Raw genomic sequence first — 57,671 nt, forward strand, 5'->3', positions numbered from 1 at the left:
GTACTGCTTCGACAGGTGTGTTCTTAGGCTGTTCAGGTTACGCGTTACCACCAAAAGAGCGTTGTAAGACAACCATCAACTTGGGTGACGAAGAAGGTATTATTAACGTTCTAGAAGAAGACGTTGAAACCGCAGCTCTTCGTGCTAAAAAGCGTTGTCCGATCTGTGAAACAGCGATGGACGCATACCTGATTGATGACAAGCGTAAGATGCATGTTTGTGGTAATAACCCGAACTGTGAAGGCTACCTTGTTGAATACGGCGAGTTCAAAGTAAAAGGCTACGATGGTCCAGTTGTTGAATGTGACAAATGTGGCTCTGATATGGTGCTTAAGAACGGTCGCTTTGGTAAATACATGGATTGTACGAGCGAAACGTGTAAGAACACTCGTAAGATTCTTAAGAATGGCGAAGTCGCGCCACCGAAAGAAGATCCTGTTCATTTTCCTGAGTTACCTTGTGAAAACTCAGATGCGTATTTTGTGCTTCGTGATGGTGCTTCGGGGCTATTTATGGCGGCAAGCAACTTCCCTAAATCGCGCGAGACACGTGCTCCTTTGGTTGCTGAACTGGCGCGTTTTGAAGAGCGTTTACCTGAGAAGTTCAAATACCTAGCAACTGCGCCGCAAGAAGATCCTGATGGTCGTCCTGCTGTTGTACGCTTTAGCCGTAAAACAAAAGAGAACTACGTTCGTTCGGAAGAGAACGGCAAACCATCTGGTTGGACAGCGCTCTTTGTTGACGGCAAGTGGGAAGTCACTGATAAGCGTAAAAAAGCGAAAGCATAAAAACGTACGAACTAAGTAATGTAAAAAGGCAGCGATATCGCTGCCTTTTTTGCGTAAAGGCCACTGTGTTGTTCGTATAGATCTTTGCTGCTTTGACTGAGTTTTGCTGACGCGAGAAGATTCTAGCATCAATATTTCTTGGTCGCTGACGTATTTTTTATGTAAAAAATATTCGTTGTAACTTTCATTTTGCATTCACATATTTGTTATACATTGGGCTAAAAAATCGGCGGTGTAGTGAATCCGTTCGTAAATTGTTTTCATAATGTAATCGTTTGCTTTTCCATGTGTGATCTAGATATCGTCTTGAGTACGCAAGAGCTGTATGGTACACAGAATGGCGTATTAAAAATTGTAATTTAGAACCCGCTTAGATAATTTATTACAAAAATTAGTGCAACTGTGTGCATTGTTTGCGTCAAAAAATAAGGAAAGAGTGGACGTTGCATACTGGAAGTGCCGTAGCTTTTTTATCCGTGTTGTAAGAGTTCACAGAAACTCAGAGACGGTTGCTAAATGTATTCGCTTGACTCCCCGAGTATGACTCATTCAAGCGAGTACCAAATCCAAGCTATAACGATATGGAGAACAACAAATGGCTGGTGTTTTGGGAATGATTCTTGCTGGCGGTGAAGGCTCTCGTTTGAGACCTTTAACGGAATCTCGCAGTAAACCTTCGGTACCGTTTGGTGGTAGTTATCGATTGATCGATTTTGCTCTAAACAATTTTGTTAATGCGGATCTGATGCGCATTTACGTCCTAACCCAATTTAAATCTCAATCTTTATTCCATCACTTAAAAAAGGGGTGGAACATCAACGGCATTACAGACCGCTTTATCGATCCTATTCCCGCTCAAATGCGTACTGGTAAACGTTGGTACGAAGGGACGGCGGACGCGATCTATCAAAACCTGCGTTTTATGGAATTAGAGGAACCAGAGCAAGTTTGTATTTTTGGCTCTGACCATATCTATAAGATGGATATCAAACAAATGCTGAACTTCCACTCAGAAAAGAAGGCTTCTCTGACGGTATCTGCATTGCGCATGCCACTAAAAGAGGCGTCGCAATTTGGGGTTATCGAAGTGGATAGCGAAGGTCGTATGATTGGCTTTGAAGAAAAACCAGCAAATCCGAAGTCGATTCCTGGTGATCCTGATTACGCTTTAGTTTCAATGGGTAACTATGTTTTTGAAGCTCAGGTACTGTTCTCAGAGTTGGTCGAAGATGCGGATAATGAAGCTTCATCACATGATTTTGGAAAGGACATCATTCCAAAGATGTTCCCTAGAGGTGATGTGTTCGTGTATGACTTCAGTACCAACAAAATCAGTGGCGAAAAAGAAGAGGTGTACTGGCGTGATGTCGGAACTATTGATGCGTACTGGCAAGCGCATATGGATCTGCTAGAAAAAGATGCACCATTTTCGCTGTACAACCGTAAATGGCCATTGCACACTTACTACCCACCATTGCCACCTGCGACATTTACCGACTCTGATAATGGTCGTGTGCAGATAATCGATAGTTTAGTGTGTAATGGCAGCTATGTTAGAGGCTCAAGAATCGAAAAGTCGGTGCTTGGTTTTCGCAGTAATATTGCTTCTGCTTGCGATATCAGCGAATGTATACTTCTTGGTGACGTAAAAATTGGCGAAGGCTGTGTTTTACGTCGTGTGATTGTCGACAAGGATGCCGATATTGCTCCTGGTACTCAGATTGGTGTGAATCTTCAAGAAGATAAAAAACACTTCCACGTGTCTGAGGAGGGCATTGTTGTTATTCCGAAAGGAGCTCGAGTTGGCTACTAACAACTTATCTATTCTGTTTGTAGCTTCTGAGGTTGAAGGCCTCATTAAAAGTGGTGGCTTGGCAGATGTTGCCAAGGCACTACCGGAAGCCCTTCAAAACCTACAGCAAGACGTAAGAATTACCATCCCTGCGTACAGCAGTATTGATAAACGCGCAGACGCAGAAGTTGTATTAGAAACAGAATTAACATCATGGCCGCATACGGAGTACCGAGTTTTGCGGCTCATGTTAGGTCAAAATCCTGTTTACCTGATTGATTGTCCGCCGTATTTCAATCGACCATCAATGTATGCGGAGAACAACCAAGCGTATACTGATAACGGCGAGCGCTTTGCGTTTTTTAGTGCAGCATGTCTCGACATGTTACCCAAGCTCGCCTTTCAACCTAATATCATACACGCGAACGATTGGCACACAGGTCTTGTTCCATTTTTGCTCAAGCACAGGTATGGCAATGATCCGTTTTTTGCTCATACTAAAAGCGTCATTTCAATTCACAATGCGGTCTTTAAAGGCGTATTTAGTTATGAAGACGTGCAGTGTTTGCCAGAGTTTCATTGTAGAAACGTTCCCGATGCTGCGGTGAGTGCAACGCATATTACGATGCTCAAAGCTGGTGTAATGAATGCAGATAAGATAAACGCGGTCAGCCCTACGTACGCAGAGGAACTCAAAACAGAGCTTGGCAGTCATGGAATGGCTTGGGAGTTTCAGCAACGCGCGCAGGACTTAGTTGGTATTTTGAACGGTTGTGATTACAGTGCTTGGAACCCGGAAACGGATACTTACTTGCCAGTTAATTACTGCGCCGACCAGCAAAGTATGTCGCAAGGGAAGAAAGCTTGTAAAAAAGCATTACAACAACGACTAAATTTGCCCGAAAAAAATGTAGCTATGTTCGGTATGGTTTGTCGATTGACCCAGCAGAAAGGCGTTCATTACTTGTTGCCTGCTTTGGCCGATTTTTTGAAGCACGATGTTCAGCTAGTTGTCGTTGGGACCGGAGACCCTATTCTTGCCGCTCAGCTACGAGAGGTTGCCGCGCAGTTTTCTAGCAAATTTGCCTTTGTAGAAGCGTATGACAATGAACTTGCGCATATCGTTGAAGCTGGTTCTGATTTCTTCTTGATGCCTTCTGAGTTTGAACCATGTGGCTTAAACCAAATCTATAGTATGGCTTATGGGACATTACCGATAGTACGCGGTGTTGGTGGCTTAAAGGACAGCGTTAGCGATTATGATGTAAACCCATCTGAAGCAACGGGGTTTGTTTTTTTCGAACCGACACCGCAGGCATTGTTGTTAACGATGCTAAGGGCACTGTTGCTCTACGCTCAAAACGAGCCTGAAGTGAATAAAGTACAGTTGCACGCGATGCAACAAGACTTTTGTTGGCAAAAGGCCGCAGAATCTTATTTGCAGCTTTACCACTCAGCGTTAGTTTGACTTAAAATTGTAACGAAAGGCACCGAATGAGGTGCCTTTATTATCTTGAGTAAGGGGAGTGTGGTAGGATGGCTTTTTACTCAATAGCACGATCTTTTTGATACTCAATATGACTCAGCCGCTACTTTTTCATAAAACCTATTTGCACCCTACTAGTAATGAGTGGGTTGTATTTGTGCACGGTGCTGGTGGTAGCTCTTCTATCTGGTTCAAGCAAATTAAAGCTTACAAGCAACACTTTAACTTATTGCTGATCGATTTAAGAGGTCATGGAAAGTCAAATCAGTTACTTAAAGAGCTCATTGCTAACCGTTATACCTTTACGGAAGTTACCCAAGATATTTTGAAAGTATTGGACCATTTAAAGATCCAATCCGCTCATTTTGTCGGTATGTCGCTTGGTACTATTATTGTTCGAAACCTTGCTGAATTGTCATCAGAGCGCGTACGTTCGATGGTGCTCGGCGGTGCTGTCACAAGGCTTAACACGCGTTCTCAGATATTGGTGAAATTAGGTAATTTTTGTAAGCATATCCTACCGTACATGTGGCTCTACAAACTGTTCGCTTATATTGTTATGCCTCAAAGAAGCCAACGAGAATCTCGCCACCTTTTTATTCGCGAAGCCAAGAAGCTTTGCCAAAAAGAATTTAAACGTTGGTTTATTCTTGCTGCTGATGTAAATCCGTTAATGAAATATTTTAAAGATCGAGAGTTACCCATTCCGACTCTCTACTTAATGGGCGACAGGGATTACATGTTTATTAAACCTGTCAAAGAAATGGTTGCAGCACATAAGCTCAGCATTCTACGAGAAATCCCGAATTGTGGTCATGTATGCAATGTAGAGCGTCCAGAAGACTTCAATCAACATTCCATCGAGTTTATTAAACAGCAAGCAGCATGTGCTTAAAACTGAGTGCATCCACTGAATAGGAGAGCCGCTATAGCTCTCCTAATTGATATCCACATTGCCAACATGCACCAAATTGCCCTTCGTTTATTTCATGACATTTTGGGCATTGCCAATCTTGATACTCATGCCTATCGGATTGTTTTCGATATGCTTTTACTATTTCTTCAGCTTTCATCTTTTGTGCAGTGTCAAAAAGCCACACATAAGGATCGGTATCATCACCAAACGGCAGTTCTCCTTTTAAGCCGAAAATACCTTCTCCACGAACTTCACAGTAAATTTGTTCCACTTTAAGCAGTTCACATACAATGTGTGCTTCTGCTGGGTTTTTAGCGATAAATATTTTCATCAAAATACCCACTTCACCAATTACGAGTTTTGCTGACTTGGTGTCGGCCTTACTTTATTCATAACCCATTTAGTGATGATTGGAAATAGTCCCAATAGCGCAAAAGACGCTAATACTGCGGGTGAAACAATGCCCGATAGGCTTTCAATTGTTGCTAATTGAGTACCTGCATTCAGATATACGGCTGTGCCTGGCAGCATACCTATTTGGCTAGTGAGATAAAATCTACCTACAGACATCGGCGTTAAGCCCATCAGTAAGTTGATTAGAAAGAAAGGGAATACAGGGATTAGACGCAAGGAAAATAGATAAAAAGCTCCGTCTTTTTCGACACCTTGATTAATTGCGTTGAGTTTATTTCCGAATTTGTTTTGTACCCAGTCACGCAATAAGTATCGGCTGCTCAAGAAGGCCAGTGTTGCCCCCATAGTGCTAGCGAAAGAAACCAGTAGCAAGCTTGTCCAAAAACCAAATAAGGCTGCACCAAGTAAGGTGACTACTGCCGCTCCTGGGATAGAAAAAGCGGTAATTGCAATGTAGGTAAAAAAGTAAATCGCAGCCGAGAATACAAAATTCTGATCGATGTATGTAGTTAGTGCTTCTTGTTGGGCTTTTGCATTCTCTAAGGTTAAATACTGGCCAAAGTTAATACCTAAAAAGACGATAGCCGCTAGTAGGATGAGACCTAATATCAGTTTCTTATTCATAATTTTGATTCCAATTTGGGATATATGTAATAAGACAGTAGGAAAACCGAAAAAATTTCACAAAAAAACCGCAGATTAGACTGCGGTTTTACAAGATAGTTTTTAGGCCGACTTTTATTGGAGGCCGTTCATCAACTCATCTCGGCGAGCTTGAGGTACCACACTCCAATGAGTGCCGTTGATAGCACCTTCTAGTGCCCATAGCAACTCAATGTTGACGGTTGCAGAGTGCGTATCTCTTATCGCTTTATAGGCGTTAAGCGCACCTTCCTCTTCAAGCTTCTCTACGGATTCGATGCCGGCTTTTTTTAGCATGCGCTCGGTAGCCAGTCGTAAGTTAGGCAAATCTTTCAAACGGTTAGGCTTTGTACTTGCTTGCTGTTCTTTCTCAAGCTTTGCCTTTTTCAATGATTGATTCGCTACTTCGATTAAGCGTTCGCTTGATTCCCATAAATCGCTGGAAATAGCGTAGTACTTTGTAACGACTGGAAAGCCACGTTTTTTATAAACGTAAGGCTTTAGCCCTTGTTTCTCGAAGTCAGATGAAGTTTTTTGGTCTGCTCTGATATGAAGCTGATTGTTTACCACTAGTGCAAACATTGTTTCATCAGCGAATAGTCCGAAGCCACCAAACATTGAGCGCGACTTGATATTACCAAGTGCCTCAAATAGCTTCATAGAGTCTTTGAGTATCGGTTTATCCATGTTTTGTTATCTCGGTGTAATTAATATTACGCCACCAAAAGTCAGGTCCGAGAGAGTAGCAAACATGCGTAAAAACAATGTCATTACAGAGTAAAGTCATTGCTTACACACTTGCCATCGGTAACCCCGCTACCTTCCATATCGTAATATGGTTCAGGCCGGAGGCTTTGCGTCCCACTCTTTCGAATGGTTTGCCCTGTGCGTGACACAATGAGCATACTTCTTATATTGAATTAACATCACGGTTTAGCGTTAAAAGTGTGATTTCGGTTCAATAAAAATGATAGATTGAATGCTCTATTTTGCATATGGAAAGGTGCAAATTGGCCTTTGAAAAGGAGTTCTTAATATATATTACATTTATATAAAACAGGGAGTTAACGTTAGTCAATTGTTATTAGAGTGGTGTGAAGTATTAGAGAATGCTTAATTTTTCCAAAAAAATAAGCGCCCCTGTAGAGCGCTTATTTAACCGTGTTAAATACAGTGAAATTTAGTTCATTTTTTTCACAGTATTTCGAATTACAAGCTCAGGTTGCATTTCGAAAATTCGTTTTTCGTGTTCTTTATCTTTGATACGCTCAAGTAGAATTTCGAATGCATTTTTACCAACACGACGTTTAGGTTGGTGGATAGTCGTTAGCGGTGGAGAGAAGTATTCCGCAAGCTCGATGTTGTCGTAGCCGATCACTGAAATATCTTCAGGAATTTTGATCCCGTTTTGTTGCAAGCGGCTCATTAGGCCGAGAGCCATTGTGTCGTTAAAACAGAATACCGCCGTCGGGCGCTTGTCCATTGCGGTAATTTTATCTGCAACTAATACGGCCGTATCACATTCAAAGTTACCTTCAAGGATCCAGTCTTCATTTACAGCTAGGTTCGCTTCACTCATTGCGCGACGGAAACCTGCAATGCGCTCTTGGCAAGCAAGCTTTTCAAAATGACCGCTTAGACAAGCGATATCCGTATGACCATTGTCAATCAGATGTTTGGTTGCAATGTAGCCACCTTCTTCTGAGTTATCCATGATCTTGTCTGCTTGTGAGCTCTCTGGGCCCCAATCCATGACCACTTTAGGAATGTCCGCATGACGGTCAAGCATCTCTTTTAGTTCTTCGGTTAAGTCAGAACACATCACTAGGATGCCATCAACGCGCTTTTCAGCCAGCATACGAATGTAATCGCGTTGTTTTTCGTAAATCCCGCCTGTGTTACATAAAATCAGAGTATAGCCTTGGCGGTAACAGTAGCTCTCAACGCCATCAATCACTTCTGAGAAAAATAGGTTAGTTGATTGAGTTACTAACATGCCAATCGTACGAGTTGAGTTGCATTTTAGGCTGCGTGCAACGGCACTTGGCGCGTAATTCAGCTCGTCAACGGCTTTCATTACTTTTTCTTGCGTTGCTTCTGCAACGAAACGCGTTTTATTGATAACGTGCGAAACTGTCGTAGTGGAAACGCCGGCTAAGCGAGCAACGTCTTTTATCGTGGCCATAAATGGTGTCCTGTATCGAGCTACTGAAATATGTCGTATTGGATGTACCTGATGCTCTAATGGTTTCACACCTAGCAATATAAAATTGGCGCTAAGTGTCTCGGCAGCGGTTGATCCAAGTGCGACAAAAGGGTACGTAGCAGCATCGGTCGATGAATTTTATCTTTTTTCTATCTGATGAGAAATTGCCATCAACCTGTTAAGAAAACACAAAAACCGCTATATTTCAGCGGTTTACATATAAATCATATTTAATCGTTTGCGCTCACATTTTAGCCCTATGTGGACTGACTAGCAATGTTTTCAGCAAGAGATTTGTGTATTTGAAGTCACATTTTGACTGCTAAATAACCAAGCGTCTTTGCGCTAAGTTAAGGCAAACGAATATTATACCCAAGTTACTTACAATTGGTCACTTTCAGGCATACAGGAAGCCCGATAGGCAGGCTCCCTAAAAATAGGCGGCAATTATTCACCAAGAAGGTAGGCGCTGTCTAGTTTACAAAATGCAACTAATAGTTTCGCGACACTCGAGTAAAATCCAAATTCGTCGAATTTTTTACATTTGTCTGAAAACTGAGGTAACCAAGACATCAATTGTTGCTGGATAAAGTCGTTTTGTTTAACGAAGGCTTCTTCCATGTGTTTTTCTTGTTCAAGCTCGTTTGAGCGGATAATCATGTTCCCGAGAAAGTCGAGCTCAACGGCTAAGTGATCCGCAGGTTCCTTTAGGTTTTCGTCTACTTGAACGCCAAATTCAGCCATCAACTTTTCCATTTCCTCAGCTGGCTTGTCATTCAGTAAACCTGATTCACCAATGTACATGGATGCGTAAGGAAGAGCGCCGTATTTTTCTGTCTTCAAAAACAGTTCACAAAAGTCAGCTGCAAGCTCTAGTTGTGCATCTTCACGATCTTGTAACCGATTCAATGCATCAACTAGGCTATCAACAGCTGGTTTCAGCGACTCATTTTCACCTAAACCTGCGAGAAAACTGCGAATTTCAACACTGTGATAGGCTTCCAATTCTTTCTCTGTTAGTTCTTTTGCGAACAAGCTCGAAAACCACCAGTAAATTTCAGCGCGTTTTTCATTAAAAGCTTTCACTTCTTGCATTTTGGGCTCCTGAATGATGCTTCAAGTCATGCATCACAAAGTCAATTAGGGATATCCCCTAAGTGTAATCAATTAAAATGAATAGCAGTAACTATAATTGTTATGTTTTATGGTCAAAAATGACCGTTTATTAATAGCAATGGGCAAGCTTGTTTTGAATCAATAAAAACGCTAAATCTTGCGTTTTAATGTATCTATGACTAGAAATGTTACTAGTTATGAATAGAATACGTCTTGGATAATAAGAAGACAGAAAAGTGGTGTAAATGAGCTATCACGTATTAGTCGTAGAAGATGATGTTGTAACTCGTAGTAAGCTTGCGGGATATTTCCAAAATGAGGGCTACCAAGTCAGCGAAGCAGAGAGTGGCGCAGAAATGCGTGAAGTTTTGCAAGCGGGCGATGTAGACCTGATCATGCTGGATATTAACCTGCCTGGTGAAGACGGCCTGATGCTTACTCGTGAGTTACGTAGCCAATCGGATATTGGTATCATATTAGTAACAGGACGCACGGATAGCATTGATAAAATCGTAGGCCTAGAAATGGGTGCTGACGATTATGTGACAAAACCTTTTGAACTGAGAGAGCTGTTAGTTCGCGTTAAAAACTTGCTGTGGCGTATTTCAGCGGCGCGCAGTGGCAGCTCGAAAGCGAATGAAACCAGTGAAGAGCACATTGTGCGCTTTGGGGAGTGGACATTCGACATTCAACGTCGCGCACTTAGCCGCAACGGTGAGCCAGTAAAACTAACTAAAGCAGAGTATGAACTTTTGGTGGCATTATCGTCTTATCCTAACCAGGTGTTAAGTCGTGAGCGTATTTTGAACATGATCAGCCATCGAGTGGATGCGCCGAATGACCGCACCATTGATGTTCTTATTCGACGTATGCGCGCAAAAATGGAGTTCGATCCTAAGAACCCACAGATTTTTGTAACGGTACACGGCGAAGGCTATATGTTTGCTGGTGACTAGTTGGAACATAACTCAATCGTAAAAAGAAAAAGGAGAGCTTCGGCTCTCCTTTTTTGTGGCTTCAAGATAATACTAGTTTGCTTCAACCATTGGTGTTTGGCCGACAGTATCACGCAACCTTTGCCAAATACTGCCCAAGTACTCATGCCAATAAAGCTCTGTTTGTTCTAAGTAACGCGCTTTAGGTGAGTATTTATCCCAAGGTTGACTTATCTCGCTAATAGCTAAGAAGTTGGTCGGGGCTGGGATTGGTTTAATGCCTGCTGCGTTGAACTCATACAATGCACGGCTCATGTGACTCGCAGAAGTGACTAACACAATCTCCTTTTGTTGAACGAATGCAGCCGCTTGACGCGCCTCTTCCCACGTATCTTTCGCATCTTCTAATAAAATGATATCGGATTTCGCGACTCCCAACGCAAGGGCAACGTTCGCCATCATTCGCGCGTGGCTAATTTCAGATCCGCCAGCATAGCCGGATAAGATTAATTTCGCGCCTGGATACATTCTTAAAATACGAATGCCCTCAGTTAAGCGCATTAATGCTGCACGGCTTAACTGCGAGGTGGGTGGAATTTCGTCATCGATAACATGACCATTCCCTAAAACCATCACGTAGTCGATGGTGCCAGAAACTGGCAAAAAGGCTTTATGCTCTCGCTCTAATGGCATAAGAAGCTTGGTTGAAACAGGTTGGAAGGCAACAAGAAAAATGCCAACAAAAGAGAATAGAACAACGAAGCAGCCAGTTTTACGTTTTGTAGTAAAACTAATGAGAGCAAGACCCAACAAGCCTATCAGCAGCAATGCCGGAAGGGGCATAAGCATGGCTGACACTACTTTTTTCAGCTCAAACATACATAAATAGTCCGAAAAAACATCAATTGATAATAAAAATGAGGGTATCCCTCTTTATTCCTGCTTTCCTTGTGCCAGAATAGCGGCACAATCCGTTATGATAACTCAGCAGAAGTGACAGAAGACCGCAATTTCGACGATATCGCCCACAAATTTGCAAAAAATATTTACGGCTCCGATAAAGGGGAGATCCGCCAAATCATTGTGTGGGAAGATTTTCTACAGATTCTAAGTGAATTAGATGCTGACCAGCAACCCCTAGAAGTGTTGGACGCTGGTGGTGGTTTGGCACAAATGTCGCAAAAGCTTGCTAAGCTCGGACATCGAATCGCTTTATGTGATCTATCTTCGGAAATGCTGCAGTTGGCTAAGCAGGATATTGAAAAAAACGGTTTGCTTGAGCAGTATCGCCTGATTCATTCGCCTGTCCAATCCATCGGTGAACATATGGATGGACAGGTCGATCTGGTTATGTTCCACGCTGTGATGGAGTGGCTGGTTGATCCTAAGGCCGCACTTGAAACAGTTCTAGAACAAGTAAAACCGGGAGGCATCGCATCAGTCATGTTCTACAACCACCACGGTTTAGTCTATAAAAACGTGGTTTGTGGCAACATTCCTCATATATTAGACGGCATGCCTCACCGAAAAAGATTTAAACTACAGCCGCAAAAAGGCTTAAAACCTGAAGAAGTCTACCAGTGGATAGAAAATTCAGGTTTTAATATTTGTGGCAAATCTGGTATTCGCTCATTTAGTGATTACATAGGCAATATGGAATACATGGGTGATTACGAGTTTGAAGATGTGTTGGCGCTAGAAAAACAACTTTGTCGACAAGAGCCATACCTCTCATTAGGCCGCTACATTCATGTGTGGGCTAAAAAGAACGATAAACAGGAATAACAATGAGTGAGATGACTCTCAATGCTGCAGAGCAACCAATCGATGAGCTGGTTGGCTGGGTTAAGCAGCACGATTTCTCGTTGAACCTGACCACAGAGCGATTGGCATTTTTGATAGCCATTGCCGTACTGAGTAATGAAAGGTTCGATGAAGAACTGGGTGAAGGTGAACTGCATGATGCATTTGCCATCGTCACTCGACTATTTGATGAGACCGGCGAAGCCTCCGCTTTTCGTGCGAACAATGCGATCAACGAGATGGTTAAGCAGCGTCTTATGAGCCGTTTTGTCAGTGAGATTACTGACGGAGCGAGCATTTACCGCTTGTCGCCATTAGCGATAGGAATAACCGACTACTACGTGCGTCATCGTGAGTTCTCAAAACTGCGTCTATCTATCCAGCTATCCATGGTAGCGGATGAAATGGCGAAAGCGATTGAGGCAGCGCAAAAAGGTGGCACACCGGGTCACTGGAAGAAAAACGTATACGGTGTTTTAAAATATTCTGTAGGCGAAATTTTCGATCAAATTGACCTCAACCAACGTGTTATGGATGAGCAGCAACAGTCAGTGAAACAACAGATTGCTGACCTGCTTAACAAAGACTGGCGTGAAGCGATCAACAACTGTGAAGCACTTCTGTCAGAAACATCAAGCACGTTGCGTGAACTTCAAGATACGCTGCAAGCCGCCAGTGATGAACTGCAAACTCAGATCCTCGATATTCAAGAAATTGTTTACGGTGACCCTGAGCTGGAGTTTATCGAAGAAGCCTTGTTTGGTCTGCAAATGAAGCTGGACCGAATCACAAGCTGGGGCCAGCAAGCTATCGACCTTTGGATTGGTTACGACCGACACGTGCACAAGTTTATTCGTACTGCAATCGATATGGATAAGAACCGTGCGTTTAGCTCGCGTCTTCGTCAATCCGTCAAAGATTACTTCGATGCGCCTTGGTATCTGACTTATGCAGATGCGGAGAGGCTTTCTGACCTTCGTGATGAGGCCCTAGTACTGCGTGATGACGAGGTCACGGGTCAAGTTCCGATGGAAGTAGAATACGAAGAGTTTCAACAAGTCAATGATGAGTTGTCTGAACGAATTGGTGACATGCTAAAAGCGCATAAAGATCAAGGCACACCAATCGATTTGAGTGTGGTACTGCGAGATTACCTTGCACAGCACCCTTACACTCATCATTTTGATTTAGCTCGCATTATCGTCGATCAAGCTGTACGTCTAGGGTATTCAGAATCGGATTACCAAGCGATTCAACCAGACTGGAAAGCAATCAACGAATTTGGGGCAAAGGTACAAGCGAATGTCATCGACCGATACTAATGAATACATGTCAGAGAATCTGGCAAAAGCAATTTCTAACCCTCTGTTCCCAGTGCTAGACAGCATGCTTCGAGCAGGGCGTCATATCTCAAGTGAAGATCTAGACAACCACGCGTTGTTGTCGGATTTCGAACTTGAGCTTTCTTCTTTCTACCAACGCTACAACACCGAATTGGTGAAAGCGCCAGAAGGTTTCTTCTACCTTCGTCCACGTTCAACATCTCTGATTGGCCGTAGTGTTCTTTCTGAACTGGATATGCTGGTGGGTAAGGTACTGTGTTTCCTTTATCTAAGCCCAGAGCGTCTTGCGCACGAAGGCATCTTCACTAACCAAGAGCTGTACGACGAACTGCTTGCTCTAGCAGATGAAAATAAGCTGATGAAGCTAGTGACGAACCGTGCTACCGGTTCTGACCTTGATAAAGAAAAGCTGTTTGAAAAAGTACGTACGTCACTTCGTCGTCTGCGTCGCCTAGGCATGATCATCAACATCGGTGAAACCGGTAAGTTCAGCATCAGTGAAGCGGTATTCCGCTTTGGTGCCGATGTACGTATTGGCGATGACATGCGTGAAGCGCAGCTGCGTCTGATCCGTGATGGTGAAGCGGTAGTGCACACCAAAGAGCCAAGCCAAGGCAGCCTATTGTCTGAAGAAGAACAAGACGACCAAGCCCAAGAAGAAACAACAGAAGAGGGTGAAGCATGAGCATGATTGAACGCGGTAAATACCAATCGCTGACCATGGTCAACTGGAACGGCTTCTTTGCCCGTACTTTTGACATCGATGGTCTGGTCACCACGCTATCAGGTGGTAACGGTGCAGGTAAATCAACCACAATGGCGGCGTTCATCACCGCATTGATTCCTGACCAAACGCTACTGCACTTCCGTAACACGACAGAAGCAGGCAGCAGCCAATCGTCTCGCGACAAAGGTTTGTACGGTAAGCTACAGCCGGGCGCATGTTATGCGGCGCTGGACGTGGTGAACTCACGTAACCAACGCCTATTGTTTGCAGTAAAACTGCAGCAAGTTGCGGGTCGTGATAAGAAAGTAGACATCAAACCGTTTGTTATCCAAGGTCTTCCAAGCCATGTAAAACCAACGGATATCTTGGTGGAAAGCGTATCGGCGACTCAAGCTCGTGTACGTCAAATCAATGAAGTAAAAGAATCGATCGCGGAATTTGAAGGCGTTCAGTTCAAAGCGTTCTCTTCTATCGTGGATTACCACGCACAAATGTTTGAATTCGGTGTGATTCCGAAGAAACTGCGTAACTCTGGTGACCGCTCTAAATTCTACCGCCTGATCGAAGCATCGCTTTACGGTGGTATTTCAAGTGCGATTACGCGCTCGCTACGTGACTACCTTTTGCCACAAAACGGCGGCGTGAAAAAAGCGTTCCAAGATATGGAATCGGCACTGCGTGAAAACCGCATGACGCTAGAAGCGATCAAAACTACGCAAGCAGACCGTGACTTGTTCAAACACTTGATCACAGAGTCGACTAACTACGTGGCAGCGGACTATATGCGCCATGCTAACGAGCGTCGTAAAAAACTAGAACAGACATTGTCTTTGCGTTCAGAGTTATTTGGTTCTCGCGAGACCTTGATTGAGCAAAACAATCTGCTTAATCGCGTTCAAGAAGAGCTGGAACTGTTGATCGAGTCGGAATCGGCGCTAGAGCAAGATTACCAAGCGGCTTCGGATCACTTGCAACTGGTGCAAAACGCACTGCGCCAGCAAGAGAAGATCGAACGCTACCAAGAAGATCTTGAAGAGCTAAGTGAGCGTCTTGAAGAACAAATGATGGTCGTGGAAGAAGCGCAAGAACGCGTGATGATGGTAGAAGAGCAAGCGACCGTTGCAGAAGAAGAGGTGGATAGCCTTAAGACGCAACTTGCTGATTACCAGCAAGCTCTTGACGTTCAGCAAACTCGCGCCCTTCAATATCAACAAGCAGTTCAAGCGCTGGAGAAAGCGAAGCAGCTACTTGGCGATGACAGCCTAACGGCGGAATCGGCTCAAGCGCTTGTCTCTGAGCTTAAGAGCAAAGAATCAGAAAGCACCAATGCGTTGCTATCGGTTAAGCACAAACTGGACATGTCTTCTGCAGCGGCAGAGCAGTTTGAAACCGCGCTTAAACTGGTACAAAGCATCGTTGGTCAAGTTGAGCGCAAAGACGCGTCTGAGCATGCGAAAACTGCAATTGCGAAAGCGCGTGAGTCACAACAAATTGCACAAAACGAACAACAATGGCGAGCACAACACCGTGATCTCGAACGCAGCCTTAACCAGCAGCGTCAAGCACGTGAACTGGTTGCTGAATACAAAAAGCAATATCACGTTGAACTAACCGATGAGGTTACGTTTGAACAAGAACGTGAACGTCATGCGACGCAAATCGAATCACTAGAGATAGCTCAAGAAGAAGTTCGTGATCAGCGTGGTGAACAGCGCCGTCTAGAGCAAAACGCGGTGGCAGAAATCAGTAAGCTTGAAGCAATAGCACCAGCTTGGATTGCGGCGAACGATGCGCTAGAGAAACTGAGAGAGCAGAGCGGTGAAGAGCTTGATGATCGCCATGCGGTAATGAACCACATGCAAGTTGTCCTTGAACAAGAAAGGGAGTTGTCTTTAGCTAAAGATAAGCTTGCTGAGCGCCGTAGCCAGCTAGACTCTGAGATTGAGCGTCTTGCTTCTCCTGGTGGTTCAAATGACCCTCGCCTGAAAGGTTTGGCAGATACGCTGGGCGGTGTATTGCTGTCTGAGATCTACGATGACATCACGATTGATGACGCGCCTTACTTCAGTGCGATGTACGGTCCGGCTCGTCACGCTATCGTTGTTTCTGACTTGTCAGGCATCGAAGAGAAACTGGTAGAGCTAGACGACTGTCCAGAAGACTTGTACATCATTGAAGGTGACATCGATGCCTTTGATGACAGCTCGTTCGATGCAGAAGAGTTAGAGGGCGCGGTTTGCGTTCGTATGAACGATCGCCAAATGCGTTACTCTCGCTTGCCTGAGATCCCATTGTTTGGCCGTGCGGCACGTGAGCAGCGTCTAGAGTTGCTGCGTAACGAACGAGAAGAAGTGGTAGAGAAACACGCAAAAGCGGCGTTTGATTCTCAGAAAATGCAGCGCTTGTACCAAGCGTTTAACCTATTTGTGTCTAACCACATTCAGGTTGCTTTTGACGCCGATCCAGAACAAGCACTGGCAACTATTCGTGATAAGCGTAACCAAATTGCTCGCGTGTTGGCGGATCTGGATGCGAAAGAGCAACAACAACGTTCTCAGCTTCAAACCAGCAAGCAAGCGTTGTCTTCTCTGGACAAGCTAGCGTCACACATGGTGCTTGTTGAAGATGAGTCATTGCAAGCGCGTTTTGATGAGCTAGAAGAGAAAATCGCTCAGCTTGCAGAGGCAAAAAACTTCTTAAACAACCATGCAAAAGCCGTCACGCAATTAGAGAATATTGCGTCTGCGCTTGATGCTGACCCAGAGCAATTCGATGCACTAGAAGCAGAATACAAAGCGGCAGACGAGCGGCTACAAGATCTTAAGAAGCAAATCTTTGCACTCTCGGATCTCGTTGAACGTCGTCACTACTTCGCTTACTCAGATTCAGTAGACCTACTGAACAAGAGCAGCGAACTGAGCGAGCAGCTAAAAGCTAAACTGGTTCAAGCTGAACAAATGCGTACACGCTCTCGTGAAGAGTTGAAGCAATCGCAAGGTCAAATGAACCAATACAACCAAGTATTGGCATCATTGAAGAGTTCACACCAAGCGAAACTGGAAACGGTTCAAGAGTTCAAACAAGAGCTTCAAGAGTTTGGCGTGAACGCTGACGAAGGTGCAGAAGAGCGCGCAATGCGTCGTCGTGACGAATTGCACGAGCGTCTACACACGTCTCGCAGCCGTAAGAGCGAATACGAGCGCACGATCACCTCTACTGAACTAGAGATGAAAGGCTTGGCAAAACGTCTGAAGAAAGTTCAGAAAGAATACGTTGAGCTGCGTACGTTCGTGGTTGCTGCGAAAGCTGGCTGGTGTTCAGTACTTCGTCTGGCGCGTGAAAACGATGTTGAGCGTCGTCTACACAAGCGTGAACTGGCTTACATGTCAGCGAATGAACTGCGTTCGATGTCGGATAAATCACTGGGTGCGCTGCGTCTCGCGGTTGCGAACAATGACGACCTGCGTGATGCGCTGCGTCTATCAGAAGACAACGCTCGCCCAGAGCGTAAAGTTCTGTTCTATATTGCTGTATACCAACACCTTCGTGAGCGTATTCGTCAGGATATCATCCGTACTGATGACCCAGTTGAAGCAATCGAAGAGATGGAAGTCGAGCTGGCGCGTCTAACGGAAGAGCTAACGCAACGTGAAAACCGTCTAGCGATCAGCTCTGAGTCGGTAGCGAGCATCATCAAGAAGACGATTCAGCGTGAGCAAAACCGTATTCGTATGCTGAATCAAGGCTTGTCGAACATTTCGTTTGGTCAGGTGAAGGGCGTACGTCTAAACGTGAAGATCCGCGAAAGTCACGAAGTGCTACTGAACGGTCTAGCGACACAACAAGAGCAGCACAAAGACCTGTTTGAATCGACTCGCTTTACTTTCTCCGAAGCAATGGCGAAGCTGTTCCAACGTGTGAACCCACATATCGATATGGGTCAACGTTCTCCTCAGGTTCTGGGTGAAGAGCTACTGGATTACCGTAACTACCTAGAGCTAAGTGTAGAAGTGAACCGTGGTACAGATGGTTGGCTACAGGCTGAGTCTGGCGCACTATCAACAGGTGAAGCGATCGGTACTGGTCAGTCAATCCTATTGATGGTAGTACAAAGCTGGGAAGAAGAGTCTCGTCGTCTACGCAGCAAAGACATTGTGCCTTGTCGTTTGCTTTTCTTGGATGAAGCAGCGCGTCTGGATGCGAAATCGATCGCGACATTGTTCGAATTGTGTGACCGTCTGGATATGCAGCTTCTTATCGCGGCACCAGAAAACATCAGCCCAGAGAAGGGGACGACCTACAAACTGGTGCGTAAGGTGTTTAAAGATCACGAACACGTACACGTGGTTGGTCTGCGTGGTTTTGGTCAAACGGATAAGCCTAAGACTGAAGTACAAGAGATGATTGAAGAGTTTGAATCGTAAACTGCGAATCTAACAAAACGCCCGCAATGAACGCGGGCGTTTTTGTATCTGTTTACGAGGCAGGCTTCGAAATACATAAGATAAGCCGAGACTGTAGGACGGCAGTCTCGGCTTATTAACGGAACTTAATGAGGAAGCGACGTTTATTCCTCTGGAATATCGTCCCTGACTTCGATCATTTCAGCAAGCTCTTCAAGTGCTTGGACAGAAAGCTCAGACAAGCGCTGTAGGTGTTGGTCTAAGCTCTCTTGTTCTTCAAGCTCTGGTTCATCATTATTTGTTTCTTTTATTAGCATTTCCCAACCTCTCAAGTTGAGTAAGGGGAGCTCTCATCATACTCAAAAGGCAAAGTAGAACAGAAACGATCTATGTTGATTTTGTTAGCTCGATCATTGATTCAACTTATATATGATAAGGATGTGTTTAATAAGGAGAGCAACTGCAAGGTTTTTGGATGCGGGAACAAAAACGCCAGTAATCATGACAATTACTGGCGAGTAATAACGAACATTAGGTCGGAGGGTTAGAACAACGGCTTCACACCGAACTGCTCTGCCGCGTAAGCGACGCGTTCAATCGGTTTTGGATACTCAGCAGGTGTGCCAAGGCTCTCTATGTGTTTCAAACGAGGAAGCAAGCCTGCACCATTAGCGATTTGGATTGCCAGACCAGGGCGAGCGTTAAGCTCTAAAACCATAGGTCCTTCATCTTTATCCAGCACCATATCCGTACCCATGTATCCCAAACCTGTCATTTCCCAGGCACTTGACGCAAGCTCCAACAAGCGCTCCCAATGCGGTACTTGAAGGGTCGAAAGGTCTTTACCTGTATCAGGGTGATGAGTCACTGGATGATCGAACTGCACCGCTCTGACGGCTTTACCTGTCGCGATGTCAATGCCTACTCCTACCGCACCTTGGTGAAGGTTTGCTTTGCCGTCGGAAGCCGCTGTAGAACAGCGCATCATCGCCATAACTGGATAACCTTTAAATACGATGATCCGAACATCTGGTACGCCTTCATAACTGAAGCCATCAAAACAGTCATCAAACTTGATTAAGTTTTCAACCACAGCAACGTCATTTTTACCACCAAGAGAGAAAAGGCCAGCAAGCGCATTACTAATGTGACGCTCGACCTCATCCCTACCAATTGTAGAGCCGGAGGGTTTGGTATATACCCCGTTTTTGTGAGACGTAACAACCAGAATGCCTTTACCGCCACTACCTTGTGCAGGTTTGATTACAAAACCAGGCCAGTTCTCAACCATTTTGTGGATAGTCTTAACTTCAGCTTGGTTATGAATGACACCGATCAGGGCAGGAACTGTTGCTCCTGCTGCCTGTGCAATAATTTTGGTCTTTAGCTTGTCATCGACAAGTGGGTATTTAGAACGATCATTGTAACGGCCAATATAGCTGTGGTTACGCTTGTTCATCCCCATAATGCCTTTATGGCGAAGCTTAGACGGCGAAGTAAAACTTTCGAACATCGTTTAGTCCTCCGCTAGTGGTTTGAAGCGTCGTAGCTCAGTGAGGCGGTAACCTGTGTAAGTACCTAGTAATAGAATACCGGCCAGAACAATCAACTGTAGACCAATGAAGTTAAAGGTTAAGTGTTGAATGTATGAGTTCGTCATTGCAAGGTAAACTAATACCGCTGTCAGCAATGAACCACCACCTTGCAGAGCAACTTCCTTCGCACCTTCTTCTTCCCATAGGATTGACATACGTTCAATCGTCCAAGACAAGATGATCATAGGGAAGAAGGTAATTGTTAGGCCTTCTGTTAAGCCCATTTTAAACGCAACAACGGTGAACACCGAGATGATCATAATAACGGTAATAATGACCGCAGATATCCTTGCTACCAGCAATAAGTTCAACCTAGACAAATAGCTTCGAATAATCAGGCCTGTACCTACAATTAGCAAGAAACCGACAATACCCGTTAATAGTTGAGTTTGAACAAAAGCAACGGCAATCAACACAGGCATGAAGGTACCGGATGTTTTCAGGCCGATAATCACACGCAAGAACACAACGATCAGAGCACCAATAGGGATGAGCATGATGGTTTTGAACATCGCTTGCTCTTCCAAAGGTAGGCTATGAATTGAAATATTCAGTAATCCATCTGCTTCTATTTTGTTGTTTGTAGCTTGTTGTGGTGTCATTTCTTGCTTAATCATCGAGAAATGCACTTGGCTATTTTTACCACCAACAAGGTCAAGTAAGGATACGTTTGATTCATCCCACACTAACAAGTTGGGTTTCACTGCTTTTTGTTCGGATTTTGGCGAAAACAGTACCCAATCTTTACCTGACCAAACCTGAACCATTGGTTGAATTGTTTGGCGTCGACGACCATCTTCTAGTTCGATAACACCGACGGTTTTGCTCTGTATACCTGCGGTAAGCAAAATATTATGCAGTGCATCAGTACGGCTGAAATCGTTCAGTAGTAGCGACGAGTTTTGGCTATCTGGGTCATTAAGCGCTTTGATAAGCTCACGAGTAAACGTCACATTATCGGCTGAGCGACTCATCGCACGTTCGATAAGGGCATTTGCCGCTGCTGCTTGTGGTGCTGATAGCGTTGGTGGCGTAATGTCTTCCGTTGGCGGTAAAGGAGTGACTTTAGCCTGAGGGTCTACTAAGAACTGGGCTTTGTAGTATATGGTTTGTGGCCCTTGAGCTTGGCGAATTGACCATTCTGCACGACGGCCTGAATCGTCATTGATGTAGGAAACGCCATAACCTGATGAGGAAGCAGATTCACCGATAAGTGTGTAACCACTTTGTGTATGAGGTGCTGCAAGTGACGCTTTTACTTCGTTGCCGTTAGCATTGAACTCAATACGAGCTTCTACATCCCATACCTGGCGAGTTTCGCCTGGCGTCCAAGGCACGCCGTAGTTTTCATGTCTGAAAACACTCAGAGCAATGCCCGCAATCACCAATAAGATGATAGAAAGGTAAAACGGTATTTTTGACGTCATAATCTACCTTATTATTTTTTATCTTCGTCCGTTTGGATATAGGTACGACTTACATCGACAAGTGCTATGTCGCGCATAAATTCTCTACCCAGTAAAATAGGATGGTTCATATGTGAGCGATCTGCCAACGTAAATTGCGCTTTTTCATGAATTTTTCCAACGCGCACCCAAAGTTCTACCACAGCGCGGCGTTCTAACTCTTCACTGGTAACCTGGCGGATTTTGACGTAGCGAATGACAGGAGCTTCGATCCAGGTACTTTTCTCTTCTTCGGATTTACTGGTGTCTGCTAAGTGGAATCGGACCCATTTTTTGCCATTTCTTTCGAACTCTTCAATATCAACGGCATTTAAAGACGACGTCGCGGCACCAGTGTCGATACGTGCATCAAAAGTTTGCTTAATCGACTCTACAGTGACCTTTTCGATAGAGCCAAGGACAATATCGTGAGTTGGGGTTGGTTCCACAGGAGCGGGAGATTGGACAATAATCGGCTCTTTCGGTTTTTTTACTTCTGCCATTGCTTCATCGCGAAATGTAAGAAGTTCAACCTGTAGTTTATCGACTTGTTCTTCAAGGCTGTCGATATAGTCCGATTGGTTGCTGAGCTGTAGCTCTAGGTTGGTAATGCGATTATTGACATTCGCTTCTGAATTTTGAATCGCCGCTAACGTTTCTTGGTGGTACTGTTCGCCTTTGGTTAGTGAGCATCCAGATAGTAAGGCGATGGCAACAATCGGGGTCAATCGTAATAACATTGAAAACCTTGGGATTGGATTAAGTTGTTTATTTTTTAGGAGTTTAGCTTATATCGATAAAGCCTCACAAGTAAGAATGTTTCTCTATTACTTATTGTTTGAGGAATAGTGATGAAAAGCCAAAAATCAAGGACATAAAAGCGCATCCTTATTTAGAGCGTGCTTATATTTTGACGTGACAAATGGATTCAAAAAACAAACTCGCTCATTACGAGGAAAGAGGGTAATGTCTTAACTCGTAAAATGAGTTAAGACAATGTCAGGAATCTCAGCGAATTATGATTTGCGAGCGACAAGAACCGCGCGGCGAGGGGCAGGATAGCCTTCTACAGTTTTGCTTGGGTCGTTCGGATCTAAGTAGTCAGGTAGAGAGTTATGCGTCATCCAATCTGTGGTACGTTGTTCGTCTACGGACGTGATGTTTTCATCAACGATACGAACATCTTCAAAACCGACCAATTCTAACCACACTTTTAGGGCTTTTGCTGAAGGGAAGAAATAGACATTACGCATTTGCGCGTAACGAGAAGTCGGGACCAGTACTGCATTCTCATCACCTTCAATAACGAGTGTTTCCAATACGAGTTCACCACCAGATACCAATTGATCTTTTAGTTGCACTAAATGATCGAGAGGCGAGCGGCGATGGTAAAGAACGCCCATGCTGAATACCGTATCGAACGCTTCTAACTTAGGTAGCTGTTCAATGCCCAATGGCAATAGGTGCGCACGTTGGTCATCGCCCATTAGTTTACGAATTGCTTCGAACTGAATTAGAAACAGGTGAGATGGATCGATACCGACAGTTAAGCGTGCACCTTCGCCTAGCATGCGCCACATGTGGTAGCCGTTACCACAACCAACATCGAGTACGCTGCGATTCTTTAATGGTGAAATATGCGGAAGCACGCGGTCCCATTTCCAATCACTGCGCCACTCAGTATCAATATGGATGCCGTGTACGTGGTATGGGCCTTTGCGCCAAGGATGGAATGTACGAAGTAAGCTTTCTAGCTTTTTAAGTTCCCCTTGAGGCATCGGCTCATTGTTTGAAATCGTGACAGAATCAACAATGTCGATGTTGTCCGGTCTACCCGCTGGGATTTTGTTCAGGGCTTTCAACCAGCGACTAAAGTCACCGTGCTCTGCATTTTGCCAATCCGTTAGCTGTTGCGGAAGCACATTAAGCCAAGGTTGAAGACGAGTGTCTTGGGCAATCAATTGGTAGAAATTTGCAAAGTTAAACATAGTTAGTCAATCGCTGAGTTGATGGGTATAAATTATTAACAAAAGCCGAAATCGGTATGGTTCAGGCTTGGTATGCATGGTCTATTTAATCGCGAACATGGAGCCGAAGTTAAAGCATTGGAACCAAACGTCGTAGCTAGAAAAGCCAATTTTAGCGAAACGCTCTTTATGTTCTTTCTTTGAATCTGGGCGCATTACGTTTTCTATCGCGCTACGCTTTTGGCTGATTTCTAGTTCGCTATAACCATTCGCACGTTTAAAGTCGTGGTGAAGGTCAATTAACAGTTCGTTCGACACTTCATCTTCGAAGACGAACTTCTCCGATAGAATCAAAATGCCGCCTGGACGCAGGCCTGCGTAAATTTTCTCGAGCAAGGAGTAACGATCTTCTGGAGAGAGGAATTGCAAAGTGAAGTTCAACACCACCACTGACGCGTTTTCAATTTCGATATTGCGAATGTCTGCTTCTACTACATCCACAGGAGTGTCACTGCGGTAAGCGTTGACGTGAAGTTTACAACGCTCAACCATCGCAGGAGAGTTGTCCACTGCGATGATTTGGCAACCTTCTTGTTTGATATGGCGACGCATAGACAATGTTGCAGCACCCAAAGAACAGCCAAGGTCATAGATGTTTGAGTGAGGTTTTACAAAACGCTCTGCCAGCATACCGATTGCAGAAATGATATTGCTGTAACCCGGTACCGATCGTTGAATCATGTCAGGAAATACTTCCGCTACGCGTTCATCGAACGTGAAATCCCCAATTTTATCGATTGGAGCCGAAAAAATAGTATCTGGATTGCTCTTAGGGTTCATAACTAAGTCTCTGCATACAAGCCGCCTGAAAATGTCAGGCACCAAAAAAGGCGCGTATTTTATGGGAATTTCGCGCCTCTGTCATGTGTTGCGTTAGAACATCTGTAACTGCGAGTTGCCATCGTCAGCTGGGAAAGGTGATAACTCAGGGAGTGTGATACGCTTTTGTATGTCTTTATATAGGTTTGCGGCCAACTCTGGCGCAATTATATTGTCTGCGGTATGGATCATGACATATGGCTGTTTACCTTCGGCAATCCATTGTGGCAACTTGTTGAGCCATGGTTTAAAAAACTCGTAATTTTGCTGTTCTTCTGGATGACCAATAAAGCGAATCAAAGGGTGTGAAGCGGTAGCAATGGCGTGAACAGGGACTCGTGGTTTTTTCATTTGTGCATCAATAATCGCCTCATTGTCGGGCTTAGCGGCAAAGACTGGGCGGCTATCCATAATAATGCGGTCAATATTATTCTCTACTAACCATTGGTTAAGTGCTCGCTCTTCTTCGCCTTTGGAGAAAAATGCCATATGGCGAACCTCAACACCGAGAGGGAAGTTAGGTGGAAAGTTCGCACAGAACTTTTTCAGCCGATCAAGGTGCTCAGGACCAAATGCGGCTGGTAATTGAATTGTCCATTGGCCCACACGGTCATGCAAAGGCTCCATGACTTTCATGAAGTCTCTCAGTTGTTCGCTGCAACCTCTTAGCATTTGCTCATGAGTGATGGCTTTAGGAAGTTTGAAAGTAAAGCGAAAATCATCGTGGGTTGCGGCTCTCCAGTTTTGCACTGTATTGAGCGTCGGTGTGGCATAAAATGTCGTGTTGCCTTCCACGGTATGAAACACTTGCGCATACCTTTCTAAACGTTCAGCGGGCTTTGTCCCGCTGCCGTAAAAACTTTGTTGCCATTGATTGTGCGACCACATCGTCAATCCAAGTCGAAGAGGTAAGTTATCCATTATTCTTTACTGCTTGCTACTCGTGTGAATACTTTACGAGAGTTTTGCTGAAATAGGTAATTTCACGCTATAATCCTCCCCAATTTTTTCGCTTTGGTGCGCTTTTGAACATTTGTTGTACTAAAAAGCACCAGTGAATGATAAAACACACGTAATTGTATGTTGAGTAGTCGATTTTCGTGGACATTCAGCGTATAACTGAATCTTTACTCTGCTTAGCAATGAGGCTGACAGAGCGTAGTTAACAACATTTGAGAGATTGGGAATTTCATTATGCGTACCCATTACTGTGGTCACCTGAACAAGTCCCTTGCAGGACAAACTGTAGAACTTTGCGGCTGGGTTAACCGTCGTCGTGATTTAGGCGGTCTTATTTTTATTGATATGCGAGATCGCGAAGGTATCGTTCAGGTAGTTGTTGATCCAGATATGGCGGATGCGTATGAAGTGGCGAACACACTTCGTAATGAATTCTGTATCAAACTAACGGGTGAAGTGCGCGTTCGCCCAGAGAGCCAAGCAAACAAAGACATGGCAACAGGTGAAGTTGAGATCCTTGCGAAAGGTCTTGAAATCATCAACCGTTCTGATGTTCTGCCTCTAGACTTCAACCAAAAGAACTCTGAAGAGCAGCGCCTGAAGTACCGTTACCTAGATCTACGTCGTCCAGAAATGAGCGACCGCATCAAGCTACGAGCTAAAGCGTCTAGCTTTGTTCGTCGTTTCCTAGATGACAACGGTTTCCTAGACATCGAAACACCAGTCCTAACAAAAGCGACTCCAGAAGGCGCTCGTGACTACCTAGTACCTAGCCGTGTTCACAAAGGCAGCTTCTACGCGCTTCCTCAGTCTCCACAGCTATTCAAACAACTTCTAATGATGTCTGGTTTTGACCGTTACTACCAAATCGTTAAGTGTTTCCGTGATGAAGACTTGCGTGCTGACCGTCAACCAGAATTCACTCAGATCGATATCGAAACGTCATTCATGACGGCTGACCAAGTTCGTGCAACGACTGAGAAAATGGTTCGTGAAATGTGGCAAGAGCTACTAAACGTTGACCTAGGTGAATTCCCAGTAATGCCGTTCAGCGAAGCGATTCGTCGTTTCGGTTCTGACAAGCCAGACCTACGTAACCCACTGGAACTAGTAGACGTTGCTGACCTAGTGAAAGACGTTGAGTTCAAAGTATTCTCAGGTCCAGCAAACGATGAAAAAGGCCGCGTTGCCGTTATTCGCGTTCCAGGTGGCGCTTCTCTGACTCGTAAGCAAATTGATGGCTACGGTGAGTTCGTTGGCATCTACGGTGCGAAAGGTCTAGCTTGGATGAAGGTTAATGACCGTGCAGCGGGCATGGAAGGTATCCAATCTCCAGTCGCTAAGTTCCTAAATGAAGACGTGATCAACGGCATTCTAGATCGTACTCAAGCGGAATCTGGTGACATTATCCTATTTGGCGCTGATAAAGCGGGTATCGTTGCAGAAGCAATGGGTGCGCTACGTTTGAAACTAGGTAAAGACCTAGAGCTAACGGATGAATCTGCTTGGGCTCCACTATGGGTTGTTGACTTCCCAATGTTCGAAGAAGATGACGAAGGCAACCTACACGCGATGCACCACCCATTCACATCGCCTCTAGGTGTGACTGCAGAAGAGCTAAAAGCAAACCCTGCTGCGGCAAATTCTAACGCTTACGATATGGTTCTAAATGGCTACGAAGTGGGCGGCGGCTCTGTTCGTATCCACAACGCAGATATGCAAGAAGCCGTATTTGATATTCTAGGTATCACACCTGAAGAGCAACAGCTTAAGTTCGGCTTCCTGCTTGATGCGCTGAAATTCGGTACGCCTCCACATGCTGGTCTTGCATTTGGTCTAGACCGGCTAGTAATGCTGCTATGTGGCACAGAGAACATCCGTGATGTTATCGCGTTCCCTAAAACAACAGCAGCGGCGTGTCTACTAACAGACGCACCAAGTATTGCGAACCCAGCAGCGCTAGAAGAGCTAGCAATCGCAGTAACTGCAGCGAAAGAAAAAGACGCAGAATAAGCGCACAACATTTGAAGAAAACTCCCGCAACTGCGGGAGTTTTTGTTTAAATAAACCCAAGAAACTTCCAAAGCAATTTCCCAAGCAACGCTTTTAGAACATGTCTGCTATTAAGCGTCAAAATACATTAAAAGGTGAATTATGGCTGGTCATAGTAAATGGGCGAATATTCGTCACCGTAAAGCAGCGCAAGATGCGAAGCGCGGCAAAATCTTTACTAAATTAATCCGTGAAATCGTTGTTGCGGCAAAAGAGGGGGGCGGTGAGCCAGAAAATAACCCACGTTTGCGAGCAGCAATTGATAAAGCACTGTCTAACAACATGACACGTGACACTGTCAACCGTGCTGTCAGCCGAGGTGCTGGTGGTGAAGGCGACGACAACATGGAAACCGTGATCTATGAAGGTTATGGTCCAGGTGGTACGGCGGTCATGGTTGAATGTATGACGGATAACCGAAATCGTACGGTATCTGGCGTACGCCATGCATTCTCAAAGTCAGGCGGTAATCTGGGGACGGATGGTAGCGTCAACTATCTTTTCGACAAGAAAGGCGTGATTTCATATGGCCCAGGTTTAGATGAGGATGCGGTAATGGAAGTGGCATTAGAAAGTGGTGCTGATGACATTGAAACGGCAGAAGATGGCTCGATTGATGTCTACACGGCCCCAGGCGACTTTGGACTCGTAAAAGATGCCCTTGATGCCGCAGGTTTTGAGGCAGAGAACGCGGAGGTGTCGCTGATCCCATCTACGAAAGCAGATTTGGACGCGGATACTGCGCCAAAACTACTTCGTTTGATTGACGCTTTGGAAGATCTGGACGACGTTCAAGAGGTTTATCACAATGGTGATATCTCTGACGACGTTGCGGCTACGCTAGATTAAACTCAAGGTGTCGGGAGCGGTATTTGCTCCGAAGTTAGCAAGTAATAATAAAAAGACTGAGGCCGAATTAGGCCTCATTTTTAGGAACATTCATGTCAATTATTTTGGGCATTGACCCAGGTTCGCGCATTACCGGCTATGGGGTCATTCGTCAAAATGGACGCCACTTGCAATACCTTGGTAGTGGCTGCATTCGTACTTCAGAAAAAGAACTTCCGGGTCGGCTTAAACAGATTTATGCAGGCGTCACGGAAATCATTACCCAGTTTCAACCGGACGTTTTCGCGATCGAGCAAGTGTTTATGGCCAAAAACGCGGATTCAGCGCTAAAACTTGGCCAAGCTCGTGGCAGTGCAATTGTTGCTGCGGTGAATGCGGAGTTGCCGGTATTTGAATACGCGGCTCGTCTTATTAAGCAAGCTGTCGTCGGCACTGGTGGCGCGGACAAAGCGCAAGTTCAGCATATGGTTCAGCAGATGCTTAAATTGCCCGCCAAGCCTCAAGCGGATGCAGCCGATGCTTTAGGTGTGGCGATTTGTCATGCCAATACTAACAAGACTCTCGTTGCGTTAGCGGGCAAAGCAACCAGTGCCAGAAAAGGGCGCTACCGTTAAAATTAACTGGATGTCTATCCAGTTCTTTATTATCCTGTCGCAAATTCATTTCCAAAGAGTATTTATAGTGATTGGACGTCTTCGTGGCACACTGATTGAAAAACAACCACCTGAAGTATTAATTGAAGTTAATGGCATTGGTTATGAAGTCCAGATGCCAATGAGCTGTTTTTACGAGCTGCCAAATGTTGGCGAAGAAGCCATTATTTATACTCACTTTGTCGTCCGTGAAGATGCACAATTGCTATACGGTTTCAACACAGTAAAAGAACGAGCGCTTTTCCGTGAAGTGATCAAAGCCAATGGCGTTGGTCCTAAACTCGGTCTTGGTATTCTCTCTGGTATGACAGCAACGCAATTTGTTACTTGTGTGGAACATGAAGACGTTTCTACGCTGGTTAAGCTTCCAGGCGTTGGCAAGAAAACCGCAGAGCGATTGGTTGTTGAAATGAAAGACCGATTGAAAGGGTGGGGCGCTGGCGATCTATTTACACCATTTACGGATGCTGCTCCTGCGGATTCTGGTGCGACATCCAACAACGCGGAAGAAGAGGCAATTAGCGCACTTCTAGCTTTGGGTTACAAGCCGACTCAAGCATCGAAAGTGGTGTCTCAAATTGCTAAACCGGACATGAGCAGTGAGCAAATGATCCGTGAAGCTCTAAAATCAATGGTGTAACGCTGGTTTCACAGTGAGCATTTGTTCAAGATAACTCATTCTCTAAGGTTAATGCCAATCGCTTAACGATGTTTTTTGTGTCATTCCAGCGAGCCTAGCGAGACTGGGAATCTAATAGCAGCACGCTGAGCGGTTAATGAAACAATTTGACCATAAACCGCTCGGATAGAAGATCCTGTATCACGCTCCTTCGTCGCTGTACAGGATGACGAGATATAGAAATATGCCACTTGCTGTTAAACGAGCGGCATTATTCTCTCAGGTAACCATTTTTCAAGGTAAAAAGATGATTGAAGCCGATCGTTTAATCGCGCCAGAAAACCCTGCCTTTCGTGATGAAGATGTCATTGACCGTGCTATTCGGCCAAAAAAATTAGCGGATTACCAAGGTCAGGACCATGTCCGTGACCAAATGGAGATCTTCATTAAAGCTGCTCAGTTACGTAGCGAAGCACTTGATCACCTGTTAATTTTTGGCCCTCCGGGTTTGGGTAAAACCACGCTAGCAAATATTGTCGCCAACGAGATGGAAGTAAACATCCGTACTACTTCAGGGCCAGTTCTTGAAAAAGCAGGCGATTTAGCCGCGTTACTAACCAACCTAGAAGAAAATGACGTTCTATTTATTGATGAAATTCACCGCTTAAGCCCAATGGTTGAAGAGGTTCTGTATCCGGCGATGGAAGATTATCAACTGGATATTATGATCGGTGAAGGTCCGGCCGCTCGTTCTATTAAGATCGATTTGCCGCCGTTTACTTTGATTGGTGCAACGACCCGAGCTGGCTCTTTAACGTCACCATTACGCGATCGTTTTGGTATTACTCAGCGCCTTGAGTTTTATAAGATAAAAGACCTCCAAGATATCGTGCAGCGAAGCGCGGATTGTTTAGGTTTATCAATGGAACCTGAAGGTGCATTGGAAGTGGCAAGACGTGCGCGTGGCACACCACGTATTGCTAACCGTTTGCTACGCCGTGTTCGTGATTATGCGGAAGTAAAAGGCAATGGTCACATTTGTGCCGATGTTGCCGATAAGGCGTTGAATATGCTTGATGTGGACGCCGAAGGCTTCGATTACATGGACCGTAAGCTACTACTCGCGATTATGGAAAAATTTGGTGGTGGTCCGGTCGGGCTCGACAACATGGCAGCGGCGATAGGTGAAGAAAAGGACACTATTGAAGACGTTCTTGAACCTTATCTTATTCAGCAAGGTTATTTACAACGCACTCCGCGTGGAAGAATCGCGACAGATCGTGCGTATTTGCATTTCGGAATTGAAAAATAAGATTCCCTCGCTGGGCCTTTGTTGCCCAGTGCTTCATTAAAGTTGACCAAACTCACATTTTTTGAATTTTTTCTCATACTGGTTTAGTAAGTAAAAAGCATTGATTGTTAACTCGATGTTTGCTTGCAACTGGTTAATTTCTCTCCTGATTACTCTCTCTTAACATCCGTATCCAATACTGGTTGATCTAGATCAATGTGATGGATTTTTGTTCAAATTCCGCGCATAAACATTGATGTATATCAAAGCGCGTTACGGCTATAAACCTTTTGAAACAATCTGTTTTTACAAGTAATATTAGCCCCAGCTATATTAGCTGATGCTTAACAATTAACTAACCAATGAAGCACATTTTTGCAACAATGAGTTGTGATAATTCAACATTTTTCAAGTGTAAATAACACCTGAATATGGATTGCAATATGTAGAGAGTGTCATTCAGCCGACACATAGGAGTTACCATGATTGACGTAGTTGATCTATCGCGGTTGCAGTTTGCACTGACAGCGATGTATCACTTCCTATTCGTACCATTGACCCTTGGTATGGCCTTCCTTCTGGCCATTATGGAATCGATGTACGTAATGACGAACAAGCAAATCTATAAGGACATGACCAAGTTCTGGGGTAAGCTATTCGGTATTAACTTTGCACTTGGTGTGGCGACAGGCCTTACCATGGAGTTCCAGTTTGGTACGAACTGGTCTTACTACTCCCACTATGTAGGTGATATCTTCGGTGCACCGCTAGCGATCGAAGCACTTGTCGCATTCTTCCTGGAGTCAACTTTTGTTGGTCTATTCTTCTTCGGGTGGGATCGTCTATCTAAACGCCAGCACTTAGCGGTTACCTGGCTTGTGGCACTAGGCTCTAACTTCTCTGCTCTTTGGATTCTTATCGCAAACGGCTGGATGCAAAACCCAGTAGGCGCAGATTTCAACTTCGAAACCATGCGAATGGAAATGGTGAGCTTCTCTGAGGTTGTACTAAACCCAGTTGCTCAGGTTAAGTTCGTGCATACGGTTGCTTCTGGTTACACTTGTGGCGCAATGTTTATTCTAGGCATCAGTTCATACTACCTATTAAAAGGTCGTGACATTGCGTTTGCTCGTCGTTCGTTTGCTATTGCTGCTTCTTTCGGTATTGCAGCTATCTTATCTACCATCGTTCTTGGTGACGAATCTGGCTACGAGCTTGGTGAAGTTCAAAAAGTGAAACTCGCTGCAATTGAAGCAGAGTGGCACACTGAACCTGCACCTGCCGCATTTACGTTATTTGGTGTTCCTAACCAGGAAACGATGCATACCGATTACGCAATTAAGATCCCTTACGTAATGGGTATTATCGCGACACGTTCTTTTGATGAGCAAGTAACAGGTCTTCGTGATTTACGTGATGAACACGTCGATCGTATTCGTGACGGCATGTACGCTTATGAACTTCTAGAGAAGCTTCGTGCGGGCGATAAGTCAGAAGAAAACATGACTGCGTTTGATGAAGTGAAAGGTGACCTAGGTTACGGTCTACTTCTAAAACGCTACACAGACAATGTTGTTGATGCAACAGAAGAGCAAATCCAAGCTGCTGCGGACGACTCAATCCCAACAGTATGGCCGCTATTCTGGTCATTCCGTATCATGGTTGCTTGTGGCTTCATCATGTTGTTTGTCTTTGGTGCGGCGTTTATCCAAACGTGTCGTCAGAAGATTGAGCAGAAACAATGGATTCTAAAAGCTGCACTATTTAGCATTCCACTACCTTGGATTGCAATTGAAGCGGGTTGGTTCGTCGCTGAGTACGGCCGTCAACCTTGGGCTGTAGGTGAAATTTTACCAGTGCATGTTGCAGCTTCTGCACTAACTGCAGGTGAAATCTGGACTTCACTCTTCGCAATTCTGGCGCTATACACGGTATTCCTGATTGCAGAAGTTTACCTAATGTTGAAATTCGCTCGTAAAGGCCCAAGTAGCCTGAAAACGGGTCGCTACCACTTCGAGCAAAATGCTGACTCTGTTGAAGACAAAGTTAGTCGCCAAGTAGAAGCGTAAGGTAAGGAGATAACAAGATGTTTGATTACGAAATCTTGCGACTCATCTGGTGGGTACTAATCGGTGTTCTACTAGTTGGTTTTGCAGTAACAGACGGCTTCGATATGGGTGTAGGCGCGCTTGTACCTATCATCGGTAAAAACGACACGCAACGCCGTGTCATGATTAACTCAATTGCTCCTCACTGGGATGGTAACCAAGTTTGGCTTATCACTGCTGGTGGTGCACTGTTCGCAGCTTGGCCTTTGGTTTACGCAACGTCATTTTCAGGCTTCTACTTAGCGATGATTTTGACACTAGCAGCGCTATGGCTTCGTCCTCTGGGCCTAGACTACCGCTCTAAAATCGAAGATCCAAAATGGCGCAATACCTGGGATATCTGTATCTCAATCAGTGGTTTTGTTCCGCCAATCATCTTTGGTGTAGCGTTTGGCAACCTTCTACAAGGTGTACCATTCCAATTGAGTGAGTTCTTGATGCCAACATACCATGGCTCATTCTTTGGTCTACTAAACCCATTTGCACTGTTGTGTGGTCTAGTAAGCTTGTTCATGATTTTGATGCAAGGTTCTACTTGGCTACAAATGAAAACAACAGGCGAAGTGCATGTGCGTGCGCGCAACGTTGCTCAGTTGGCTGGTTTACTGACGGTTGCTGCGTTTGTAGCGGCTGGTTTCTGGATCCAAAATATCGATGGCTACGTCATTGTTGGCGGTATCGACACTAACGCTGCTTCTAACCCTCTAAACAAAGAGGTTATCCGTGAAGCTGGTGCGTGGATGAAGAACTTTGAAAACTACCCACTACTATGGGCTGCTCCTGTATTAGGTGTTGCAATGCCGCTTCTCGCTGTATTGGCATCTCGTCTTGAAAAATGTGCGATTTCGTTCATTACTTCAAGCTTGGGTGTTGCTGGTGTTATCTTTACTGCAGGTTTTGCGATGTTCCCATTCATCATGCCTTCAGACTTAATGCCAAGCCACAGCTTAACAATGTGGGATGCAACGTCATCTGAGCTGACTCTGAACCTAATGACAGGCGTTGCGTTTGTTATGGTGCCAATCATCCTTGGTTATACATCTTGGACTTACTACAAGATGTTTGGTCGCCTTGATGACCAGTACATTGAAGACAACAAAAACTCACTTTACTAAGGAGCATTTACTATGTGGTATTTCGCATGGATTCTAGGTGTACTACTTGCTTGTGCATTCGGTATCATCAACGCTCTTTGGCTAGAGCACTCAGAAATGATGGATAAAGACAGTGAGTAACCTCGCTGATAAGGTAGCGAAACTTCACGCACCAATGGATAAGACTCTGCTACGAGTCTTATCTCTCATCCTTGGCTTTATGCACATAGGATTGGTGATGTGGGACCCTGAAGCTTACCATCAAGCAATTGGTGGTTTTAACTCAATCATCGCACCAGCACTGATTTGGTCTGTATGTTCAAGCATGGTGTATGGGGTGGGCTTCAAGCCAAGAAACTGGTACTGGCAAGTTTTGTTTAGTCCTTATTTCTCGTTAGCTATCTTAATTTATCTAACGGCACTTTATTTCATTTAGGCTGAAATATGCTGTAATAAAGTCGGTTACTAAATCATCGAATAAAAGCTAGGTATCTCGCCTAGCTTTTATTTTTTCTACAAATTTCAAAAATATTTCCTTAGCTCGGTACCAATTGCTGTCGCTTCAGTTATAGTAATTACTTTAAAGAATTGAATATATTGGTACTCCCTTGCAAGGCACATCAAATCTCTTTCACTGGCCGATCACCGTGTACTATGAAGACACTGATGCGGGCGGTGTTGTATATCATTCTAATTATCTAAAATTCTTTGAGCGCGCACGGACAGAGATGTTACGTGCTAAAGGCATTTCTCAACATGTGTTACTGGAACAAAATATCGGCTTTGTTGTCCGACACATGGATATCGATTTCAACCAAGGGGCTAGGCTGGACGAGCATCTGACAGTCGTAACCCGAGTGTCAGAAATAAAACGTGCTTCTCTGCAATTCTGTCAAGAGTTGGTCAATGATCAAGGCAAGATATTGTGCAAGGCCTCGGTTAAGGTAGCATGTATCGATAATAAGAAAATGAAACCAATAGCTATTCCAACCTTTATAAATTCGGAGCTAACAAATAGTGACTGCTGATATTTCCATTTTAGATCTCTTTCTTCAGGCCAGTCTGTTGGTAAAGCTTGTGATGCTGACGTTGCTTGGCATGTCAATTGTGTCATGGGCAATGATCATCAAGCGCAGCAAAGTGCTTTCTCAAGCGTCAAAAAATGCAGAGCAGTTTGAAGACAAATTTTGGTCGGGTACTGATCTTTCTCAGCTTTACCAAAAAGTAAAAGCGCGTAAAGACGAAATTGAAGGCACAGAAGAAATCTTCTACGCAGGTTTTACAGAGTTTGCTCGCCTACGTAAGAGCAACGCAAATTCACCAGCTTACATCATGGAAGGCACTGGCCGCGCAATGCGCGTTGCTGTTTCTCGTGAAGTTGATGAGCTAGAAACAAGCTTACCGTTTTTGGCAACAGTCGGTTCTATAAGCCCTTATATCGGCCTATTTGGTACCGTTTGGGGCATCATGCACGCCTTTATTGCGCTGGGTGAAGTAAAGCAAGCTACGTTGTCTATGGTTGCACCGGGTATCGCCGAGGCACTTATCGCGACAGCGATGGGTCTATTTGCGGCTATTCCGGCAGTAATGGCGTACAACCGCCTAAGCAATAAAGTGAGTAAACTAGAGCACACTTACGCAACATTTTCTGAAGAATTCCACAGCATCCTTCATCGTCAAGCGATGGCTGGCCGAGACAGCGCGGATAAGGAATAAAGCATGGCGGGTTATCAACCTAAAAAGCGAAAAATGACAGCGGAGATCAACGTTGTTCCGTATATCGACGTAATGCTCGTACTGTTGATCATTTTTATGGCGACCGCTCCATTTGTGACTCAAGGCGTCGACGTTGATCTTCCGAAAACATCGACTGCAGAATCTATGCAAGACCTTGCTGGCGAGACTGACAGTAGCTTTATTATCATCGAAATTGATAGCGAGGGTAATTTAGGCCTAAGCGTCAATGATGAAGAAGTTCAGCGAGGTTTGTCGTTGCAAGATGTTATTGTGCGAGTGAAAGCGGAGCGAGAGGTTAAGCCGGATTCACCAGTTGCGGTAGGTGGCGACGCGGCAACACCATATGCCGATGTTGTTCTATTGCTGGATGAACTAAGTCGAGCTGGTATCCCTAAGGTAGGTCTAATGACCGATATCAGGGAATAGACATCAATTATCTATGAAAGATCACAAGAAGAAACCCAACCAATACACCAAACCGATAGCAATATCGGTTGGTTTGCATGCAATTCTAGTTGCAGCCCTGCTTTGGGGGACGGACTTCAATATGTCTAAACCAGAGCCTACAGGGCAAATGGTTCAAGCTGTTGTCATCGATCCAAAACTTGTGCAGCAACAAGCGAAAGAAATTCGCCAGCAACGCGAAAAGGCAGCGAAAAAAGAACAAGAGCGTCTTGATAAACTGAGACGCGAAGCAGAGCAGCTAGAAAAAAACCGCAAAGCTGAAGAAGAGCAAATTCGCAAGTTGAAAGAGCAGCAAGCGAAAGATGCTCAAGCGGCACGAGAAGCAGAAGCTGCGCGTAAGAAAAAAGAGCAAGAGCGCAAGCAGGAAGAAGAACGTGTTCGCAAAGAAAAAGAGCGAGCTGCTAAGCTAGAAAAAGAGCGCAAGGAAAAAGAAGAAGCCGTGCGTAAAGCTGAACAGCAGCGTTTAGCAAAAGAGGCGGCTATCGCAAAAGCTGAGCAAGAACGTTTAGCTCGTGAAAAAGCAGCAAAAGAAGCGGAAGAAAAAGCACGTCGTGAGCGTGAAGCAGCTGAAAAAGCTGAACAAGAGCGCATCGCAAAAGAGAAAGCGGCAAAAGAGGCAGCGGAGCGAGAGCGTAAAGCGAGAGAAGCAGCTGAGCGTGCCGAGCGTGAGCGTAAAGCTCAAGAAGCCGCGTTAGATGATATTTTTGCGGGTCTCGAGGATGAGGTCAGTAAAAACAGTGCTGCGCGCAATCAATTTATTGACGACGAACTTTCTCGTATGTCATCCATCTATACTCAAAATATTCAGCAAAAGCTGATTAAGGATGACTACTTGCTGGGAAAGGAGTGTAGGGTAAACATCAAATTGATTCCGACAGGAACTGATATGATGGTCTCTGGTGTTACCGTTTTGAGTGGTGATGCTCGAGTATGTGCTGCGGCGAAGCGAGCAATAGCTCAGGTAGGGACGTTCCCTAAATCTTCAGAATCAGCGGTCAATGAAAGACTAAAAGACATCAACATAACTGTTGCTTTGGACTAAAAGGAATAAGACGTGATTAGACGCCTTTTACTAGGAATGTTTGTACTGTTTAGCAGTATGACAAATGTGGCGAATGCCGCATTAGAGTTGGTCATTACCGATGGTATTGATTCAGCACGACCAATTGCTGTTGTTCCGTTTAAGTGGGAGGGCACACAAGCGCTTCCAACGGATGTTTCTGCTGTTATCGCCTCGGATTTACAACGTAGTGGTAAATTTAGCCCAGTTCCAACGAGCAAAATGCCACAAACACCGTTCAGTGAATCAGAAGTTAATTTTGATGCTTGGACCAATTTAGGCGTGGATGCGCTATTGACTGGTTCAATCAAGCAAAACGACCAAGGTGACTACGTTATCAACTATCAACTTGTTGATATTGTGCGTGGTCAGTTAACGGGTGGGAAGAGTAAGGCGCTTGGTAGTGACGGTGAATTGGTTCTGTCAAAAGATCATGTGCTGTTCAATAAAGTAGCCACTGTTCAAGGGCCTCGTATGCGTGAGTACGCTCACCGTATCTCTGATTTGGTGTATGAGCAGTTGACTGGCGACCGTGGCGCTTTCATGACTCGTATCGCATATGTGGTAGTGAACGATAAAGACCGTTTCCCTTACCAACTTCGAGTCGCTGATTACGATGGCTACAATGAGCGTCTGGTTTTACGCTCTAAGCAACCATTAATGTCACCAGCGTGGTCACCAGATGGTAAAAAGCTTGCGTATGTTAGCTTCCAAAATGGCCAAGCAGAAATCTTCATAATGAACATCTACACCGGTGAACGTGAGAAAATTACTTCATACCCACGTCACAATGGTGCACCAAGATTTTCGCCTGATGGCAATAAGTTAGCGATTGTTCTTTCTAAAACAGGCTCGCTTCATGTTTATACGTTTGACCTTAACACTCGTAAACTGACGCAAATTACGCGTGGCAGATCAAATAATACGGAACCGTTCTGGCATCCCGATGGAAAATCGTTGATTTTCACATCGGATAGGGGTGGTAAACCACAGATTTATCAAGTAAATTTGGGCAGCGGTTCTATTGACCGTTTGACTTGGCAAGGCAGCCAAAATTTGGGTGGTCAGATTACTCCTGATGGGCGATTCCTAGTTATGGTGAACCGCAGCAACGCAGGATTTAATTTGGCGAAACAAGATTTGGAAACTGGTGCTCTTCAAGTCTTAACTAAGACCTTGCTTGATGAGTCTCCTAGTATTGCCCCAAACGGTGGCATGGTTGTGTATAGCTCGATTTACAACAAGAAAAACGTACTATCGATGGTGTCAATTGATGGTCGATTCAAAGCTAGATTACCGGCAACAAATGGGCGTGTTCGAGCGCCTGCATGGTCACCGTTTTTGTAGTAATAAGTTTGATTAATAAAGGAAAATAAGATGCAACTGAACAAGGTTCTAAAAGGGCTACTAATCGCGCTTCCTGTAATGGCTGTTACAGCGTGTAGTTCAAGCGACGACGCTGCTTCTAACACTGGTGCAGCAACAAACAACAATGGCGCAGTGGAAACAACAGTAGCTACGCCAATTGATCAAAGCGGTCAGTTGACAGAGCAAGAGCTAAAAGAGCAAGCGCTACGTGAAACTCAAACAATCTACTTTGCTTTTGACAACTCAACAATTGCAGCAGATTACGAAGAGATGCTAGCGGCTCACGCTTCTTACCTAAGCAAGAACCCAGCACTTAACGTAACTATCGAAGGTCACGCTGATGAGCGCGGTACACCTGAGTACAACATTGCTCTAGGTGAGCGTCGTGCACAAGCAGTAGCGAACTACCTACAAGCACTAGGTGTTCAAGCTGACCAAATCTCAATCGTTAGCTACGGTGAAGAGAAGCCACTTCTTCTAGGTCAATCAGATGAAGTTTACGCTAAGAACCGTCGCGCGGTTCTAGTATACTAATTCGAGGTAATCCTCATGTTCAGTAACACTAAGCGCGCTGTTGCGCTTACGTTACTGGCAAGTGCAGCGAACTTTGCGTTCGCTGCACCAGCTCCAGTATCTGATCTCAACAGCACATCATCCGTCTCTAAGAGCCGTTCATCTGAAACGGAAGTAGAGCGTCTAGAACGTTTGCTCCAAAACCGCAATCGCGTTCAGCTCCAAATGCAACAGCAAATTGACCAAATGTCGCAAGAGATCAGTGAATTGCGTGGTCAATTAGAGCGAAATAGCTACGAAATGAAACAAATGTTGCAACGTCAACGTGAGTTGTTTGTCGAGCTGGATCGTGTTCGTGGAGAGATAAAATCTACACCTGCACAAGAAGCACAACCTGTGAAAACAGGTGGCCAGTACACACCAAATGTTGATGAGCAAACGGCATACCAAAATGCAGTCGACCTCATCCTCAAGAAACGTGACTACACTGGCGCAATTGCAGCGTTCCAGCAGTTCCAGAAAGATTATCCTGATTCTACATATTCAGCGAATTCTCACTACTGGCTAGGTCAGTTGTACTTCGCTAAAAAGCAGGATGAGGATGCAGTGAAAAGTTTTGCCGCTGTGGTGTCTTACAAAGACTCCAATAAGCGAGCCGATGCGTTGCTTAAATTAGGCGAAATCGCTGAGCGTAATAACAATGCAGCTCAAGCGAAAAAGTACTACCAACAAGTGGTTGATGAATACCCAGGTAGTGCATCTGCAAAACTTGCCAGCTCTAAGCTGTAAGACGTTATGTTTTGAAAAGGAAGCCTCGGCTTCCTTTTTCTTTTCCATTTTCTGTTGGTGCAGAACGGCTAAGTCGATAGCAATGATGCAGAGCCTCTGACCTTGTGTTGTACCGAATTTCGCTACTCGGAAATGCTACCTGTAACAAAGATATACGGCTAGACCGCTAGAAATCCCCGCGACAAGTTGGTTTTTGAAAATTAACGAGGTTACAATACTCGGATTAAAGGAAGTTGCGTAGAGCAAGAGCAATGAGCCATATATTAGATAAAATCGACACTGTTTACCCATTCCCACCGAAACCAGTTCCATTAAGCGAAGAAGAAAAAGCATCTTACATTGAGCGTATTAAAAAGTTACTCAAAGAAAAAGATGCGGTACTTATCGCGCACTATTATACCGACCCTGAGATTCAAGCCCTAGCTGAAGACACTGGCGGGTTTGTTGGTGACTCGTTGGAAATGGCGAAGTTTGGTAATCGTCACCCTGCAAGTACATTGATTATTGGTGGTGTTCGCTTTATGGGCGAGTCGGCCAAAATTCTGACACCAGAAAAGCGCATTCTAATGCCAACGTTGGAAGCGGAATGTTCGCTCGACCTTGGCTGTCCTGCGGATAAGTTCAGCGAGTTTTGTGATGCTCACTCTGATCATACGGTTGTAGTTTACGCAAATACTTCAGCAGCGGTTAAAGCCCGTGCCGACTGGGTCGTTACATCGAGCATTGCGCTTGAAATCGTGGAACACTTAGACGCTGAAGATAAGCCAATTATTTGGGGACCAGACCGTCACCTAGGATCGTACATCGCTAACAAAACTGGCGCAGATATGCTGCTTTGGCAGGGTGAGTGTGTGGTTCATGATGAGTTCTCTGCTGATGCGCTACGAAAAATGAAGAGCGTGTATCCAGATGCGGCTATTTTGGTTCACCCTGAGTCACCAGCAAGCGTCGTAGAACTTGCCGATGCCGTTGGATCAACGAGTCAGCTGATCAAAGCAGCGAAAGAGCTTCCTCACAAACAAATGATCGTTGCGACAGACAAAGGCATTTTCTTTAAAATGCAGCAACTTGTGCCAGAGAAAGAACTTATCGAAGCGCCAACCGCAGGTGCAGGCGCAACATGTCGCAGCTGTGCACACTGTCCTTGGATGGCAATGAACGGTTTGAAAGCAATTGAGAAAGCGCTTAGTGAAGGTGGTGAAGAGCACGAAATTTTTGTTGATGAAGCGCTACGTGTGAAATCACTTATCCCACTGAACCGCATGCTAGATTTTGCTGAGCAGCTAAATATGCAAGTGAAAGGTAATGCTTAAAAAGTAGGCGTAACTGAAAGTAAATCTCAAAAACCAGCCGAATATGGCTGGTTTTTTTGTGTCTTACTATCAATGAGTTACTATTGATGCAATCAATGAATATCGAGGTCATAAATTTATGGCGGTGTGGTTAGTAGTTAAAAAGTGGCTTAGTTCCCACCTTTTTAAATTGAGCAACCGAAGCCTTCTCATCTTTAGTGGCTTATATGTGAGCCTTTCATGGTGGCTGCTGGTTCTCGCTGGTGAAACAGCATTAACAGACAGTTTCGCTAACTTTATCTATTACCTCATGGTTACGGCGAGTACGGTGGGTTATGGCGACCATTCTCCAGTAACAGATATGGGTAAATGGGTTGTCGTACTATTTGTAATCCCCGGCGGTTTGAGCTTATTCGCCGCATTATTGGGGCGTGTCGCTGGAGCAGCGATGGACTATTGGCGAGCGGGTATTTTAGGAAAACGGAGAGTAAGAGTGGAAAACCATATTGTATTGTTGGGCTGGAATGGATCGAGAACGATGCACCTTATTCGCATGTTACAACATGAAGAAGAGGGAAAGCGCCCGATTGTTTTATGCAGCCGTTCAGAAATAGAGAACCCGTTACCTGGCGAAATCAGTTTTATCAAAGTGACCAGTTATACCGATTCGCAAGAAATGAAAAACGCCAATATTGCCGAAGCCGCTTGCATTATTGTGGATAATCTCTCGGACGACATTACCTTGTCAGCCGCTCTATACTGCGCATCTGTAAACCCTTCCGCTCATTTGGTCGCTTACTTTAAAGATGAAGCGCTAGGCCGACTTCTAAGTCAGCATTGCCCGAAAGCGGAATGCATACCTGCTGTTGGCGCAGAAATGTTGGCAAAAGCGGCGGTTGACCCGGGCTCAAGTGCGCTTCATCAGGAGCTTTTGGCTTCAACACGAGGTATGACGCAATACTCAGTTATTTATCCTGAGGGGCAGTCTGCCACCACTATTGAGAATCTCTTCGTTTTTCTCAAAAGACGCCATCATGCCACGCTGATTGCTTTTGATATTGGCGATGGTATTCAACTCAACCCAGATTTAGATGCTGAAGTACCCGCGAGTACCAAGCTGTTTTACATTGCAGATGAACGTATTGAAGATTTTGCCTGGAAAGAAATGAACAAGGAACAATAATGCACATGATTGCTGGCCTGTTAGCAGGCTTCCCAAACTTTTTACTCTATTTCTCTGTTTCTATTATTTTTGTATTGGCGTTTAAGTTCATCTACGTCAAGTTGACGCCATACGATGAGTGGCATCTGATCAAAGAAAAACAAAATACAGCAGCAGCGATTGCGCTAAGTGGGGCCTTCCTTGGTTACTGTCTCGCGATTTCGGGGGCGGCAAAAAACTCAGTCAATATCGTCGATTTTATGGTATGGGGCGTTGTTGCAATGCTTGCTCAAATTATTGCATTTGCAATTGTACGCTTTATTTTACTTCCGAAAGTGGCAGAGCGTATCGAAAAAGATGAACTGCCAGCCGGTATTGTATTAGCAGCAGTTTCTGTTTCGGTTGGCGTATTGAATGCCGCGTGCATGACCTACTAGGAGGAACGATGAAGCGGAGTTCTAACGTTAAACGTTCTTCCATGGACAAAAGCTTAAAGCTTGGGAAAATTCTTCCCTTTGCTGCCTTTGGTGGTATTTTCTTCTTTGCTACGTACGAGTCAAAAACAGAAGGGTACATTTTTTCTGATGCTGATGAGTGTAAATCTAACTCGCCTGAGTTTAGTGAACAGTGTGACATTGCATACCAAGAAGCTTTAGCTCGTGCCGAACAAAATGCCCCTCGCTACCGCAGCGAGTTCGAATGCGAGAATGATTTCTACGAGGATGATTGTTACTACAGTTCCAGTTCCCGAGCTTATGTACCTAACTTTGGCGGTTTTTTTTACAGTCGCTCATTAAGCGGGTTGAAAGGTTATAACAAGAGCTATTACTCAGAGCCGATGTACCGTTATAAATCCAAATTCTATAATGGAGCAGGACAATTCTTTGGCTCCTACCGAAATCAGCCGACCAAAGTTGCGACGAATAGCCTTAATAAACGTGGTGGCGGCACCATTGGCAGGGCGATGTCTCGAGGCGGGTTTGGTAAAGCGGTGTCGGTCAGTCGAGGCGGTTAAAAAGCACTATGTTTCGACGAGAAATACAAGAGCGCGAAAACTGGCGTGAATTAGCACGCCAGTTTGGTTTTGGTTTCCATACCATGTATGACCAACCGTATTGGGATGAGAGTGCTTACTATCAATTCACGCTGGAGCAAATTGAGCGCGATATAGAAGCGCCCACTGAAGAGCTGCATCAGATGTGCCTGGCTATTGTGGATGAAGTCGTTCGGAGTGAGCGGTTGCTGACGCAATGTGCGATCCCTGAATCTATGTGGGAGCAGGTCGCTTCTTCATGGAGACGAAGCGAACCTTCGCTTTATTCGCGGCTGGATTTCGCGTACAACGGGACCTCGCCAGCAAAATTACTGGAAAACAATGCGGATACGCCAACCAGCTTGTTTGAAACTGGCTTTTGGCAGTGGGTGTGGCTAGAAGATGTTGTAAATAAAGGTCGAGTTCACCAGGGCGCGGATCAATTCAATATTCTTCAAGACTTTTTGATCGAGCGCTTTGCCGAAATAGCAAAATACCAACCAGGACAAACACTTCACTTTAGCTGCTGCAAGTACACTGAAGAAGATAAAGGGACTGTCCAGTATTTAGAGGATTGCGCGCGAGAGGCAGGGTTAGCAACGGCATTCGTGCATGTCGAAGATATTGGAGTGACGGAAGATGGTCTGTTTGTGGATGCTGACGACAGAGCGATTCGCTGGATGTTTAAGCTTTACCCTTGGGAGTTTATGTTTGAAGAGGAATATACGAAGTACTTAGCGACTGCGAACGTAAACTGGTTAGAACCGATGTGGAAGTCGATTCTATCCAATAAAGCACTTTTACCGTTATTGTGGGAGCGCTTTCCTAATCACCCGAACCTCTTGCCCGCTTATTTTGCTAACGATTCAAAAGCGAACACTATGAGAGATTATGTCATCAAGCCACTATTTTCTCGAGAGGGCGCGAACATCGAGATCGTCATCGATGGAAAACGTTTTGTTAAAACGTCAGGGCCTTATGAATCTAAATTTAATATCGTCCAACAATACCATCCACTACCTAAGTTTGGGCAAAACCATACGTTAATTGGCAGTTGGTTGGTCAATGATAGAGCTGCCGGTATTTCGATTAGGGAAGACAGTAGCTTAGTGACTCAAGATATGGCGCGGTATATTCCACATGTAATTTTAACATGATCAAAAAAGCTCTCCATTTGGAGAGCTTTTTGTCTATTCAGCCGTTCAATCTTGATGGTCGACAGCGTTGCGTCTATTGTTCTTCAGCTAATGCAACACCGCGCTGGGTAAGACCACATAACATCACTGGCATTGCATTGAAGATCTCTTCAAACTGCTCTAAGCCTTCCATACCTTGTTCGGCCAATGTTTCAATGGTTGTTTCTGGGTCGTAAAGCATAGTAAGAGAAAGTAAAACACCACCGAGTAGGGCATTATCTTCGCTATCCTCAGGCATCAACGTTTCCCAGTCATCACGCGCAAGTTGCCAGCCTTGTAATACACCTTCACAGAAATCGCGAGCCTGACTTGTTACAATGTCTTGCTCATCTAGCGCGCACCCTGCAGGCCACTGCCAAGTGCCTTCTAGGAGAGCGGGACGAGTTTGGTTCCACATTTGTACAATCTCGTCAATGTATTGCTCTAGTTGCTCACCGTCAGTAAATGGCGCTGTTTCTTCTCCACCCCATAAGAATGGCAACCACTCTTGAGGCATTAATACGTTTGGCGCTGCAGCCATCGCTGTTACAAAGCCTTGAGTTTTTGCTAGGTTTAGTAGTTTACCGTCAAGTTCTGGGAGAGAAAGGATGTCTTGTAGTTTCAAAATAGAATACCATTTGTTAATGGGCTGGTTGATTGCGCTCATCTTACCAATCAATTAGTGATAAATCGATATTAGGGAATGATTCACACATCTATGGAAATTCGCTCATCACTTAGAAAAAAAAGCATTCTCGCCCTAACACTTTACCTGTGCTTCTTTATCGCCACTATCGGTTCTGTCGCCTATTTGGTTGTTGAGCCACCGGTTAGACAAAAGCTAGAGCAAAACCTAGAGTTACGTACCCAACTCCTGGCTCTTGAGATAAAAGAGCCCCTCCTCAGTTCTACAGGTGTATTGAGCAGCTTAGTAGGGCTAGCCCAAGGGACTGAAAATATTCAATCTCTCAACACAATAATTCCACATATTCTTCAATTGAGTGACAAGATGCTTGTTAGCGGTGGCGTATGGCCTAAACCCGAACTCAAAGCAGAACAATGGAGATATAAAAGTCTATTCTTCAATAAAAACAGTGATAGTGGTATTGACCAAATTCACTCCTACAATAACCCCGAATCTGGCGGTTATGATAATGAACCCTGGTATGTCGCTGCCGCCGATGCTCCGGTAGGTTCTGTTAGTTGGTCTACGGTTTACATCGATACCTTTACTCAGGTCCAGATGATTACCGCGTCTTCTCCGTACTACCAAAACGGTCGATTCGCTGGAGTTGTAACGGTAGACCTATCACTAGATGCACTTTTTCAGTTTATTCGAGAGCACACGAACCAGCATTCTTTGGGGGTAGTGGTTCGCGATGCTGACTCAAACGTGATTATTGAACACAACTTTCAACTGACGGACGAAATTTATGTCAGCGAGCTTGATTTCGGAGAGTTCGATTGGCGCATGGAAGTTGTCAACGCAAAAGCTAAAGTCGCCGATCAAGTGTTTGAACAAGTGATGAGCGTTGAGGGGAGGATCATTCCATTTTTGCTCTTGTGTGTCTTGGTCGGTTACTACTTACTGAATCGCTATATTGTTGAACCAATTGTTCGCATTGCCGCTAAGATTGATGACTCGAAAACTGGTGGGATCATAGATATTGACTACGATAGCGATGACGAAATCGGACAGCTTATCGAGAAGTTCAATGAAAAGACGATCTATTTAGAGCAGGAAAGAATAAAAGCTCAGGCTTCGACAAACGCTAAAACGGCATTCTTAGCCACATTGTCCCACGAGATTCGCACACCAATGAACGGTGTACTAGGAACTGCCCAGATACTGTTAAAAACACCACTTACCGATGAGCAACGTAAGCACCTGAGAACACTTTATGATTCAGGTGATCACATGATGACATTACTCAATGAGATTTTAGATTACTCAAAAATTGAACAAGGGCATGTTGAGTTTGAAAATAAGCCTTTCCCAATTGAGTCGATTATCGGCAGTATCAAGAGTGTTTATCAAACTCTATGTGCAGAAAAAGGTCTTCGCTTTAGAGTCGTCTCGCATTTACCAACGGGTCGTTGGTACAACAATGACAAAGCCCGTTTGCGTCAAGTACTGTTCAATCTACTCAATAACGCTGTTAAGTTCACCGATCGTGGCATCGTAGAGGTAGAGCTAGCCGAGAAATCGAGTAAGGCAGGCACCAAGCTGATACTAAAGGTAAAAGATACAGGAATTGGTATTTCAAAAGAGGCACAAAAACGCATTTTTCGTCCTTTTGAGCAAGCGGAGTCATCAACGACTAGACGGTTTGGTGGAACAGGGCTTGGTTTAGCAATAGTCAAAGAAATCGCGGAACATATGGGTGGGCAAGTGGTTGTAGAGAGTCAGGAGGACGCTGGAACGACTTTTACTGTCGAAATTGCCCTTACACCTTGCAAGCCAGGTAAAGTAGAGTCAATCAATACACATAAATTGAACTGTAAAGGGTTGAAAGCACTCATTGTTGAAGACAACCGAACAAATGCGATCATTATGGAAACTTTCCTCCGAGCCAAGGGCTTTGAGTGCACAAGTGTCGAAAATGGTCAGCTTGCAGTCGATGAGGTTGCGATCAAACCATTTGATTTGATACTGATGGATAATCATATGCCTGTTCTAGATGGCGTTGGGGCCATATCAGCCATTCGAGCAATGAGTTCACCTGCTAAGTCGGTACTGATTTTTGGCTGTACAGCGGATGTGTTCAAAGAAACACAAGAGCGTATGATTAATGTAGGAGCAGATCACATAATAGCGAAACCAATAGTGGAGTCTGAATTAAATGATGCACTGTATCTTCATGCGACACAGTTATATCAGTACCAATCGGACTTTGATGGAAATGCAGCAGATAGCTTTAATGCTGAAAAGTGGTTACTCAACTTCTATGTCGCTCTAGATAATGGACATCTTAATGAAGCACTTGAGGCTATTTCAGCGATCATTGCGGAGGCTCCCCTTGAACTCAGTGGCGACGTTTCTTCAGTCGCCGAACGGATAAGAAGTAACTTAAAGCGTCAGCAATCCCCAGACCAAGATGATATCGATACATTAACGATTTTGCTGGCCTCACCATAATTTAATCAATATGGCGCAACTGTGAATTGTTCTTACTATTCATACGTCATCCAGCTTCGTGACAAACTCTTCTAACCCGCAATGAACAGGCTTGCAGTTTTACTTTTACGAGTAAAACAGCAAGACCTTCTACTGTGATTATATCGGTAATACTCTGAATTTTCGCAGCTTGGTAGCATAAGCTATAGGAGTGACTGTTTTCGGTCCGAGTTTTGTTCTAACTTTACGTCAAAATAATTATCGTAACCCCTTTTTATGTAAGTGAAATCCGTGTTTTTGTACCATTTTTACGTGATTTTAGGCGTTTTTACTCGCCATTGGTGAAAAAAACTACTTTTACTTTAAAAGTTGGTTATAAATTTACAACTTAATTTTAAATACAGAACCATAAGCTAGTTTTTGTGTGTTCTAATTGCATCATTAGCTGGCTTGATGTCTTTTTAGTGGTTAATAGTTTTATTATTTTTATTAATTGCAGTGTTTGATTTTAAGGGTTTTGTAAATGAAGTCTCGTGGACCATTTTGTATTCGTCACGCCGCAGCGGATACCTTTGCTATGGTTGTTTTTTGCTTTATCACAGGGATGATTGTCGAGATTTTGATTTCAGGGATGACATTTGAGCAATCTCTAGCATCGCGTACGCTATCGATTCCAGTGAATATCGCTATTGCTTGGCCGTATGGGGTTTTTCGTGATTGGGTGCTGCATCAAGGTAGTAAGGTGTCACCGTCTTCCTTTATGAAAAACATCTCCGATCTGGTCGCTTATGTACTATTTCAATCTCCAGTTTATGCGGGTATCTTATTCGCAGTTGGCGCGTCTACAGATCAAATTGTGACCGCAGTGGCAAGTAACGCTGTTATTTCTTGTGGCATGGGTGTGTTGTATGGGTACTTCTTGGATATGTGCCGCCGTTGGTTCCGTGTTCCCGGTTATTCTCAAAGCATGTAAATGCCCCAGTTTTGCTCAATTTAGTTACTTAGTGAGCAATCGATTCGAAAAGGGCGCTTTTTTTTATGTTTAGCCTTGACCATCAGGCACATAATCATTAAATTAGCGCCTCGTTAGCCAATGATGCTAACCAAAATTTGATTCGGTGAGTTGTCCGAGTGGCTGAAGGAGCACGCCTGGAAAGTGTGTATACGGCAACGTATCGAGAGTTCGAATCTCTCACTCACCGCCACATTCTATAAGCCCTTGTAGTGTAAGAACTTCTTATAATACAGGGGTTTGGTGTTTTAATGTAAGCTGCCTACTGGTACAAAGAGTAGGTACAATGTCGAACATCATGGCAAGTCCTTATAAGCATCCCCAAACTGGTGTTTACTACTTTAGAATGGCTGTCCCAAAAAAGCTGGTTCCTATAATCGGTAAGACAGTCTTCAAGAAATCTCTTCAAACGAAAAAGCTTTCTGAAGCAAAGCAGCGCTTTCCTCAGCATCTTGATGATGCGCTCAAGCAAATCGACTTCGCTAATTTAAAGCTATCTAATTCATCTGATATTGAGCTTAATGTCCGTGATTGCGCGATCATTGCCGAGCGTTGGTATCTACGTGTCAAAGATGAGGTTGATGGTAATGGTAACTATGATTGCTATCTTCGGTATGAATGGTATGGCGTTGAGGGCGATAAGCGTCTCCACGTATTCGGCTTGTCTGACACATTTGAGTTTAGTGGTCTAGATGCATCAAAAGCTACGGAAGTAGAATACCAAGAGCTTTTGGAAGGCTTGAAAGATTTCATTGAAGAACAGCTAAAAATAGAAGGTTTAGTTGTATGTGAGACAAGCGCTTCATATAGACGTTTGGTTTACGCTTTTTACGATTACGCCCGTCGAGTTGAGTCTCTCTGTTTGGCTCGTCACAAGCGAGACTTTGGGTATGAGCCAGTGACCACTCCAATCGCTAGTGAGTCCCTTTCAGTACTTAAGCCTGATAAGATACCGTCTAGGGCTTTGAAACCATCTCAGAACTCCATTTCGAGCCTATTGAAGCGTTACCTTGAGTCTGCATCTATTAATGGCAAAGCTTCTCAATCCTTGGCAGAGGTTGAGTCTCAGATAGAGCGTCTTATAGAGATAATAGGGGATCTAGACGTTGCTGATGTAACGAGAGGTCATATCTCAAAATACAAAGATACCCTGTTACAATTGCCTAAGTCTAAAGCCAAAGAGATTAGAAACAAATCAGTACCTGAGCAGCTTGAGCTTGTTAAAACAAAAGGGCTTGAAACAATCGCTCCTTCAACCGTTAAGACTATTCTCAGAAAGACTTCTCCTGTATTTGGCTATGCTGTTGAGCTTGGTTTGATAGACGTCAACCCATACAAAGGCGTAACACTTCCTAAAGTACAGAATAAGTCTGCGGTAGCGGAAGCTAAAGGGTTTACTCCTAGCGAGATCAATCAGTTATTTAAGCTAGATATATTCACTGATGTTACTGCTAGTAAGCCTTATGGCATGGCTTGTTATTGGGTGCCTCTTCTATGCAGATATACGGGGTCTCGGATTGAAGAAATGGTTCAACTTAGAAGTTCAGATATACAACGATCAGACGAAGGTATTCACTTTATTTATGTTCGTGAGGGTGAAGAGCAGAACGTAAAAAACGTTAAGTCAGTTCGACAAGTGCCGATTCATGATCATCTCATTGATTTGGGTTTTTTGGGTTATGTGGCGTCCTGTGGAGAGTTTCTATTCCCTGAGCACAAGCCAAACAAACACGGTAAAAGGTCTGGTGCTATTGGTAAGTGGTGGAGTAAACAGGTCAAGAGGTTAGGCATAACCAAGCAGCCATCACACTCGTTTAGGCACTCTTTGAGAACAGCTTTGCGTGGTCTAGGAGTAGTTGATTCTGTTAGTGATGCTATCACTGGTCACGCTCCGGCTAATATCGGAGCAACATACGGTACGGTTGATATGAAGGCTAAGAAGAAAGCAATAGACTGTTTGCCTAGGTTGGCTGTCCCACGTCTTTGGTAGTTTTTCGTTAATGTCTTTACACTGTTGTGTACACCTAAAGTCTCCCCACTGTACACACGTGTACACCTTGGCTTGAATTAGCCCGTAGGCCTTGTGGTATAAGGCTTACGAGCTCACAATGTCATTTCTATAACTCGTAGTTTTCTGTTACGTTAGGGGCTTTATTTCCACTATTTTTATCTTGAATACTTCCTTCGATAGTCCCAGCTTTTTCCAACCACTTACTCCGTTGAGATATCGAGATACCTAGTTGAGAGCCCCTAGTGAACTTCCTTAAGCCTTCCCTGAAGATATCCTCTCCAAAGAACTCAACGAGGCGGCTGATGCTCTTTGAGACGTCTTTAATTTGCTTTTGCTCCCACTGCTCATCATCTTTGTCAGGCACATACTCCTTACCCTTAAAAGCATCTGAGAGTCGTCTAATCTTCGGGAAACCCTTAGAGTCCCAACAGCTTTGGGGTAGGTAATAACGTGACTCCAAGCCAAACTTGAGGCTTTCAACAAAGCTCTCTAAGTCGTTCATCTCGATGTCATTCCCTAATGCTTCTTTGCAAGCTTTTAAGCCGTTAGCGATGTGTCCAGCCTGACCACGGCTACACCCAACAAGCTCCTCTATTTGAGAGACGCTTAGGTCAAACTCTCGGTTAACAATTAGCTTGCGAAACTTAGCTTGCGTTGCTTCATCTTTAGTAACTCCAACCCCATGTGCTTGGTTGACATCTTGGGCTGCTGAGAATGCCTCAGCGTAGGTACGGTTTTCTATGATCAACGAGTTAATCATCAATTCAGCATCGGGGTTTTCTTCAAGGTACTTCAAACAAGCTCCAGTGCGGTGGAAACCATCCACTACGTAATACTTGTCATCAATCACAAAAACAGTGATAGGTTGCCTTATCGGCTGTCCATTACGAAGGTCTTCAAGAATCTCCTTGCTTTGGCTCTCTTGCTTAATCTCTTGCGCTGAACGTTCTCGTTTGTCTTTTATGAGTTCAACGTCACGGGCTTGCATCGCGGGATCGAGTATGAGAGTTCGAGGGTCTAAATACGCAAATCTGCTATCTGCCATGAATTGATTCATAGTGTGTTATGTACCTGTAGGTCTATGATTAATTATTAATGTTTCTCTTTTTGGTTTGACTGGAACCCTAGGAGGGGGGAGGGTTCGGGGTAATACATATCGAATACGATTGCGGCGTACCGTTACGCACACACAAAACGGGATTTATAAAACTTCATTTTTTTGGTAATTACGGTGTACTAAGTCTTTGCTAAGGCTCTTTGGACTGTGGATAAGGAGACTCCTATTTCGGAGGCAATCTTTCTCAAGGAAAAACCTTGTGAACGTAGCTCAGCGATACGCTGGTGGTTAGTTGTGTTAGTTGGTCTACCTTTATATTTCCCTGCTGCTTTAGCTTTCTCAATGCCTTCCTGACGTCTTTCCTGAATCATTGCTAACTCGAATTGAGCTACAGCTCCTAGCATGTTCAGCATAAGCTCAGACATATGATCACTTCCACCAGCATTAAAGCTTAGGTTTTCCTTGTGGAATCTCACACTAACACCTTGGCTAGTCCAGTCGTTTATTAGTTGCTTCAAATCAACCAAATTACGAGCTAGGCGGTCGATGCTATGAACGTGGATTGTATCCCCTTCTCGAACGTAGTCTTTAAGAGCTTCTAATGCTGGTCGTTTAGTTGAGCCACCACTGCATTTATCTGTAAAGCTCTTATCAAAGGTGATAGCAGAATCTGTAAGTTGACGGTCTGTATTTTGGTCTGTGGTCGAAACACGTAGATAAGCTATGTGTGCCATTAGGTGTACCCGTTTAACTCTAAGATGTTAGAGATTTTATTGTGGTCACAATTCAAATTCAACCCTATTGGGTACTGTTTGATCAAGGTTTGACCGTAGTCGTTTGGGTATACCTAACGCACACATATGTCAGTGTGGCATATTCTCAATTTCTAGTGACTAAGCTCTTTGTAATCCATAAGGATGGCATTTTTTTGCTTTCACTCCACTTCCACAGAGGCAAGGCTTGTTCCGTTGGTTTCCTTTTAACTTAGACTTAGGTTGTACTGGAAGTGCATCGGATGGTTGGATACGGTTGGAGTTGTCTATTACAGGCATCTCTTCTATGGAACGCAATAGAGTCTCTATTTGCTCTTCTAACTCCAAAACTCTCCTGTCTGACTCACGCTGAGTCTGTTCTGCTTCAAATTTACGCTTATCCAATTCGTACTGTTTTTGTTGAATAGAAACTGCGTTTGCTTGCGTATCATTAGATTCTTTAGCCAAGTCATTAGCCTCTGATTGTTCTACGTAGCTAGCAATAGTAAAAACAAGGGTTAGTACTAAAAGTAAAGTTTCTACTACTTTTTTAAGATCTTTCTCTGGTAGGGACTTAATGTAGTTTTTGAATTTAGCAAATCTTGGATCTACTTCACTCAATGCATCCGCTAACTCGTTAGCAGTAATCTCATCGTTAGCAGCTTCATATACATGCTCTTGGAACTCTCGGAGACGTACAACATTGTTTATGTTGCGTATCTCGTTCACCATCTCTCGTAACTGAAAGTTACCTTGTGAGTCGATGTCCCAATCTTGTTGTATTGCCCAAGAGCCACAGCGTTCACATGGAACTCGCGTTCCTCGAACATGAATATCTCTTGAGTTACCGCTTACGAAGATAGGATTACGACTTAAGAAAGTGTGTCCACAGCTGGGCTTTGTACATTTAGTTACCAAGAGGTCAGCTGCTTGGTTTTGTTCTGCGTGTGCTCGCATCGCATGTTCTCTTTTAAAAGAATGAATCTGTATATACTGCCACTTTAGAGATAACTGCTCAACTTCTTGCATACAGGGTTTTGTGGGGTATCACACTCACTAAGTATGCTCACTAAAGAGTACAAAAAAGTGGTACAAAGACGATAGATGTTGTATTGTTAAGTTGTTGATTTTAATTGCTTTAAACTTGGTAGCTTGCAATCGAGAGTTCGAATCTCTCACTCACCGCCACATTCTAAAAGGTCTGATTTATCAGGCCTTTTTTCATATCTGCACTAAAGTAATGCGTCATTGAAAGTACACAAGAGTGCTCAAGGTGCAAGCGCCATTCTATCTACAAGCCAACTGTTCATATCTCACCTCGATACAACGCCAAAATTGAAGAAGCTATACAGAGGCAGCCATAATCTGATTGGTGCGGGTTAGCCTATCCGCTTTAATCTAGAATTTAGCAGCCATATCACATGAGGTATGAATACGGCCACAAGAATGAACGTAGTGCTACTAGATGCTAAGCAAAACAGCCATGAACACGAATACAACAGCAATCATACCAAAGAGATCTGTGTTTGGATTGAGGTCATCTGGGTTAAATTTTTCAATGCTTTGCGTCGTTTTGCATCTTATCTTCATGTTCTTGTCCTTATTTCATGTACTATTTCAACAGCAACATAACATGCAATTGAGTGTTCACAAGTCATAAAAAGCATAAGTATACTTGCACCTCATTGAGCGCAAAAAACACTCAAAGCGTTTTAAAGTGGCGGTCTACCTTTTGTAACATCAAATATTCTTTCTGTTTTTGTGCCTGTATCGCTATAGTTGAGAAACGGTTATCTCGTTCTAGTTAGGAACAAACTACTGGCTGCCGTTACATTCTCAAGCGTTTCCACTCAGTCGCCTTGGGTAGATACTTTAGTCGTGAGTACTGCAAAAAAACGCCGCATGAGCAGCGGCGCTTTGTTGAGGAATTACCTTCCTACTTGTAGCTAAGTTCTGTCGCTTTGCCTTTGAAGATCCGGTATACCACAAAGGTGTAAAGCAATATCACCGGCATAACAATCATCACACCGTAGCCCACGATTATTAACGTCGCAGGCGAGGAGGCCGCTTCTTGTGCGGTCATTAATCCCGGCACAACTTCTGGGAAGAAGCTATACGCAAGCCCGAGAAAGCTCAACGCGAAAATGACAGTGACACCAAAGAAAGGCCAGCGCACACCCAGATCATTCACCATTGGAACCTGACGCAAATAGCGATCAACTAGGAAGATGGTTGCCAATACAATTAACGGAACTGGGGCAAGCAACAAGATTTCTGGGAAGCTGAACCAACGCAAGGCAACTTGTTGATTTACAATTGGGTTTACAACGCTAACCACCAAGATTCCTAAGGCCGCTAACCAACCAGCACGGCGAGACCAACGGGCCGAGCGTATTTGCAAATCACCTTCCGTTTTTAGTACTAACCATGCGCCACCGATGTAAACGTACGCCGCCGCTACACAAAGTGCGCTTAACCAAGCAAAGCCAAATGCTTCGGTTGATTGTTCAAATCCCATGATGTAACGACCCACCATGTAACCCTGAGTTAGTGCGGTGATTAGCGAGCCAATTCTGAAGCACCAATCCCAATGAGGTTTATGATCCGAGTTCGCTTTGGCTCGGAAATCGAACGCCACGCCACGCATTATCAGTGCGATAAGCATTATGGCGGTCGGCATATAGAGCTCCGTTAAAATCAAACTGTGAGCGGTAGGAAAGGCAATCAACAAAATACCAACGGCTAACACCAACCACGTTTCGTTCGCGTCCCAGAAAGGGCCGATAGACGCTATCATTCGGTCACGTTGCGCTTCATTATCACTCGGTAAAAGGATACCGACGCCAAGATCGTAGCCGTCGAGCACGGCATACATAAAGACCGAGAAGCCAAGCAGCAGAAGATAAATTTCTGGTAGATAGTCGAGCATGATTAGGCCTCTTGTTGTGTCAGTGGGACTTCATGGGCTGCAACGTCTTTGCGCGCCAAATAGAATAGGGTATGGATGTACGCAACCAGCAATGCAGCATAAATGGCTAAGTACATAATGAGCGAAGTCATCACGCTACTGCTCGCAACCGTGGTGACGGCTTCGGATGTTCGCAATACACCGCTGACCAACCAAGGTTGTCGACCAATCTCAGTAACATACCAACCCGCCAGTGTGGCTATCCAACCAGAGAACGTCATGGCTAATACCGTGTACAGGTAAGGTTTAGGTAGCGCTTTTTTACGTGCTAGCTTCACCGCGCCATACCAGCTAACAAGCAACATAAGGACACCAACACCAACCATCACGCGGAAACCAAAGAACAAGGGCTTCACTGGCGGGTGGTCAGGTGCAAACTCGTTAAGTCCTTGGATTTCCCCATCTAAGTCATGCGTAAGAATCAAACTCGCCAGCTTTGGGATGCCCACTTCAAAATCATTGCTGCGAGTTTCTTCATTTGGCATCGCAAACAGAAGAAGAGGCGCGCCTTGCTCGGTCTCCCACACGCCTTCCATCGCTGCGATTTTTGCAGGTTGATGTTCAAGCGTGTTTAACCCGTGAAGGTCACCGACAAAGATTTGAATTGGGATGAATCCAGCCGCCGCGAACAGCGCGACTTTTAGGCCAAGTTTGGCTGAGCGGTGATCTGGCTTTTTCATTATTTGATAAGCTGAGATACCCGCAATCAAGAAGCTGGCAGTCAGCGCCGATGCTAATAGCGTGTGCAGAAGACGGTAAGGTAAAGAAGGATTGAAAATAACTTCCTTCCAACTGGTTACATGTACAATTCCGTCAATCACTTCATAGCCACTTGGTGTGTGCATCCAGCTGTTAAGCACTAGAATCCAAAACGCGGACATACTTGTCCCAACAGCAACCAGAACGGTGGCGAGAGTATGAACCCATTCCGGCACTCGTCCTCGTCCAAAAAGCATCACGCCAAGGAAGGTGGCTTCCATAAAGAAGGCGGTCATCACTTCGTATCCGAGCAATGGTCCTGCTACGTTACCGACTCGTTCCATAAAGCCTGGCCAGTTGGTACCAAACTGGAAACTCATCGTAATGCCGGATACTACACCTAAGGCGAAAGTAAGAGCGAATATCTTGACCCAGAAGTAATAAACATCGAGCCATACGGGGGCTTGGGTGCGGTTATATCGCCACTTGAAAAACACCAACATCCATGCCAACGCGATGGTGATGGTCGGGAAGAGAATGTGAAAGCTGATATTGGCCGCGAACTGGATCCGCGACAGCATGAGGGTATCTAACATCTTGGTTCCTCAAAAACGTGCCATACTAAAAATCGTGTCTATCTGTAATTTAGTTACGAAAAGTCGGGCAGTTTGGATTCATGTATCGAGAAATACAGGTGATTCTGTTTTCTTCTAACCATGATTTATATCAACTAAGGGAAAGAAAGGAGTGTAGGAAATTGTCTCAAAATGCCACTAATAGTCGCGAGAAGTAAGTAAAAGAAAGCAAATGTAACTGAAGGAGCATGGATTAAGATTAGTTCGAATTATCCTTATGATGGTTTCGATAATCCTGAAATAAAATTACAAAAACAATATTTTTAGTAAGGAAAATTGCCTTGCCTTCACTTTGAACCTCCATACTATTTATACACTAGTCATGTCGAGATCATCTCAAACACAGCAAACTTACTGGCAGTTAAGGTGGGAAACTTTAGCTAATTGATAAACTTAAAATTGCACTGCTAATGACATATGCATCATAAGTTCGTTAGCACTCGACCAGAAGTGCGATAGGCTACATTTTTATACTAGCGAACGATTTGGCGCTAGGTAATTCGGCTTTCACTAGATCAACAAGTCGACTGCGGACCATTTTCGATTTCTGATGAGTTTCAATCCAAACTGACACTTACGTTTCAGCAAGTGTGCTAGTGTCTTTCTTATTATTTATTAAATAATTAATAGATGCCGATATGGTAAAGAGAGTTGTGGACAGCTATCTCGAGCAGTAGACTGGCGCTAGCCAGAGAGTCTGACTTTGAGGGGGGCATTCTACATGAATTTTGGATTCTGCCAC

53 protein-coding genes, 1 tRNA gene and 1 riboswitch (1 of these 55 only partly in view) are annotated in these 57,671 nt (G+C 44.4%); of the genes, 34 read left to right on the plus strand and 20 right to left on the minus strand.

Annotated features, from left to right (window positions below):
- From topA to R7Z78_RS03910, 4 genes are all read left to right on the plus strand, one after another.
- Nucleotides 1-788: the final stretch of a type I DNA topoisomerase gene (gene topA / locus R7Z78_RS03895; protein ID WP_005378351.1), read on the plus strand. It extends 1,843 nt beyond the left edge of the window; only the last 788 of its 2,631 coding nucleotides appear in the window; its start codon lies off the left edge, out of view; the stop codon is at nucleotides 786-788.
- Between the two features lie 595 nt (nucleotides 789-1,383).
- Nucleotides 1,384-2,601: a glucose-1-phosphate adenylyltransferase gene (gene glgC, locus R7Z78_RS03900; protein WP_005378352.1), complete on the plus strand. Its 1,218-nt coding sequence runs from the start codon at nucleotides 1,384-1,386 to the stop codon at nucleotides 2,599-2,601.
- Nucleotides 2,591-4,048 (plus strand): glycogen synthase GlgA, encoded by a 1,458-nt coding sequence (gene glgA, locus R7Z78_RS03905; RefSeq protein WP_104975993.1) that lies wholly within the window; start codon nucleotides 2,591-2,593, stop codon nucleotides 4,046-4,048. Before glgC ends, glgA begins: the two co-directional genes overlap by 11 nt.
- Nucleotides 4,049-4,157: 109 nt before the next feature.
- On the plus strand, nucleotides 4,158-4,961 hold the full coding sequence (locus R7Z78_RS03910) for an alpha/beta fold hydrolase (RefSeq protein ID WP_005378354.1): 804 nt from the start codon (nucleotides 4,158-4,160) through the stop codon (nucleotides 4,959-4,961).
- Nucleotides 4,962-4,992: 31 nt separating this feature from the next.
- On the opposite strand, the gene R7Z78_RS03915 is transcribed toward R7Z78_RS03910, so the two are convergent.
- From R7Z78_RS03915 to torD, 5 genes are all read right to left on the minus strand, one after another.
- Nucleotides 4,993-5,313, minus strand: a complete 321-nt coding sequence (locus tag R7Z78_RS03915) for a DUF2007 domain-containing protein (protein ID WP_017820033.1) — start codon at nucleotides 5,311-5,313, stop codon at nucleotides 4,993-4,995.
- Between the two features lie 20 nt (nucleotides 5,314-5,333).
- On the minus strand, nucleotides 5,334-6,020 hold the full coding sequence (locus R7Z78_RS03920) for a TVP38/TMEM64 family protein (protein WP_005378366.1): 687 nt from the start codon (nucleotides 6,018-6,020) through the stop codon (nucleotides 5,334-5,336).
- 114 nt (nucleotides 6,021-6,134) lie between these two features.
- Nucleotides 6,135-6,725, minus strand: coding sequence for a TfoX/Sxy family DNA transformation protein (locus R7Z78_RS03925; protein ID WP_005378367.1), 591 nt, complete (start codon nucleotides 6,723-6,725; stop codon nucleotides 6,135-6,137).
- Nucleotides 6,726-6,841: 116 nt separating this feature from the next.
- Nucleotides 6,842-6,931: riboswitch (cyclic di-GMP riboswitch) on the minus strand.
- 287 nt (nucleotides 6,932-7,218) lie between these two features.
- Nucleotides 7,219-8,223, minus strand: coding sequence for an HTH-type transcriptional repressor PurR (gene purR, locus R7Z78_RS03930; protein WP_005378368.1), 1,005 nt, complete (start codon nucleotides 8,221-8,223; stop codon nucleotides 7,219-7,221).
- 468 nt (nucleotides 8,224-8,691) lie between these two features.
- Entirely contained in the window at nucleotides 8,692-9,339 is a 648-nt protein-coding gene (gene torD / locus R7Z78_RS03935; protein WP_005378369.1) for a molecular chaperone TorD, read from the minus strand.
- Nucleotides 9,340-9,605: 266 nt separating this feature from the next.
- On the opposite strand from torD, the gene torR reads away from it, so the two are divergent.
- Nucleotides 9,606-10,316 (plus strand): two-component system response regulator TorR, encoded by a 711-nt coding sequence (gene torR / locus R7Z78_RS03940; protein ID WP_005378370.1) that lies wholly within the window; start codon nucleotides 9,606-9,608, stop codon nucleotides 10,314-10,316.
- 72 nt (nucleotides 10,317-10,388) lie between these two features.
- Here the strand turns inward: torR and elyC are convergent, their stop codons facing one another.
- Entirely contained in the window at nucleotides 10,389-11,174 is a 786-nt protein-coding gene (elyC, locus tag R7Z78_RS03945; protein ID WP_005387893.1) for an envelope biogenesis factor ElyC, read from the minus strand.
- Between the two features lie 114 nt (nucleotides 11,175-11,288).
- Here elyC and cmoM point away from each other — a divergent pair, with 114 nt between their 5' ends.
- Genes cmoM through mukB form a run of 4 tightly spaced genes read left to right on the plus strand, consistent with a single transcriptional unit; the run spans nucleotide 11,289 to nucleotide 18,592 of the window.
- Nucleotides 11,289-12,080: a tRNA uridine 5-oxyacetic acid(34) methyltransferase CmoM gene (cmoM, locus tag R7Z78_RS03950; RefSeq protein ID WP_025766915.1), complete on the plus strand. Its 792-nt coding sequence runs from the start codon at nucleotides 11,289-11,291 to the stop codon at nucleotides 12,078-12,080.
- A gap of 2 nt (nucleotides 12,081-12,082) precedes the next feature.
- On the plus strand, nucleotides 12,083-13,420 hold the full coding sequence (mukF, locus tag R7Z78_RS03955; RefSeq protein WP_017634722.1) for a chromosome partition protein MukF: 1,338 nt from the start codon (nucleotides 12,083-12,085) through the stop codon (nucleotides 13,418-13,420).
- Complete coding sequence (mukE, locus tag R7Z78_RS03960) at nucleotides 13,401-14,126, plus strand: chromosome partition protein MukE (protein WP_169644473.1); 726 nt, start codon at nucleotides 13,401-13,403, stop codon at nucleotides 14,124-14,126. Before mukF ends, mukE begins: the two co-directional genes overlap by 20 nt.
- 2 nt (nucleotides 14,127-14,128) lie before the next feature.
- Nucleotides 14,129-18,592: a chromosome partition protein MukB gene (mukB, locus tag R7Z78_RS03965; RefSeq protein ID WP_104976049.1), complete on the plus strand. Its 4,464-nt coding sequence runs from the start codon at nucleotides 14,129-14,131 to the stop codon at nucleotides 18,590-18,592.
- A gap of 143 nt (nucleotides 18,593-18,735) precedes the next feature.
- On the opposite strand, the gene R7Z78_RS03970 is transcribed toward mukB, so the two are convergent.
- From R7Z78_RS03970 to R7Z78_RS04000, 7 genes are all read right to left on the minus strand, one after another.
- On the minus strand, nucleotides 18,736-18,888 hold the full coding sequence (locus tag R7Z78_RS03970) for a hypothetical protein (protein WP_005378381.1): 153 nt from the start codon (nucleotides 18,886-18,888) through the stop codon (nucleotides 18,736-18,738).
- A 227-nt stretch (nucleotides 18,889-19,115) separates the two neighbouring features.
- Entirely contained in the window at nucleotides 19,116-20,084 is a 969-nt protein-coding gene (locus R7Z78_RS03975; protein ID WP_005378387.1) for an alpha-L-glutamate ligase-like protein, read from the minus strand.
- A 3-nt stretch (nucleotides 20,085-20,087) separates the two neighbouring features.
- Nucleotides 20,088-21,593: an inactive transglutaminase family protein gene (locus tag R7Z78_RS03980; protein ID WP_005378389.1), complete on the minus strand. Its 1,506-nt coding sequence runs from the start codon at nucleotides 21,591-21,593 to the stop codon at nucleotides 20,088-20,090.
- 11 nt (nucleotides 21,594-21,604) lie between these two features.
- Nucleotides 21,605-22,351, minus strand: coding sequence for an ATP-dependent zinc protease (locus tag R7Z78_RS03985; protein ID WP_005378391.1), 747 nt, complete (start codon nucleotides 22,349-22,351; stop codon nucleotides 21,605-21,607).
- A 276-nt stretch (nucleotides 22,352-22,627) separates the two neighbouring features.
- Entirely contained in the window at nucleotides 22,628-23,599 is a 972-nt protein-coding gene (gene cmoB / locus R7Z78_RS03990) for a tRNA 5-methoxyuridine(34)/uridine 5-oxyacetic acid(34) synthase CmoB (protein ID WP_104975995.1), read from the minus strand.
- Nucleotides 23,600-23,680: 81 nt separating this feature from the next.
- Entirely contained in the window at nucleotides 23,681-24,418 is a 738-nt protein-coding gene (cmoA, locus tag R7Z78_RS03995) for a carboxy-S-adenosyl-L-methionine synthase CmoA (protein ID WP_017635063.1), read from the minus strand.
- A gap of 93 nt (nucleotides 24,419-24,511) precedes the next feature.
- Nucleotides 24,512-25,378: a DUF72 domain-containing protein gene (locus tag R7Z78_RS04000; RefSeq protein ID WP_042522110.1), complete on the minus strand. Its 867-nt coding sequence runs from the start codon at nucleotides 25,376-25,378 to the stop codon at nucleotides 24,512-24,514.
- A 273-nt stretch (nucleotides 25,379-25,651) separates the two neighbouring features.
- Between R7Z78_RS04000 and aspS the strand changes: the two genes are divergently transcribed.
- From aspS to R7Z78_RS04105, 21 genes are all read left to right on the plus strand, one after another.
- Nucleotides 25,652-27,430, plus strand: a complete 1,779-nt coding sequence (aspS, locus tag R7Z78_RS04005; protein ID WP_005378401.1) for an aspartate--tRNA ligase — start codon at nucleotides 25,652-25,654, stop codon at nucleotides 27,428-27,430.
- 141 nt (nucleotides 27,431-27,571) lie between these two features.
- Complete coding sequence (locus R7Z78_RS04010) at nucleotides 27,572-28,318, plus strand: YebC/PmpR family DNA-binding transcriptional regulator (RefSeq protein ID WP_005378402.1); 747 nt, start codon at nucleotides 27,572-27,574, stop codon at nucleotides 28,316-28,318.
- A gap of 92 nt (nucleotides 28,319-28,410) precedes the next feature.
- On the plus strand, nucleotides 28,411-28,932 hold the full coding sequence (ruvC, locus tag R7Z78_RS04015; protein WP_005387909.1) for a crossover junction endodeoxyribonuclease RuvC: 522 nt from the start codon (nucleotides 28,411-28,413) through the stop codon (nucleotides 28,930-28,932).
- A gap of 67 nt (nucleotides 28,933-28,999) precedes the next feature.
- On the plus strand, nucleotides 29,000-29,611 hold the full coding sequence (gene ruvA / locus R7Z78_RS04020; protein ID WP_012841979.1) for a Holliday junction branch migration protein RuvA: 612 nt from the start codon (nucleotides 29,000-29,002) through the stop codon (nucleotides 29,609-29,611).
- A gap of 286 nt (nucleotides 29,612-29,897) precedes the next feature.
- Nucleotides 29,898-30,902 (plus strand): Holliday junction branch migration DNA helicase RuvB, encoded by a 1,005-nt coding sequence (ruvB, locus tag R7Z78_RS04025; RefSeq protein ID WP_005378312.1) that lies wholly within the window; start codon nucleotides 29,898-29,900, stop codon nucleotides 30,900-30,902.
- Between the two features lie 461 nt (nucleotides 30,903-31,363).
- Nucleotides 31,364-32,950 (plus strand): cytochrome ubiquinol oxidase subunit I, encoded by a 1,587-nt coding sequence (gene cydA, locus R7Z78_RS04030; RefSeq protein ID WP_005378311.1) that lies wholly within the window; start codon nucleotides 31,364-31,366, stop codon nucleotides 32,948-32,950.
- Between the two features lie 17 nt (nucleotides 32,951-32,967).
- Nucleotides 32,968-34,104, plus strand: coding sequence for a cytochrome d ubiquinol oxidase subunit II (gene cydB, locus R7Z78_RS04035; protein ID WP_006742909.1), 1,137 nt, complete (start codon nucleotides 32,968-32,970; stop codon nucleotides 34,102-34,104).
- A 12-nt stretch (nucleotides 34,105-34,116) separates the two neighbouring features.
- Complete coding sequence (gene cydX / locus R7Z78_RS04040; RefSeq protein ID WP_000270284.1) at nucleotides 34,117-34,224, plus strand: cytochrome bd-I oxidase subunit CydX; 108 nt, start codon at nucleotides 34,117-34,119, stop codon at nucleotides 34,222-34,224.
- Nucleotides 34,217-34,519, plus strand: a complete 303-nt coding sequence (gene ybgE, locus R7Z78_RS04045; protein ID WP_033905055.1) for a cyd operon protein YbgE — start codon at nucleotides 34,217-34,219, stop codon at nucleotides 34,517-34,519. The genes cydX and ybgE overlap by 8 nt, the downstream gene beginning before the upstream one ends.
- A 172-nt stretch (nucleotides 34,520-34,691) precedes the next feature.
- Nucleotides 34,692-35,111 (plus strand): tol-pal system-associated acyl-CoA thioesterase, encoded by a 420-nt coding sequence (ybgC, locus tag R7Z78_RS04050; protein ID WP_017820044.1) that lies wholly within the window; start codon nucleotides 34,692-34,694, stop codon nucleotides 35,109-35,111.
- Nucleotides 35,101-35,799, plus strand: a complete 699-nt coding sequence (gene tolQ / locus R7Z78_RS04055) for a protein TolQ (RefSeq protein ID WP_005378301.1) — start codon at nucleotides 35,101-35,103, stop codon at nucleotides 35,797-35,799. The genes ybgC and tolQ overlap by 11 nt, the downstream gene beginning before the upstream one ends.
- Nucleotides 35,800-35,802: 3 nt before the next feature.
- Nucleotides 35,803-36,246 (plus strand): ExbD/TolR family protein, encoded by a 444-nt coding sequence (locus tag R7Z78_RS04060; RefSeq protein WP_005378298.1) that lies wholly within the window; start codon nucleotides 35,803-35,805, stop codon nucleotides 36,244-36,246.
- Nucleotides 36,247-36,259: 13 nt separating this feature from the next.
- Nucleotides 36,260-37,327, plus strand: a complete 1,068-nt coding sequence (gene tolA / locus R7Z78_RS04065) for a cell envelope integrity protein TolA (RefSeq protein ID WP_054575111.1) — start codon at nucleotides 36,260-36,262, stop codon at nucleotides 37,325-37,327.
- Nucleotides 37,328-37,339: 12 nt separating this feature from the next.
- Complete coding sequence (gene tolB, locus R7Z78_RS04070) at nucleotides 37,340-38,692, plus strand: Tol-Pal system beta propeller repeat protein TolB (RefSeq protein ID WP_005387925.1); 1,353 nt, start codon at nucleotides 37,340-37,342, stop codon at nucleotides 38,690-38,692.
- A gap of 30 nt (nucleotides 38,693-38,722) precedes the next feature.
- A complete protein-coding gene (pal, locus tag R7Z78_RS04075; RefSeq protein WP_005378293.1) occupies nucleotides 38,723-39,247 on the plus strand; it encodes a peptidoglycan-associated lipoprotein Pal in 525 nt (174 codons plus the stop codon).
- Between the two features lie 15 nt (nucleotides 39,248-39,262).
- Complete coding sequence (ybgF, locus tag R7Z78_RS04080) at nucleotides 39,263-40,015, plus strand: tol-pal system protein YbgF (protein ID WP_005378285.1); 753 nt, start codon at nucleotides 39,263-39,265, stop codon at nucleotides 40,013-40,015.
- A gap of 251 nt (nucleotides 40,016-40,266) precedes the next feature.
- Nucleotides 40,267-41,328, plus strand: a complete 1,062-nt coding sequence (nadA, locus tag R7Z78_RS04085; RefSeq protein ID WP_104975997.1) for a quinolinate synthase NadA — start codon at nucleotides 40,267-40,269, stop codon at nucleotides 41,326-41,328.
- Between the two features lie 118 nt (nucleotides 41,329-41,446).
- A complete protein-coding gene (locus R7Z78_RS04090; protein ID WP_017820047.1) occupies nucleotides 41,447-42,490 on the plus strand; it encodes a potassium channel protein in 1,044 nt (347 codons plus the stop codon).
- Nucleotides 42,490-42,906, plus strand: coding sequence for a DUF350 domain-containing protein (locus R7Z78_RS04095; protein WP_005378281.1), 417 nt, complete (start codon nucleotides 42,490-42,492; stop codon nucleotides 42,904-42,906). The genes R7Z78_RS04090 and R7Z78_RS04095 overlap by 1 nt, the downstream gene beginning before the upstream one ends.
- Before the next feature lie 8 nt (nucleotides 42,907-42,914).
- Nucleotides 42,915-43,484 (plus strand): DUF1190 domain-containing protein, encoded by a 570-nt coding sequence (locus R7Z78_RS04100; RefSeq protein ID WP_025766906.1) that lies wholly within the window; start codon nucleotides 42,915-42,917, stop codon nucleotides 43,482-43,484.
- 8 nt (nucleotides 43,485-43,492) lie between these two features.
- The gene (locus R7Z78_RS04105; protein WP_104975998.1) at nucleotides 43,493-44,659 is read left to right on the plus strand and encodes a glutathionylspermidine synthase family protein; all 1,167 of its coding nucleotides are present in this window, start codon (nucleotides 43,493-43,495) and stop codon (nucleotides 44,657-44,659) included.
- Between the two features lie 73 nt (nucleotides 44,660-44,732).
- On the opposite strand, the gene R7Z78_RS04110 is transcribed toward R7Z78_RS04105, so the two are convergent.
- Nucleotides 44,733-45,344, minus strand: coding sequence for a YecA family protein (locus R7Z78_RS04110; protein ID WP_005378278.1), 612 nt, complete (start codon nucleotides 45,342-45,344; stop codon nucleotides 44,733-44,735).
- Between the two features lie 51 nt (nucleotides 45,345-45,395).
- Here R7Z78_RS04110 and R7Z78_RS04115 point away from each other — a divergent pair, with 51 nt between their 5' ends.
- The 4 genes from R7Z78_RS04115 to R7Z78_RS04130 all read left to right on the plus strand — a co-directional run bounded on the left by R7Z78_RS04115 (nucleotide 45,396) and on the right by R7Z78_RS04130 (nucleotide 50,797).
- On the plus strand, nucleotides 45,396-47,816 hold the full coding sequence (locus R7Z78_RS04115) for a hybrid sensor histidine kinase/response regulator (protein WP_047100819.1): 2,421 nt from the start codon (nucleotides 45,396-45,398) through the stop codon (nucleotides 47,814-47,816).
- A gap of 502 nt (nucleotides 47,817-48,318) precedes the next feature.
- The gene (locus R7Z78_RS04120; protein ID WP_005378276.1) at nucleotides 48,319-48,768 is read left to right on the plus strand and encodes an L-alanine exporter AlaE; all 450 of its coding nucleotides are present in this window, start codon (nucleotides 48,319-48,321) and stop codon (nucleotides 48,766-48,768) included.
- A 144-nt stretch (nucleotides 48,769-48,912) separates the two neighbouring features.
- Nucleotides 48,913-49,000 (plus strand) — tRNA-Ser (locus tag R7Z78_RS04125).
- Nucleotides 49,001-49,093: 93 nt separating this feature from the next.
- On the plus strand, nucleotides 49,094-50,797 hold the full coding sequence (locus R7Z78_RS04130) for a DUF6538 domain-containing protein (RefSeq protein WP_169644474.1): 1,704 nt from the start codon (nucleotides 49,094-49,096) through the stop codon (nucleotides 50,795-50,797).
- Nucleotides 50,798-50,924: 127 nt separating this feature from the next.
- Here R7Z78_RS04130 and R7Z78_RS04135 read toward each other — a convergent pair whose 3' ends face one another.
- The 6 genes from R7Z78_RS04135 to R7Z78_RS04160 form a co-directional block, all read right to left on the minus strand.
- Nucleotides 50,925-51,863: a hypothetical protein gene (locus tag R7Z78_RS04135; RefSeq protein ID WP_257975388.1), complete on the minus strand. Its 939-nt coding sequence runs from the start codon at nucleotides 51,861-51,863 to the stop codon at nucleotides 50,925-50,927.
- Between the two features lie 191 nt (nucleotides 51,864-52,054).
- Entirely contained in the window at nucleotides 52,055-52,609 is a 555-nt protein-coding gene (locus R7Z78_RS04140; protein ID WP_140184647.1) for a recombinase family protein, read from the minus strand.
- A gap of 159 nt (nucleotides 52,610-52,768) precedes the next feature.
- Nucleotides 52,769-53,584 carry a YecA family protein gene (locus R7Z78_RS04145; protein ID WP_258484312.1) on the minus strand — a complete coding sequence of 272 codons (816 nt, stop codon included), beginning with the start codon at nucleotides 53,582-53,584 and terminating at the stop codon, nucleotides 52,769-52,771.
- Between the two features lie 504 nt (nucleotides 53,585-54,088).
- Nucleotides 54,089-54,217 carry a hypothetical protein gene (locus R7Z78_RS04150; protein ID WP_017635045.1) on the minus strand — a complete coding sequence of 43 codons (129 nt, stop codon included), beginning with the start codon at nucleotides 54,215-54,217 and terminating at the stop codon, nucleotides 54,089-54,091.
- Nucleotides 54,218-54,563: 346 nt separating this feature from the next.
- Nucleotides 54,564-55,556 (minus strand): cytochrome d ubiquinol oxidase subunit II, encoded by a 993-nt coding sequence (locus R7Z78_RS04155; protein ID WP_053307466.1) that lies wholly within the window; start codon nucleotides 55,554-55,556, stop codon nucleotides 54,564-54,566.
- Between the two features lie 2 nt (nucleotides 55,557-55,558).
- The gene (locus R7Z78_RS04160; protein WP_005388402.1) at nucleotides 55,559-56,890 is read right to left on the minus strand and encodes a cytochrome ubiquinol oxidase subunit I; all 1,332 of its coding nucleotides are present in this window, start codon (nucleotides 56,888-56,890) and stop codon (nucleotides 55,559-55,561) included.
- Between the last annotated feature and the right edge of the window lie 781 nt (nucleotides 56,891-57,671).

The organism is Vibrio sp. 1167, from assembly GCF_033340375.1.
Lineage (GTDB): Bacteria > Pseudomonadota > Gammaproteobacteria > Enterobacterales > Vibrionaceae > Vibrio > Vibrio alginolyticus.

Bases quoted from the DNA above. Each gene is read 5' to 3' on its own strand.
- glgC (WP_005378352.1), top strand. From the start codon at position 1,384: ATGGCTGGTGTTTTGGGAATGATTCTTGCTGGCGGTGAAGGCTCTCGT.
- R7Z78_RS03910 (WP_005378354.1), top strand. From the start codon at position 4,158: ATGACTCAGCCGCTACTTTTTCATAAAACCTATTTGCACCCTACTAGT.
- R7Z78_RS03915 (WP_017820033.1), bottom strand. From the start codon at position 5,313: ATGAAAATATTTATCGCTAAAAACCCAGCAGAAGCACACATTGTATGT.
- R7Z78_RS03920 (WP_005378366.1), bottom strand. From the start codon at position 6,020: ATGAATAAGAAACTGATATTAGGTCTCATCCTACTAGCGGCTATCGTC.
- R7Z78_RS03925 (WP_005378367.1), bottom strand. From the start codon at position 6,725: ATGGATAAACCGATACTCAAAGACTCTATGAAGCTATTTGAGGCACTT.
- purR (WP_005378368.1), bottom strand. From the start codon at position 8,223: ATGGCCACGATAAAAGACGTTGCTCGCTTAGCCGGCGTTTCCACTACG.
- torD (WP_005378369.1), bottom strand. From the start codon at position 9,339: ATGCAAGAAGTGAAAGCTTTTAATGAAAAACGCGCTGAAATTTACTGG.
- torR (WP_005378370.1), top strand. From the start codon at position 9,606: ATGAGCTATCACGTATTAGTCGTAGAAGATGATGTTGTAACTCGTAGT.
- elyC (WP_005387893.1), bottom strand. From the start codon at position 11,174: ATGTTTGAGCTGAAAAAAGTAGTGTCAGCCATGCTTATGCCCCTTCCG.
- mukF (WP_017634722.1), top strand. From the start codon at position 12,083: ATGAGTGAGATGACTCTCAATGCTGCAGAGCAACCAATCGATGAGCTG.
- mukE (WP_169644473.1), top strand. From the start codon at position 13,401: ATGTCATCGACCGATACTAATGAATACATGTCAGAGAATCTGGCAAAA.
- mukB (WP_104976049.1), top strand. From the start codon at position 14,129: ATGATTGAACGCGGTAAATACCAATCGCTGACCATGGTCAACTGGAAC.
- R7Z78_RS03970 (WP_005378381.1), bottom strand. From the start codon at position 18,888: ATGCTAATAAAAGAAACAAATAATGATGAACCAGAGCTTGAAGAACAA.
- R7Z78_RS03975 (WP_005378387.1), bottom strand. From the start codon at position 20,084: ATGTTCGAAAGTTTTACTTCGCCGTCTAAGCTTCGCCATAAAGGCATT.
- R7Z78_RS03980 (WP_005378389.1), bottom strand. From the start codon at position 21,593: ATGACGTCAAAAATACCGTTTTACCTTTCTATCATCTTATTGGTGATT.
- R7Z78_RS03985 (WP_005378391.1), bottom strand. From the start codon at position 22,351: ATGTTATTACGATTGACCCCGATTGTTGCCATCGCCTTACTATCTGGA.
- cmoB (WP_104975995.1), bottom strand. From the start codon at position 23,599: ATGTTTAACTTTGCAAATTTCTACCAATTGATTGCCCAAGACACTCGT.
- cmoA (WP_017635063.1), bottom strand. From the start codon at position 24,418: ATGAACCCTAAGAGCAATCCAGATACTATTTTTTCGGCTCCAATCGAT.
- R7Z78_RS04000 (WP_042522110.1), bottom strand. From the start codon at position 25,378: ATGGATAACTTACCTCTTCGACTTGGATTGACGATGTGGTCGCACAAT.
- aspS (WP_005378401.1), top strand. From the start codon at position 25,652: ATGCGTACCCATTACTGTGGTCACCTGAACAAGTCCCTTGCAGGACAA.
- R7Z78_RS04010 (WP_005378402.1), top strand. From the start codon at position 27,572: ATGGCTGGTCATAGTAAATGGGCGAATATTCGTCACCGTAAAGCAGCG.
- ruvC (WP_005387909.1), top strand. From the start codon at position 28,411: ATGTCAATTATTTTGGGCATTGACCCAGGTTCGCGCATTACCGGCTAT.
- ruvB (WP_005378312.1), top strand. From the start codon at position 29,898: ATGATTGAAGCCGATCGTTTAATCGCGCCAGAAAACCCTGCCTTTCGT.
- cydA (WP_005378311.1), top strand. From the start codon at position 31,364: ATGATTGACGTAGTTGATCTATCGCGGTTGCAGTTTGCACTGACAGCG.
- cydB (WP_006742909.1), top strand. From the start codon at position 32,968: ATGTTTGATTACGAAATCTTGCGACTCATCTGGTGGGTACTAATCGGT.
- cydX (WP_000270284.1), top strand. From the start codon at position 34,117: ATGTGGTATTTCGCATGGATTCTAGGTGTACTACTTGCTTGTGCATTC.
- R7Z78_RS04060 (WP_005378298.1), top strand. From the start codon at position 35,803: ATGGCGGGTTATCAACCTAAAAAGCGAAAAATGACAGCGGAGATCAAC.
- tolA (WP_054575111.1), top strand. From the start codon at position 36,260: ATGAAAGATCACAAGAAGAAACCCAACCAATACACCAAACCGATAGCA.
- pal (WP_005378293.1), top strand. From the start codon at position 38,723: ATGCAACTGAACAAGGTTCTAAAAGGGCTACTAATCGCGCTTCCTGTA.
- ybgF (WP_005378285.1), top strand. From the start codon at position 39,263: ATGTTCAGTAACACTAAGCGCGCTGTTGCGCTTACGTTACTGGCAAGT.
- nadA (WP_104975997.1), top strand. From the start codon at position 40,267: ATGAGCCATATATTAGATAAAATCGACACTGTTTACCCATTCCCACCG.
- R7Z78_RS04090 (WP_017820047.1), top strand. From the start codon at position 41,447: ATGGCGGTGTGGTTAGTAGTTAAAAAGTGGCTTAGTTCCCACCTTTTT.
- R7Z78_RS04095 (WP_005378281.1), top strand. From the start codon at position 42,490: ATGCACATGATTGCTGGCCTGTTAGCAGGCTTCCCAAACTTTTTACTC.
- R7Z78_RS04100 (WP_025766906.1), top strand. From the start codon at position 42,915: ATGAAGCGGAGTTCTAACGTTAAACGTTCTTCCATGGACAAAAGCTTA.
- R7Z78_RS04105 (WP_104975998.1), top strand. From the start codon at position 43,493: ATGTTTCGACGAGAAATACAAGAGCGCGAAAACTGGCGTGAATTAGCA.
- R7Z78_RS04110 (WP_005378278.1), bottom strand. From the start codon at position 45,344: ATGAGCGCAATCAACCAGCCCATTAACAAATGGTATTCTATTTTGAAA.
- R7Z78_RS04115 (WP_047100819.1), top strand. From the start codon at position 45,396: ATGGAAATTCGCTCATCACTTAGAAAAAAAAGCATTCTCGCCCTAACA.
- R7Z78_RS04120 (WP_005378276.1), top strand. From the start codon at position 48,319: ATGAAGTCTCGTGGACCATTTTGTATTCGTCACGCCGCAGCGGATACC.
- R7Z78_RS04130 (WP_169644474.1), top strand. From the start codon at position 49,094: ATGTCGAACATCATGGCAAGTCCTTATAAGCATCCCCAAACTGGTGTT.
- R7Z78_RS04135 (WP_257975388.1), bottom strand. From the start codon at position 51,863: ATGGCAGATAGCAGATTTGCGTATTTAGACCCTCGAACTCTCATACTC.
- R7Z78_RS04140 (WP_140184647.1), bottom strand. From the start codon at position 52,609: ATGGCACACATAGCTTATCTACGTGTTTCGACCACAGACCAAAATACA.
- R7Z78_RS04145 (WP_258484312.1), bottom strand. From the start codon at position 53,584: ATGCGAGCACACGCAGAACAAAACCAAGCAGCTGACCTCTTGGTAACT.
- R7Z78_RS04150 (WP_017635045.1), bottom strand. From the start codon at position 54,217: ATGAAGATAAGATGCAAAACGACGCAAAGCATTGAAAAATTTAACCCA.
- R7Z78_RS04155 (WP_053307466.1), bottom strand. From the start codon at position 55,556: ATGCTCGACTATCTACCAGAAATTTATCTTCTGCTGCTTGGCTTCTCG.
- R7Z78_RS04160 (WP_005388402.1), bottom strand. From the start codon at position 56,890: ATGTTAGATACCCTCATGCTGTCGCGGATCCAGTTCGCGGCCAATATC.